The organism is Streptomyces sp. UG1 (genome assembly GCF_049974585.1).
In the GTDB taxonomy this organism is placed as follows: domain Bacteria; phylum Actinomycetota; class Actinomycetes; order Streptomycetales; family Streptomycetaceae; genus Streptomyces.
The window spans coordinates 1-55,451 of record NZ_JBNGGG010000028.1; the positions used below are offsets into that span (position 1 = coordinate 1).

Genomic DNA, 55,451 nt, shown 5'->3' on the forward strand with positions numbered 1-55,451 from the left:
GGAGCGGTTGCGGTAGGGCGTCTGGTGGTCTGGGGTTCGCGTTGATGCCTGCGGCGCCTGTGCGGGGTGTGTGGGGGGGCGCGTAGCGCCTGCGGGTGCGTTGTGGGTCGGGGACGTGGCGGGGGGTGTCCGTCCTCGGACCGGCGGTTGGGGTTGGGCAGGGCGCTGAGCGTTTCTTGACGCCGGCCACTGCGGGCGGACACCCCCCGCCACGTCCCCTTCCCGCCGTACGCGACTGCGGGTGCGTGGGGGGTGCGCCGAAGTCCCTGGGCGAGGCGGGGACTTCGCTATGCCAGGTGGCGCTCCACCGTTTCCACCTTGGTCGTGAGGGCGCCCGTCACTCCGGGGCGGATGTCGGCCTTCAGTACGAGCGACACGCGCGAGGCCCGCTCCTCCACGGCGGACACGGCGCGCTTGACCACGTCCATGACCTCGTCCCAGTCGCCCTCGATGGACGTGAACATCGCGTCGGTGCGGTTGGGCAGGCCCGATTCCCGGACCACGCGGACGGCGTCGGCGACGTACTCCCCCACGTCCTCGCCGACGCCGAGCGGGGTCACGGAGAATGCGACGATCATGCGTTGACGATTCCTTCCTTGCGGGCGCGGGAGGCGATCACCGCGTCCTCGGCCTCGCGCTTGAGCTTGCGCTCGGCGAAGAAGCCGCCGGTCGGCAGGACGGAGAGGAGGAAGTAGAGGGCGGCGGTCTTCAGGGGCCACTTGGTGCGGTTCCAGGCGTCCGCCCAGAAGATCACGTAGAGGATGAAGAGGACGCCGTGGATCATGCCCATCACGGGCACCGCGTTGAAGTCCGTTGTGCGCTTCAGCACCGAGCAGACGAGCAGGAGGAGGAACGACACTGCTTCGGGGGCCGAGACGAGACGGAGGCGGCGGAGGGCGGTGGCGGTCTTGATGTCCACGGGTCACCTTCGGTGGGGTTCGGGGGCGGCGGATCGGCTTGTGAACGTGAGCACAAGGGCTCGGCCATTGTGGCAAACCCCGGCCGGTGGGCGGGGCCCGGGGGTCGGTGTCGTACGTCCCTGAGGGTCCCGTCAGGGGTGAAGTCCGCCTTTGGGATCTGTTGGCGGCGGGCGGGGGCGGTTACCTTCGCTCCGTGGCGATGTTCCGACTTCAGGGCAGCAAGGTGCTCGCCGTCGACATGACCGGGGACGCCGTGAAGGCGAAGAACGGCTCGATGGTCGCGTACGACGGGCAGATGGCCTTCAAGAAGATGAGCGGTGGCGGTGAGGGGATCCGGGGCATGGTGACCCGGCGGCTCACCGGTGAGCAGATGACGGTGATGGAGGTGAAGGGGCACGGGACGTGCTGGTTCGCGGACCGGGCCTCCGAGATCAACCTGGTGAGCCTTCAGGGCGACAAGCTGTACGTCGAGTCGAGCAACCTGCTCGCGACCGACGCGGGGCTGCGCACCGGCACCACGTTCACGGGCATGCGCGGCGCCTCGCAGGGCAACGGGCTGTTCACGACCACCGTCGAGGGGCACGGGCAGGCGGCGATCATGTCCGATGGGCCTGCGGTGGTGTTGCGGGTCAGTGCGCAGTATCCGTTGACCGTCGATCCGGGCGCGTACGTGGCTCATCAGGGGAATCTGCGGCAGTCCTTTCAGTCCGGTGTGACCTTTCGCACGCTCATGGGCGAGGGCGGTGGTGAGGCCTTCCAGATCCGCTTCGAGGGGGACGGGCTGGTGTACGTACAGCCGAGCGAGCGGAACACGATCGCGGGGGAGGTGTGACATGGGCTTCCGTGAGATCAACTCGAAGATGATCGAGGCGACGGTCACGCCCGGGCAGCGGCTGTTCAGCCAGCGGGGTGCGATGCTCGCCTACAAGGGCGAGGTGTCCTTCACGCCCAACATGCAAGGTGGTCAGGGCGGGGTCATGTCGATGATCGGGCGCCGGGTCGCCAACGAGGACACTCCGCTGATGAGCGTCGAGGGCAACGGCACGGTGCTGTTCGGGCACGGGGGCCATCACGTCCAGGTGATCAACCTTTCCGGCGACACCCTGTGCGTGGAGGCGGACCGGCTTCTCGCCTTCGAGGGCACCCTCCAGCAGGGCACGATGTTCCTCGGCTCGCAGGGCGGCGTCATGGGCATGGTCCGGGGGCAGATCAGCGGGCAAGGGTTGTTCACCACGACTCTCAAGGGGCATGGGGCTGTGGCTGTCATGGCGCACGGTGGTGTTTTTGAGGTTCCGATCACTCCGCAGCGGCCCGTGCACGTCGACCCGCAGGCCTACGTCGCCCATCACGGCGACGTGCGCAACAAGCTGTCCACCGCGCTGGGCTGGCGCGACATGGTGGGCCGCGGCTCCGGCGAGGCCTTCCAGCTCGAGCTCAGCGGCAACGGTGCGGTGTTCGTCCAGGCGTCGGAGGAGAAGCTGTGAGCCACTACCCGGGCGGGGGCCCGAGCGCGTACGACCCCATGACGCTGCCCTCCGACGACAACGTCAACGACTACACCTTCTGCGTGGAGCTCAAGGGGAGCCAGTGGTTCCTGCAGAAGGGGAAGATGATCGCCTACTACGGGCAGATGGAGTTCAACGGTGTCGGGCACGGGCGGCTCGACCGGCTTGTCCGTACGTCCTTTCATTCGCCACTGCATGCGAGCGACTGGGTGGTGGCGGCCGGCTCGGGGAAGATGCTCCTCGCTGACCGGGCCTTCGACGTGAACTCGTATGACCTCGAGGACGGCAATCTGACCATTCGCTCGGGCAACCTGCTTGCTTTTCAGCCAAGTCTTGCGCTCAAGCAATCGATCGTGCCGGGTTTTCTGACGCTGATCGGAACCGGAAAGTTCGTGGCCGCATCTAACGGACCAGTGGTGTTCATGGAACCCCCGATCCGGGTGGACCCGCAGGCCCTCGTCGGCTGGGCCGACTGCCCGTCGCCGTGCCACCACTACGACCATGGCTACATGACCGGCGTAATGGGCGGTCTACGTGCACTGACAGGCCTCGGCGGGGCCTCCGGGGAGGAGCATCAGTTCGAGTTCGTCGGCACCGGCACCGTGCTGCTGCAGTCGACCGAGACCCTCATGGCCGAGCAGGCCACGGGGGCGGTTCCGCCGGACGCCGGAGTACCCGGTTCGGGTGGCGCCCACACAGGCCCTTCACAAATGGCTGGGTCACCGCGCCTTCCCGGACAGCTCGGAGACCTCCAGCGTCGCTTCGGGCTGTGAGCGGTAGTCTGCGGAGTGTGACATCGAACGCGTGAGCACACAGGGTTCACACGGACGAGTCATAGAAAACCCTCACTAGTTCGCCTTTCAACTTCTTAGGTAGACTTCATTCATGGAGACCGAGACGGCCACCCGCTGGCTGACCGATGCGGAGCAGTGCGCCTGGCGCACCCACCTGGAGGTCAACAGGCTGTTGAGCTACCAGCTCGAAAAAGACCTTCAGCCGTTCGGCCTGACAATGAACGACTACGAGATCCTGGTGAACCTCTCCGAGTCGGAGGACTTCCGGATGCGGATGAGCGACCTCGCCTCCGCCACCCTCCAGTCCAAGAGCCGGCTCTCCCACCAGATCACCCGGATGGAGAACGCGAACCTGGTCCGGCGTGAGAACTGCGAATCCGACCGTCGCGGGCTGTACGCGGTCCTCACCGATCACGGCATGGAGACGATGCGGAAGGTCGCGCCGCACCATGTGGCGTCCGTGCGCCGGCACTTCATCGACCTGCTGTCCCCCGACTCCCTGACCGAGCTCGACAAGGCCCTGAAGCCCATCGCGGAGCACCTGCGCGGGCATCGGGGACGCCCATAACGACGGATCCGGCGGCTACCCGGCCCGCGGCAGGCGGAGCTCGAACAGGGCTCCGCCGGTCGGCGCCCGGCCCACGGTGAGCGTGCCACCGTGCCGTACGGCGACGTCGCGGGCGATGGCCAGGCCCAGACCGGCACCGCCGTCGTCGCGGCTGCGGGCCTCGTCCAGCCGTACGAACCGCTCGAAGATCCGCTCCCGATCGGCCTCGGCCACACCGTCCCCGTCGTCGGCGACCGCCGCCACGGCCCACTCCCCTTCGCCACGGACGCTCACGGTGACCGCCGTGCGGGCATGCCGCTCGGCGTTGTCCAGCAGGTTGGTGAGCACCCGCCCCACCTGCCCCCGCGACCCGGCCACCGGCACGGCGTCCGCCGCCACCGTCACCCCGGCCCGCCCCTCGGCCTGCTCCCGGGCCAGCGCGCCGAGGTCGAACCGGGCCTCACCGGGCCGCTCCCCCGCGTCCAGGCGGGCGAGCAGCAGCAGGTCGGCCGCGAGGCCCTGGAGCCGTACGGTGTCCTCCACCGCGCCGTCCAGGTCCAGCAACTCGGGGTGCGCGGCGCCCACTTCGAGCTGGGTGCGCAAGGAGGCGATCGGGCTGCGCAGCTCGTGCGAGGCGTCGGCGACGAAGCGGCGCTGGCGCTCCACCGAGGTCTCCAGGGCGGCCAGCGTCTCGTTGGTGGTCAGGGCGAGGCGGGCGACCTCGTCATGGGTGTCCGGTACCGGTACGCGGCGTGCCAGGTCCTCGGACGCGGTGATCGCGGCCATCTCGCCGCGGATGCCCTCGACCGGGCGCAGGGCGCGCCGGGTGACCAGCCAGGTGGTGCCCGCGACGACGCCGAGCAGCAGCGGGAAGCCGATCAGCATGACGGTGAGCGCGGTCCTGACGGCGCTCTGCTCGGCGGAGAGCTGCGCGCCCGCGTACACCGTGAGCCGGCCCCTGCCGTCGACCTCGACGTGGACGGCGGCGAAGCGGTAGTCGTCGCTCTCGCCGTCGAGCGTCGCCGTGCCGTTGGTGAAGGTGGTGTGCTCGCTGATCTCGCCCGGTTCGAGGGCTTCGGGGGAGGAGTCGTCGTCATCCGCGTCGTCGTCGGAGTCCTCCCCGCTGCGGGCCCCACCGGGTGACGTCCCGGGCTGCGGCCGTACCGCGTCGGTGCCGGTGCCGCTGATCCGCTCCAGGTCCTCACTGGCCGCGAGCAGGTTCTTGTTCTCGTCGACGACCTGGACCGGCTCGTCGTCGTCCACCGACAGCCGGTCCCGCGGCCTCGTGAGCGCGATCTCCGAGGCGACGGCCCGCGCGGTGCGTTCCGCCTCGGTACCGGCCTGCCCGATCAGGTTGGACCGCAGCGACAGCAGGACGGCGGCCCCGGCCGCGACCAGCGCCACGGCGACGACGAGAGTGGCGCCGAGCGTGGCCCTCGACCGGACCGAGCCGAAGAGCCTTCTCATTGCTCCTTCTCCAGCCGGTAACCGGCCCCGCGCACCGTCCGGATCAGCCCGGCGCGCAGCTTGCGCCGCAGGGTGCTGATGTACACCTCGACGATGTTGGGATCGCCCTCGTACGCGAAGTCCCAGACGTGCTCCAGGATCTGGGACTTGGACACCACCTCGCCGGCCCGCAGCACGAGCTGCTCCAGGACCGCGAACTCCTTTGCGGTGAGGGTGACTTCGGCGTCGCCGAGGAAGACCCTGCGGGCGGCGGTGTCGACCTTGAGGTCGCCGTGGACGTGCACGGGCGAGGACCCGGCGCCCTGGCCGCCGCGCCGCAGCAGCGCCTTGACGCGGGCGACGAGGACGACGTACGAGAACGGCTTGGTGAGGTAGTCGTCGGCGCCGGTGTCCAGCCCCTCGGCCTCGTCGTACTCGCCGTCCTTGGCGGTGAGAATCAGGATCGGCACCTCGTGACCGGCGGCGCGCAGGGCGGCGCAGACGCGGTAGCCGTTCATGCCGGGCAGCATGATGTCGAGGATCACGAGGTCGTACGTCCCCTCCGAGGCCCGGTACAGCCCTTCCCGGCCGTCGTGGACGACGTCCACGGCGTACCCCTCGGCCGTCAGCCCCTTGGCGAGCGACAGGGCCAGCCGCTTCTCGTCCTCCACGATCAAGATTCGAAAGGGGCGGCGCGAAGCGCCTCGAGTAGGGCGGTGGTGGGAGACGGGCGGGCGCATGCGTAAAGGTTCGCAAAGCGAAGCTGAAGATCTCTTCAGGGTCCTTCAGGTTCCTCTCAGCGTCGGTTCGGCAGATTGATTCACGTCGAAACGACAGCGACTCGGGAGGAACCGGAATGAAGCGCAACATCGTCATCGCCACCGTCGCCGCAGCGGCCCTGATCGGGGGCGGCACCGTCGCGGCCTACGCGTCCGGCGACGACGACGGCGCGGCCACACAGCGGCAGTCGAGCGTACGGGTCGCCGACGACCGGGACGACGACACCGTCGAGGTCCGCGACGAGGCCACCGCCGCCAAGGTCACCGACGCCGACGCCATCGCCGCCGCACTGAAGCACACGCCGGGCACGGCCGTCTCCGCCGACCTGGACGACGACGGCGCGGACGTCTGGGAGGTGAGCGTCGTCATGGGCGACGGCTCCGACCACGACGTCAGGGTCTCCGCGACGACCGGCAAGATCCTCGGCGCCCAGCGCGACGACGATGACGACAACGACGGCCGTGAGGACCTGGCCGCGCTGAAGGGCGCGAGCGTCGATGCCCGCGAGGCCGCCGAGGCTGTGGCGGGCAAGGGCACCGTCACCGAGGTCGACCTCGACGACGACGGCCCCGGGGCCTGGAGCGTGGAGACCACCAAGGGCGAGTGGCAGGTCGACCTCAGGACGGGCAAGGTCACCCAGGACCACGACGACCGCGACGGCGACGACGACTGACGTCGGGCCGTCATACAAGGGGTACGGGGCGCCCCGTACCCCTCTCACGTCCCGCCCCCCGCGCCACGGCCACCGCCGTCAGCAGCATCACCGCGCCGGTCACCGCGAAGCACATCCCCCACCGACAGCCCCCCGACCAGCACGCCGGCGAGCGCGGCACCGGCCGTACTCCCGGCGTTGACGGCCGTATTGACCCAGGCGCCGGCGCGGACCCGGGCCTCGGGCGCGGCGGTCTCGTCGGCGATGAGATACGCGGTGGTGATCAACGGGGAGACGAAGACACCGGCCACCGCGACCGCCGCGGCGAGGGTCCCCAGCCCCTGGGCCAGTCCGGCACCGCACAGCGCCAGCCCCAGTCCGGCCGCCTGCACGGACAGCCGGAGCCCGGCGGAGGCGCTCCAGTCGACGGCCCCGTTGAGGAGTCCGCCGACGGCGCTCCCGGCGGACAGGGCGGCGAGCACCCAGGCCGCGCCGGCACCACCGTGGCCACGGGTCTCGGCGAAGGCGACCACCAGCAGATCGGCCACGCCCAGTGCGAGCCCGACCCCCGCGGCCGCGATCACCGGCCGGCCGAGCCCGCGCAGTACCCGCCGCCCGGCCGTACGCCGCTTCGGCTCGCTCCCGCCGGCCGGCACCGCACGCACCACGGGCGACGACACGAACCCGGCCGTCCCCACCACCATCAGCCCGGCCCCGACGAGCACCCCGACCGCCGGCGGAGCGAACCCGACGAGCACGCCCACCAGCAGCGGCCCGGAGACGAAGAGCAGTTCCTCCGCGACGGCGTCGAGGCTGAACGCCCGCTGCACCAGCGCCCGGTCGGGGGCCAGCCGCCCCCACACGGCCCGCATGGTCGGCCCGAGCGGCGGGGTTCCGGCACCGGCGACGGCGGCCACGGCGCCGAGGACGAACGGCGAGGCGGCACCCGGCCGCCAGACGAGCACCGCCAGCAGCCCCAGCAGCGAGGTGTACGCCGCGACCATCGGCACGAGCGCCCGGCGCGGCCCGTACCGGTCGATCAGGGCCGCCCGCGCGGGCGACAGGAAGACACTGGCACCGGAGAACAGCGCCATGACGACACCGGCCACGGCGTACGACCCGGAGGTCCGGGTCACGGCGAGCATCACGGACAGCGGGGCGACGCCGTACGAGAGCCTGCCGAGGAGGGCGGCGGCTGGGGCGTGTGTCGGATGTCCCGTCGTCCGCGCGAAGCGCGGGCGCAGCGGCGTCCGGTGCGTGCGATCGGCGTGCGGGGGCCTGGGTCATGTGGCGGAGCCACCTGTCCCAGGCCCCCGTGCGGCGAGCGTGCGTGCCGGACGCCGGGGCGCAGACGGGACATCCGGCACACGCCCCAAGTGCGGCGGGCGTGGGGGATGCGGAGGACGGCGGCATACGAAGGCCGCGCCACTGATGTGGAAGACACGGGAGTTCCTCGACTCGAGGCGGAAAAGGGGACGCCTTGTCGCCGCGCCGGTCACTGCCGAGGGGGCGTGGACCGTGCGCGGGCGGGGCGTGCCCTATGCCAGGAGGAGGTACATGTGGATCAACTTAACAGCGGGCGGGGGGGAGTTGACCAGGCGGTTGTGCTCAGGTCCGGGTGAGCCCGGCCACCAGCTCGTCCGCCGCCCGGTAGGGGTCCAGTTCCCCGGCGACGATCTTCTCCGCCAGCGCGCCGAGGCGGCGGTCGCCGTGCAGGTCGGCGATGCGTTCGCGCAGGGCGGTGACGGCGATGGTCTCCACCTCGCGGGCGGCGCGGGCCCGGCGGCGTTCGGCCAGGACGCCCCGCTCCTCCATCCAGGCCCGGTGCTTCTCCAGGGCCTCGACGACCTCGTCGACGCCCTCGGCGCGGGCGGCGACCGTCTTGACGATCGGGGGGCGCCAGTCGCCGGGGCCGCGGGACTCGCCGAGGCCGAGCATGTGGTTGAGTTCGCGGGCGGTGGCGTCGGCGCCGTCGCGGTCGGCCTTGTTGACGACGTACACGTCGCCGATCTCCAGGATGCCCGCCTTCGCTGCCTGGATGCCGTCGCCCATGCCGGGAGCCAGGAGGACGACGGAGGTGTCGGCCTGCGACGCGATCTCGACCTCCGACTGGCCGACGCCCACCGTCTCGACCAGGATCACGTCGCAGCCCGCCGCGTCCAGGACGCGGATCGCCTGCGGGGCGGCCCAGGCGAGGCCGCCCAGGTGGCCCCGGGTCGCCATCGAGCGGATGTAGACGCCGGGGTCGGAGGCGTGGTCGGACATCCTGACCCGGTCGCCGAGCAGGGCGCCGCCCGAGAACGGCGAGGACGGGTCGACGGCCAGGACGCCGACCCGCTTGCCCTGCTTGCGGTACGCGGTGACCAGGGCGGAGGTGGACGTCGACTTGCCGACGCCCGGGGAGCCGGTCAGGCCCACGACATAGGCGTTGCCCGTGAGCGGGGCCAGCGTCGCCATGACCTCCCGCAGTTGCGGGGACGCCCCCTCCACCAGGGAGATCAGCCGGGCCACCGCCCTCGGCCTGCCCTCCCTGGCCTGGGCCACCAGCGTGGAGACGTCCTGCATCACAGCTCCGTTCCTCACATCACGTACAGCACGTACAGACGGTTCAGGCCTTGGGTACCCGCACGATCAGTGCGTCACCCTGACCGCCGCCGCCGCACAGCGCGGCCGCGCCGACGCCGCCGCCGCGCCGCTTCAGCTCCAGGGCGAGGTGCAGCACGAGCCGCGCGCCCGACATACCGATCGGGTGACCCAGGGCGATGGCTCCGCCGTTGACGTTCACCCTTTCCGGGGACACTCCGAGGTCCTTCATTGACTGCACCGCCACCGCGGCGAAGGCCTCGTTGATCTCGATCAGGTCGAGGTCGGAGACCTCCAGGCCCTCCTTCTTCAGGGCGTGCAGGATGGCGTTGGAGGGCTGGGACTGCAGGCTGTTGTCCGGGCCCGCCACATTGCCGTGCGCACCGATCTCGGCGATCCAGTCCAGGCCCAGCTCCTGCGCCTTTGCCTTGCTCATGACGACGACCGCGGCGGCGCCGTCGGAGATCTGGGACGAAGAGCCCGCCGTGATGGTGCCCTCCTTCGCGAACGCCGGGCGCAGCTTGCCCAGCGACTCGGCCGTCGTCTCGGCGCGGATGCCCTCGTCCTTGCTGAAGACGACCGGCTCGCCCTTGCGCTGCGGGATCTCGACCGGGGTGATCTCGGCCTCGAAGATGCCGTTCTTCTGCGCGGCGGCGGCGCGCTGGTGGGACTGGGCGGCGATCTCGTCCTGCTCGGGGCGCCGGATGCCCAGGCGCATGTTGTGCTTCTCGGTGGACTCGCCCATGGCGATGTTCTCGAAGGCGTCGGTCAGACCGTCGTGCGCCATCGCGTCGAGCATCTGCACCGCGCCGTACTTGAAGCCCTCGCGGGACTTCGGCAGCAGGTGCGGGGCGTTGGTCATGGACTCCTGGCCGCCCGCGACGATCACGTCGAACTCGCCGGCGCGGATGAGCTGGTCCGCGAGCGCGATGGCGTCGAGGCCGGAGAGGCACACCTTGTTGACGGTGAGCGCCGGCACGTTCATCGGGATGCCGGCCTTGACCGCGGCCTGGCGCGCCGGGATCTGCCCCGCCCCGGCCTGGAGCACCTGGCCCATGATCACGTACTGCACCTGGTCGCCACCGATCCCCGCACGGTCGAGGGCGGCCTTGATCGCGAAGCCGCCGAGGTCGGCTCCGGAGAAGGACTTCAGCGAGCCGAGCAGCCGCCCCATCGGGGTGCGGGCACCCGCGACGATCACGGATGTCGTGCCGTTTGACGAAGACATGAGGTGCGATCCCCTTCCAGCTTGGACAGCCGAGGAGTGAACGAGGGTTTACTTCGAATGTACTGAGTGGCACTCCGTGCCGTCACCGGGCCGTCGGTGTGATCGCGCGCACGTTGCGTAACCATCCCGCGAGCGCTCCACTGAATCCATGCTGACGCGAATCGACCACATCGGGATCGCCTGTTTCGACCTCGACAAGACCGTCGAGTTCTACCGGGCCACCTACGGCTTCGAGGTGTTCCACTCGGAGGTCAACGAGGAGCAGGGCGTCCGCGAGGCCATGCTCAAGATCAACGAAACCTCCGACGGCGGCGCCTCTTACCTGCAGCTTCTCGAGCCGACGCGGCCGGACTCGACCGTCGCCAAGTGGCTCGACAAGAACGGCGAGGGTGTCCACCACATCGCCTTCGGCACGGCGGACGTCGACCAGGACGCCGCCGACATCAAGGACAAGGGCGTACGCGTTCTGTACGAAGAGCCCCGGCGCGGCTCCATGGGGTCACGAATCACCTTCCTGCACCCGAAGGACTGCCATGGCGTACTGACAGAACTGGTCACTTCGGCGCCTGTTGAGTCACCTGAGCACTGACCCTCGTACATATGGGCCGGTAGGGTTGGGGGCGGTCGCTCCCTGAACCGGGGTGGCCCGGTCCCGCCTTTTGCGGAGGGACCGTTCCGGGGTCCGGGTTTCGGGGGGCGAGCGTCGGGGCAGCAGCCCAGGCTCTGCCGTTGATCTGACACCATTCCCCGGGGGCCCCGTTCGGCGGACGGACGGAGCCCGTTTGGCCAGACTTGCGACCAGGGGACGGATGGGACCGCGCAGTGCGGGGCTACGAACGCCAGGAGCGAGAGCCGGCGGCTGACGTCGACCACCTCTCTCGGTTCGAGGCCGAGATGGATCGGCTGAAGACCGAGCGGGAGAAGGCGATCCAGCACGCCGAGGACCTCGGCTACCAGGTCGAGGTGCTGCGCGCCAAGCTGCACGAGGCGCGGCGGACCATCATGTCCCGGCCCGCCTTCGACGGCGGCGACATCGGCTATCAGGCCGAGCAGTTGCTGCGCAACGCCCAGGTCCAGGCCGATCAGCTGCGCCAGGAGGCCGAGCGCGAGCTCAGCCAGGCCCGCGCGCAGACCCAGCGCATCCTCCAGGAGCACGCCGAGCAGGCCGCCCGGCTGCAGGCCGAGCTGCACCAGGAGGCGGTGACCCGCCGCCAGCAGCTCGACCAGGAGCTGGCCGAGCGCCGCCAGACCGTCGAGTCGCACGTCAACGAGAACGTGGCGTGGGCGGAGCAGCTTCGCGCCCGCACCGAACAGCAGGCCCGCCGTCTCCTCGACGAGTCCCGCGCCGAGGCCGACCAGGCCATGGCGGCCGCGCGCGCCGAGGCCGAGCGGCTCACCGGCGAGGCCGGCCAGCGCCTGACGAACGCGGCCGAGGAGGCGCGCGCCGAGGCCGAGCAGATCCTGCGCCGGGCCCGCACCGACGCCGAGCGGCTGCTGAACGCCGCCTCCACCCAGGCCCAGGAGGCCACCGACCACGCCGAGCAGCTGCGCAGCTCCACCGCGACCGAGTCGGACGCCGCCCGCCGGCAGGCCACCGAGCTCAGCCGGGCCGCCGAGCAGCGCATGGCCGAGGCCGAGGAGGCGCTGCGCAAGGCGCAGTCCGAGGCCGAGAAGCTGGTCGCCGAGGCCAAGGCGGCCGCCGAGAAGGCGCTCTCCGGTGCCGAGTCGGCCAACGAGCAGCGCATGCGTACGGCCAAGGAGCAGGTCGCCCGGCTGGTCAGCGAGGCCACCAAGGAGGCCGAGGCCACCAAGGCGGACGCCGAGCAGGTCGTCGCCGACGCGCGCGCCGAGGCCGAGAAGATCGTCGCCGAGGCCTCCGAGAAGGCCCGTACGATCACCGCCGAGGAGAGCGCGACCCAGCTCTCGAAGGCGGCCAAGACCGCCGAGGACGTCCTCAACAAGGCGCAGGAGGACGCCCGCAGGACCACCAAGGCCGCGGCCGAGGAGGCCGAGCGGGTCCGCAAGGAGGCCGAGGCCGAGGCGGACCGGCTGCGCTCCGAGGCCAACGACATCGCCGAGCAGCTCAAGGGCGCGGCGAAGGACGACACCAAGGAGTACCGCGCCAAGACGGTCGAGCTGCAGGAGGAGGCCCGCCGGCTGCGCGGCGAGGCCGAGCAACTGCGCTCCGAGGCGGTCGCCGAGGGCGAGAAGATCCGCGCGGAGGCCCGCAAGGAGGCCGTCCAGCAGATCGAAGAGGCGGCCAAGACCGCCGAGGAACTGCTCTCCAAGGCCAAGCAGGACGCGGACGAGCTGCGCCAGAAGGCCACGACGGACAGCGAGAAGGTCCGCACCGAGGCCATCGAGCGGGCGACCACGCTGCGCCGGCAGGCCGAGGAGACCCTCCAGCGCACCCGCCAGGAGGCCGAGCGGCACCGCGACGAGGTCGTCGAGCAGGCCGAGGGCATCAAGGCCGACGCCGAGCGGGCCGCCGCCGAACTGCGCGAGGAGACCGAGCAGGCCGTTCAGGCCCGCCGCACCGAGGCCGCCGAGGAGCTGACGCGCCTTCACACCGAGGCCGAGCAGCGGCTCGCGGCGGCCGAGGAGGCGCTCACCGACGCCCGCGAGGAGGCCGCCCGCATCCGGCGCGAGGCCGCCGAGGAGGCCGAGCGGCTGCGCACCGAGGCCGCCGAGCGGATCCGCACGCTCCAGCAGCAGGCCGAGGAGGAGGCCGACCGGCTGCGCACCGAGGCCGCGTCGGACGCGTCCGCGTCCCGGGCCGAGGGCGAGGCCATCGCCGTACGCCTGCGGTCGGAGGCCGCGTCCGAGGCCGAGCGGCTGAAGTCGGAGGCGCAGGACACCGCCGACCGGGTGCGTGCCGAGGCGCAGGCCGCCGCCGAGCGGCTCGCCACCGAGGCGTCCGAGACGCTGTCGGCCGCCCAGGAGGAGGCCGCCAGGCGCCGCCGGGAGGCCGACGAACTCCTCGGTTCCGCCCGCCAGGAGGCCGACCAGGAGCGCGAGCGGGCCCGTGAGCAGAGCGAGGAGCTGCTGGCCGTGGCCCGGGGCCGCGTCGAGGAGGCGCAGGCCGAGGCGGTGCGGCTGGTCGAGGAGGCCGACCGGCGCGCCACCGAGATGGTGTCGGCGGCCGAGCAGCACGCGCAGCAGGTGCGGGACTCGGTGTCGGGGCTGCACGAGCAGGCCCAGGAGGAGATCGCCGGGCTGCGCAGCGCCGCCGAGCACGCGGCGGACCGTACCCGCCGGGAGGCCGAGGAGGAGTCGGACCGGGTCCGCGCCGACGCCTACGCCGAGCGGGAGCGGGCCGGCGAGGACGCCGGCCGGGTCCGGCGCGAGGCGAACGAGGAGTCCGCGGCCGCCAAGTCCCTCGCCGAGCGCACCGTCGGGGAGGCCATCGCGGAGGCCGAGCGGCTTCGGTCGGAGGCCGCCGAGCACGCCCAGCGGATCCGCACCGAGGCGTCGGACAAGATCGCCGAGGCCGACCAGGCCGCCTCCCGCACCCGTGCGGACGCCCGCGAGGACGCCAACCGGATCCGCTCGGACGCGGCGACGCAGGCCGACACCCTCATCACCGAGGCGCGTTCGGAGGCGGAGCGGCTCCAGTCGGAGACGATCACGGAGGCCGACCGGGTGCGGGCCGAGGCGCTGGCCAAGGCCGAGAAGCTGGTCGGGGACGCCACGTCGGAGGCGGAGCGGCTGCGCGCCGAGGCCGCGGAGACGGTCGGCGCCGCGCAGCAGCACGCCGAGCGGATCCGCAGCGAGTCCGAGCAGCTCAAGGCCGACGCCGAAGCGACGGCCGAGCGGCTGGTCGGCTCCGCGCGCGAGGAGGCCGAGCGCACCCTGGACGAGGCCCGCAAGGACGCCAGCAAGCGGCGCCAGGACGTGGCCGAGCAGGTCGACAAGCTCATCACCGAGACCACGGCCGAGGCGGACAAGCTGCTCACCGAGGCGCAGGCGCAGGCGCACAAGACGACCGCGGACGCCGAGGGGCAGGCCGACACCATGGTGGGCGCCGCCCGCAAGGAGGCCGACCGGCTGGTCTCCGAGGCGACGGTCGAGGGCAACTCCATGGTGGAGAAGGCCCGCACGGACGCGGACGAGCTGCTCGTCGGCGCCCGCCGGGACGCCACCGCCATCAGGGAGCGCGCGGAGGAGCTGCGCGACCGCATCACGGGCGAGATCGAGGCGCTGCACGAGCGGGCCCGCCGCGAGGCCTCCGAGACGATGAAGTCGACCGGCGACCGCTGCGACGCCCTCATCAAGGCCTCGGAGGAGCAGCTCGCCAAGGCGCAGGCGAAGGCCAAGGAGATCGTCTCGGAGGCCAACTCCGAGGCCGGCAAGGTGCGCATCGCCGCCGTCAAGAAGGCCGAGGGGCTGCTGAAGGAGGCCGAGCAGAAGCGGTCCGCGCTGATCAAGGAGGCCGAGGAGCTCAAGGCCGAGGCGGTCCGCGAGGCCAAGCGCACGGTCGAGGAGGGCAAGCGCGAGCTGGAGGTCCTGGTGCGGCGGCGCGAGGACATCAACGCCGAGATCTCGCGGGTCCAGGACGTCCTGGAGGCCCTGGAGTCCTTCGAGGCGCCGTCGGCCGGCAAGGACGGTGGGGTCAAGGCGGGTGCGACAGTCGGAGCACCACGATCGGGTGGCAAGTCGTCAGACGGCTAGCGGAGGCACCGGTTTCCGGTGTCTCCTGGGGCCTTTGACCAAGTTTTTGGCAAGCCGTCCCACGGTTAGCCACTCAAAAGGGGTCTCATTCTCCAGATCAAACACGTATCCGCTCGATGACACACCGCTTCGGCCCCTAGGATTCCCCTTATCACCTCACCGGTCTCATTCGACAGGAACCCCATGAGCGACACTTCCCCCTACGGCTTCGAGCTTGTGCGGCGTGGGTACGACCGCGCGCAGGTGGACGAACGCATCTCGAAGCTCGTCTCCGACCGCGACAGCGCTCTCGCCCGTATCACCGCTCTGGAAAAGCGCATCGAGGAGCTCCACCTCGAGACGCAGAACGCCCAGGCAGCCGTCACCGACGCAGAGCCGTCGTACGCGGGTCTCGGCGCGCGCGTCGAGAAGATCCTCCGCCTCGCCGAGGAAGAGGCGAAGGATCTGCGCGAGGAGGCGCGCCGCGCCGCAGAGCAGCACCGCGAGCTCGCCGAGTCGGCGGCCCAGCAGGTCCGCAACGACGCAGAATCGTTCGCTGCGGAGCGCAAGTCCAAGGCGGAGGACGAGGGCGTCCGGATCGTCGAGAAGGCCAAGAGCGACGCCTCCGCACTGCGCGCCGAGGCGCAGAAGGACGCGCAGTCCAAGCGGGAGGAGGCGGACGCCCTCTTCGAGGAGACCCGCGCCAAGGCCGCGCAGGCCGCCGCCGACTTCGAGACGAACCTCGCCAAGCGCCGCGAGCAGTCCGAGCGCGACCTGGCGTCGCGTCAGGCCAAGGCCGAGAAGCGGCTCGCCGAGATCGAGCACCGCGCCGAGCAGCTTCGCCTGGAGGCCGAGAAGCTGCGCACCGACGCCGAGCGCCGCGCCCGCCAGACGGTGGAGACCGCGCAGCGCCAGGCCGAGGACATCGTGGCCGACGCCAACGCCAAGGCCGACCGCATCCGTTCGGAATCCGAGCGCGAGCTCGCGGCCCTCACCAACCGCCGCGACAGCATCAACGCTCAGCTGACGAACGTCCGCGAGATGCTGGCGACCCTCACCGGTGCCGCGGTCGCCGCGACCGGCGCGCCCGCCGCCGAGGACGAGCCGATCTCCCGTGGGGTGCCCGCCCAGCAGACCCGGTAACAATCCGGCGCACATCTGCTGAATTTCGCAAAGCCCTCTGCCACTGGGGTGGCAGAGGGCTTTGTCCCGTTTTAGCGTGGGCGGCATGATCGAGCTCGAGGGGCTGACGAAGCGGTACGGCGAGAAAGTGGCGGTCAACAACCTCACATTCAGCGTGAGACCGGGCATCGTCACGGGCTTCCTCGGCCCCAACGGTGCGGGCAAGTCGACCACGATGCGGATGGTCCTGGGCCTGGACCGGCCCACGGCCGGCGACGTCCGTATCGACGGCAAGCACTACGACCAGCTCAAGGATCCGCTGACGTACATCGGCGCCCTGCTGGAGGCCAAGGCCTGGCACGGCGGGCGCAGCGCCCGCAACCATCTGCTGTGCCTCGCGCAGAGCAACGGCATCCCGAGCAGCCGGGTGCGCGAGGTGCTGGACACGGTCGGGCTCACGGCGGTCGCGAGGAAGAAGACCAAGGGCTTCTCGATGGGTATGGGCCAGCGGCTCGGCATCGCCGCCGCGCTGCTCGGCGATCCGCGGATCCTGATGTTCGACGAGCCGGTCAACGGCCTCGACCCCGAGGGCATCCACTGGATCCGGAACCTGATGAAATCGCTGGCCGCGCAGGGCCGGACCGTGTTCGTCTCGTCCCACCTGATGAGCGAGATGGCGCTGACCGCCGACCACCTCGTCGTCATCGGCCAGGGGCGGCTGCTCGCCGACACCTCCATGCCCGACTTCATCGCCCGCAACTCTCGGGCCTACGTCCGCATCCGCACCCCCCAGCGCGAGCGGCTGCTCGATGTGCTGCACCAGGGCGGGATCACCGCCGTACAGGCCGGCAACGGCACGCTGGAGGTGGACGGCGGCAAGTCCGAGCAGATCGGGGAGCTGGCGGCGCGCCACCAGATCGTGCTGCACGAGCTGAGCCCGCAACAGGCCTCCCTGGAGGAGGCGTTCATGCAGTTGACCGCGGAGTCGGTGGAGTACCACGCGCACGCCGACGCGGCGCAGCCACCGCCACAGCCGCCGCAACAGCAGCGGCAGTGGGGCGCGGACTGGAGGAGGAGCTGAGCATGGTGATCACCCAGGTCATCCGCTCCGAGTGGACCAAGATCCGGTCCGTGGCGTCGACCGTGTGGACGCTGTCGCTGGCCGTGGTGGTCACCATCGCCCTCGGCATCCTGATCTCGGCCCTGTCGAAGAACGAGTTCGACAACATGAGCCGGCGCGACCAGCTCTCCTTCGACCCGACCTTCATCAGCTTCGCCGGGATGAGCCTCGGTCAGCTCGCGATGATCGTGTTCGGGGTGCTCGTGGTGTCGAACGAGTACAGCACCGGCATGATCCGCAGCTCGCTGGCCGCCGTGCCGCAGCGCGGCACCTTCCTGTTCAGCAAGATCGCGGTGGCGACCGGCCTCGCCCTGGTCGTCGGCCTGGCCACCAGCTTCGTGACGTTCTTCCTGGGGCAGGCGATGCTGGGCGAGCACAGGGCGCAGATCGGCGACCCGGGTGTGCTGCGCGCGGTGATCGGCGGCGGGCTCTACATGACCCTCATCGCGATGTTCTCGATGGGCGTCGCCGCGATGCTGCGCTCACCGATGCTGTCGCTGGGCATCCTGATGCCGTTCTTCTTCCTGGTCTCCAACATCCTCGGCAATGTCTCGGCCACCGAGAAGATCGGCCGGTATCTGCCCGACCAGGCCGGCAACAAGATCATGCAGGTGGTCACCCCGATCGACGACGACGTGCCGTACGGCCCCTGGGGCGGCCTGGGCATCATGGTGCTGTGGGTGATCGCGGCACTCGCGGGCGGCTACGCCACGCTCAAGAAACGGGACGCCTAGCGTGGGGCCCGAGACAGGTTCGTTCGCACGCCAGTTTTTACCCGCCCTTGAGTGGAACCGTCAGCGCCCCGATATCCTCCTAACCCTTACGGGGGCGTGTGCCCCGCTGTCCTGATCCTTTCGATGGGTGCGGAGCATGATCGAAGCAGTCGGCCTGACCAAGCGCTACGGCGACAAGACCGCTGTGTACAACCTGTCCTTCCAGGTGCGGCCCGGTTCCGTCACCGGCTTTCTGGGCCCGAACGGCTCCGGCAAGTCGACGACGATGCGGATGATCCTCGGCCTGGACAACCCGACCGCAGGTCATGTCACCATCGGCGGCTATCCGTACCGCAGGCTGCCCAACGCCCCGCGTCAGGTCGGCGCGCTGCTGGACGCCAAGGCGGTGCACGGCGGCCGGGCCGCGCGCAACCACCTGCTGAGCCTGGCCCAGCTCTCGGGCATCCCGGTCCGGCGGGTGGACGAGGTGCTGGGCGTGGTCGGCCTCCAGGACGTGGCCGGGCGGCGCTCCAAGGGCTTCTCGCTCGGCATGGGCCAGCGGCTCGGCATCGCCGCCGCGCTGCTCGGCGACCCGCAGGTGCTGCTGTTCGACGAGCCGGTCAACGGCCTCGACCCCGAGGGCATCCTCTGGGTGCGCAACCTGATGAAGTCGCTCGCGGCGGAGGGCCGCACCGTCTTCGTCTCCTCGCACCTGATGAGCGAGATGGCGCTGACCGCCGACCACCTGATCGTCATCGGGCGCGGCCAGTTGCTGGCCGACATGAGCGTGCAGGACTTCATCGCGGCGAACTCCGCCGGCTTCGCCCGGGTGCGTACGCCCGACACCGAGCCGCAGTTGCGCGAGAAGCTGTCCGCCGCGCTCGCCGAGGCGGGCGGGCATGTGCTGCCCGAGCAGGACGGCGCGCTCCGGGTGACTGGACTGCCGCTCCCGCGCATCAGCGACATCGCGCACGACACCGACGTACGGCTGTGGGAGCTGTCGCCGCACCAGGCCTCGCTGGAGGAGGCGTACATGCGGATGACGCAGGGCGCGGTCGACTACCGCTCGACCATCGACCAGAAGGAAGGGCTCCAGCAGCCGCTGCCGCCCGGCGCGCAGCCGCCGATGCCGGTACCGGGCCAGGGCCAGCCGGGCTGGTACGCCCCGCCGCCGCCCCAGCAGGGCGGGCAGCCGTTCGCCGGGCCGCAGGGCCGGCCCGGGCCGTACGGCGCCCCCGGGGCGCCCGGCGCCGACACACCCAACCCGTACGCCCAGCCCGCCCCGCAGGCCCCGGGCCAGGCTCCGGCACAGCCCGCACCGCCGGCCCCGCCGAGCCCCATCCAGCAGCCCCCCGCCGCGCAGCAGGCCCCGCAAGGCCCCGCCCAGCCGCCGGCAGCCCCGTCCGCCCCGGCCGCCTCCTCCGCCCCGACCGAGTCCAAGGACGCCCGATGAGCACGCCGCAGCCCCCGATGCCGCAGACCGCCGCACCGAACTGGCAGGCGGCACCCGGCCCGTCGCAGCCCACCTACAGTTCGCCGATCCCCGTGGTGCGCACGCACCTCGGGCACGCGCTCGCCTCGGAGTGGACCAAGATCCGGTCGGTGCGCTCCACGATGTGGACGCTGGGCGTGTTCGTACTGCTCGTCGTCGGCATCGGACTGGCGGCCGCCGCGCTGGTCGCCGCCAACTCGGCGGAGGGCAGCCTCGCCGGCGAGAACCCGCTGTCCTTCGGCTTCTTCGGGCTGCTGCTCGGCAGCATCTGCATCATCACGCTCGGCGTGCTGACCACGGCCTCGGAGTACGGCACCGGCATGATCCGCACCACGATGACCGCGTGCCCGACCCGCGGGCGGGTGCTGGCGGCCAAGGCGATCGTGTTCTTCGTGGTCGCGTTCGCGGTGACGCTGGCGTCGGCCGTGCTGGTCGCCCTCGCGGACGTGGCGATGCTGGAGGGCGCCCGGGAGCCGTCCGGTCAGGAGTGGCTGAAGGGCACCCTCGGCATCTCGCTCTTCATCGCGCTGCTCGGCCTGCTCTCGCTCGTCGTCGGCTCGATCATCCGGCACTCGGCGGGCGCGATCACCATCATGATCGGCGTGGTGCTGGCCCCGCTGGTCATCGCGATGTTCATGTTCTCGGAGTCGCTCCAGGACCTTCAGCAGGCCCTGATCGAGTACTCCATCCCGAACCAGTTCAGCGTCTTCTACACCCAGTCCCTCACCGAGTCCGGCCCGAGCGGCTGGGACCCCCTGTGGATCATGCTGGGCGTGACGGCCGCCGCGTTCGCGGGCGCCTACGCACTGCTGGAGAAGCGGGACGTGTAAGACGCATCCGGAGTTCAGAACTTGGGCGCGTTACGGGACCGCTGCACCCGCGTGGTGCGGCGGTCCTTCGCGTTCCAGCACGCCTTGTGCCAGTGGCGGCGGTCGTCGACGCCCGCGTGGTCCGGCCAGGCGACGACGTGCGGGACGCCGTCCGGGATCATCTGGTCGCAGCCCGGGCAGCGGTACGCCTTGCCCTGGGCGCTGGCGCCCGCCACATGCCGCACGTTCCAGTCCTCGCCCCGCCAGCTCTCCGTGGACTGCCAGCCGCCGTAGCGGCCGGGACGGTCGCCCTCGGCACCGCGCCCGGACGAGGCAGCGCCTTTGGGGCCGTTGAATCGGTTGCGACGCGGGGACACGGAACACCTCACGGGGCTATACAGGATGCACGGGTCATGTCCAGCCTACGCGGCACGGACAGGGGTAGCCGTACGGCACCAACCCCCACAAGTCCCCCACCATGGTCATCGATTCTGCAGACAATCCGCAAATCTCTCCGCCAGGCCGTGTCTTCGGCACGTGTCAGACGGTTATGCCCGGTGGGGGAGCTCCGCGTCGGAGCCAAGGAAGCAGGAAAAAGCAATGCGCGTAGGAAGTTTCGTGTTGGCGGCCCGGTTCCCGGGGCAGGGCGACGGGGAGGCGCTGCACCGCGCGGTCCGCTCCGCCGAGGTCGCCGAGGAAGCGGGGCTCGACTCGGTCTGGCTGGCCGAGCACCACTTCGTGCCGTACGGCACCTGTCCGTCCGCGATCACCCTGGCCGCCTTACTGCTCGGCCGCACCAGCAGACTGCGGGTCGGCACGGCGGTCACCGTGCTGCCCACCGCCCACCCGGTGGCCGTCGGCGAACAGGCAGCGATGCTGCACATCGCCTCCGGCGGGCGGTTCTCGCTGGGCGTGGGGCGCGGCGGGCCCTGGGTCGACCTGGAGGTGTTCGGCTCCGGTCTCGAGGCGTACGAGGAGGGGTTCCCGGAATCACTCGATCTGCTGCTGCGCTGGCTGCGCGAGCCCTCGGTCGCGGCCCGCGGCGGGCGGTTCGACTTCCGCGAAGTCCCCGTCGTCCCCAGGCCGTCGGAGTGCCTGACGGACGTCGAGGGGCCCGAGGTCGTCGTCGCCTGTACGTCGCCGCAGAGCGTGCGCCTCGCCGCCGAGCGCGGGGTGCCGATGCTGCTCGGGATGCATGTGGGCGACGAGGAGAAGGCCGAGATGGTCGCCCTGTGGCGGCAGCACGCGCGCGCGGCCGGGCGCCCGGCCGACGAGATCCGCGGCGCGGGCCATGTGTCGGCCGGCGTCTGCCAGATCGCGGACCGGCGCACGGACGCGGTGGAGGCGCTGACGAAGGCGATGCCGGGCTGGCTCAGGCAAGGCCTGGAGGCCCATGTGACGGTGGACGGCCGGCATCGCGCGATGCGCGACCCGCTGGCGTACACCGAACTGCTCTGCGGGCTGCACCCGGTGGGTACCCCGCGCCTCGCCGCCGACCGTCTGGCGGCGACCAGCGAGCGGACCGGCATCTCCCGCTTCGCACTGCTCGTGGAGGGCTCGGGCGACCTGGCGGCGACCGAGGAGAACGTACGGCGGCTGGGCGCCGAAGTGCTGCCGCACCTCGGCTGAGTCGCCCTGGGGCCGGCCGAACGGCCCGGTCCGCCAGAGGGCTTGCCGCCCCGGTACTGATTGCACCTCCCGCGTACGGAGCGGCAAGCAAGCGGTCACCGCGTCAGCAGTCCCTGAGTTCCGGGGACTGGTTCAGCAGTTGACTGCGGACCGAGGTGAAGCGAGCCAGCGTCTCGTCGACCGAGGAGTCAAGCGGGAACACCGCCACCCGGTGGCAGTTCTGGAAGGCCAGTCGCACCCCGAAGTGCCGCTGCAGCGCGCCGCGTATCGCGTCACTCGCAAGCGCACGCAGCAACTGGCCACGTGCCTGCTCGTCCGGCGGGGGCGTCAGGTTGTCGGCGAACGCGCCGCCGTCGACCTTCAGCTGGGCCACCAGGGAGCTGATCATCTCCCATGCGTAGGGCAGGGAGGTCCGGACGCAGTCGACGAAGGCGGCTTCGTCGACCTCGCCTCGCTCGGCCTGTTCGAGTAGGGCCGGTGAGACGTCGAGCGACATGGGTTCTCCTCTCGCACCCCCACCGCGGCGGGGGTTGCCGGACAGATAAGGGAGTTCGCGATACCGGACACGCTGTGTACACGCCTCGCGACCTCCCGTTTAATACGGTAGGCAACAGACGGTGACGGCACCACGAGATTGCGTACATCGGCGGTCCTCATTGGGCACATGGGCACACAATCGGCCAGAAATGAACAGGGGCAGTCCGGTGTCTTACGGACTCCCACGGGGCGAATCGCGTCGACACCGGCCCGTCGAGTAGCGTTGCCGACCATGCGTCTCGTCATTGCCCGATGCTCCGTCGACTACGCGGGCCGGCTCACCGCCCACCTGCCCTCGGCGCCCCGTCTGATCCTGGTCAAGGCGGACGGCAGCGTCTCGATCCACGCGGACGACCGGGCCTACAAGCCCCTGAACTGGATGTCGCCGCCCTGCACTCTGAAGGAGGGGGACGGCGAGCAGCAGGACGTCTGGACCGTCATCAACAAAGCGGGCGAGAAGCTGATCATCACGATGGAGGAGATCCTCCACGACTCCTCGCACGAACTGGGCGTGGACCCCGGTCTGATCAAGGACGGCGTGGAAGCGCACCTCCAGGAACTCCTCGCGGACCGCATCGAAACGCTCGGCGAGGGCTACACGCTCATCCGCCGCGAGTACCCGACGGCCATCGGCCCGGTCGACATCCTGTGCCGGGACGCGGACGGCGCGACGGTCGCGGTCGAGATCAAGCGGCGCGGCGAGATCGACGGTGTGGAACAGCTCACGCGCTACCTGGAGTTGCTCAACCGCGACCCCCATCTCGCCCCGGTGCGCGGCATCTTCGCGGCCCAGGAGATCAAGCCCCAGGCCCGTGTCCTCGCGACGGACCGCGGCATCGGCTGCCAGGTGCTGGACTACGACGCGCTGCGCGGGATCGAGGACGACAAGCTGCGGCTGTTCTGACCGGGGGCGTCCGCGGTCGTACGACGGTGAGGGCCGGGTCCGTTGGACGGACCCGGCCCTCTTGTCCTGTTCGGCGCGTCAGATCACCGGTTCCGAGCCGGTGCTCGGTGTGCCCTCGTCCGTGGACGTGGGCGCGCTCGCGGAGGTGGTGGTCTCCGTCGGGCTGGAGGAGGCGGAGTCGCTGGCCGAGTTCGAGGAGGTCGGATCGTCCGTCGGATCCCCGGTCGGGTCCTCGGTCGGGGTGGTCGGATCCTCCGTCGGGGTCGGATCGCCCGTCGGGGTCGGGTCGTCCGTGGGCGTCGGCGGCCTGGTCGGGGAAGGCGGCCTCGTCGGCGACGAAGACGGCTTCTTCGTCGGCGAGGGCGAGGAACCGCCGCCCGGACTCTGCGTGCCGCTCGGGTCGTCCGACGGGTCCGTCGGCTCGTCCGTCGGGGCCGGGTCGTCCGCCGTGCCGTACGAGCCGTCGGGCCCCGGATCCGTCGGCCGACTCGTCGCCTTGCCCGTGTCGCCGGAACCCTCCCCGTCGTCGCCCTCCACCTTCTCCGCCCCCAGGCTGTCGTCGCCGGGGCCCTGGCTGGCGGACGGGTTGACGCCGACCTGGTTGGACGGCGCGTTGGGGTCGTTGTCGGACGTGGCGCCCAGCGTCACCACCGTGCCGAGCACCGCCACGAGGAGCGCGCCCGCGCCGGCCGCGACGAGGTTGCGCCGCGCGAAGCTGCGGACACCGCCGCGGCCCTTGTGCGAGGCCGACGGCGACGGCGAGGACGCCTGGTGCGTGACGAGGGTCGTGGTGTCCCCAGCGGGCGGGAACGCGGCCGGCACACCGCCCGGCGGCGACTGCGACTCCTCGTAGCGGGCGTCCGGCACCTCCTCCCCCGCCGTCGCGGCGAAGGCGGCCACCCCCGGCGTGGTCCCGGAGCGGTCCGAGACCAGCGCGAGGGCGCGGCGGCCCGCGACGGTGCCGCGCTTGTCGGCGAGGGCGCCGCGCAGCCCGATGGAGGTCTCCAGCTCGGCACGGGCCCGGTCGAGGCGGCCGCCGCAGAGCGCGAGGATGCCCAGCTCGTGGTGGAAGTAGGCCTGTTCGGAGACGTCGCCGACGAGGCGGGCGGCCTCGGCGCCGGCCCGCAGCACCCGCTCCCAGGCGCTCCAGTGCAACCCGGCCGCGAACGCGGGCGCCGCCGTGCGGGCGAGCCGTACGGTCGGGCTCTCCTCGCCCTCGGCGGGCGGTGTCGTACTCGGCACCAGCAGGCCCAGCGCGGCGAGCACGGCGTCGGCCTCGGCGCAGACGCGCTCCGGTGTGACCGAGGGGTGCCCGGCCCACCAGGCGTAGTGCCGGGCGGCGGTGAGGGCGTTGTCCCGGGCCTCGTCGGCGTATCCGGCGGACTCCAGCTGGGCCAGGACGCCGGCGGCGAGCCGGTAGCGGGAGCCGACCGGCGAGACCAGCCCGCAGTCGGCCAGCTCGCCGAGTGCGGCGTCGGCGTGGGTGTCGCCGACCAGCGCGGGCAGATGCGCCTGGTGCGGCACCTCGCCGCCGAGCGCGACGGCGAACCTCAGGGTGGTGCGGGCGGAGGCGCTGAGCCGCGAGGCGAGCAGCGGCGCCGGTCCGGCGGCCTCGCCGAGCGAGGGCAGGGGCGGCTGCGCGCCGCCGTCCTCGGGGTCGACCGGAGCGTCGGCCGGTGGCGGGGCGTCCTCGAAGACGCCGTACTCGTCGACGGCGTCCGCTTCGGCCCGCAGTTGGTCCCGCTGCCGCAGCAGCGCCCCGGCCTGGACGAACCGCAGCGGCAGGCCCTCCGACTCGAACCACAGGTCGCCGGCCCAGTTCAGCTCGTCCTCGGTGAGGACCCGGCCGACCGCGCGCTCCAGCAGGTCCATGCTCGCGGTGCGGTCGAGCCCGTCGAGCGTGACGTCCTCGATGCCGGACTCGGCGGACGGCGCGGGCACATCGGGCGTGGCGCCGATCAGGAAGGCGCACTCGGGGGTCGCGTCGAGCAGCTCGTCGAGCGCGGCGCCGCCGAACTCGATGTCGTCCAGGACGACGACCGCGCCGATCTCACGCACGCAGGAGAGCAGTTCGTCCTGATCGGGGCGGTGAAGGGGCGCGCTGTAGACGGAGTACAGCAGGTCGTACAGCAGGTCGGCCGGGTCGCGGTGGAAGCCGCTCAGGCGCACGACGCCGTCGGGGGCGAGGTCCGCGCAGTCCTCGGCGACGAGGTCGAGGAGGCTGGTGCGGCCGGCGCCCCGGGGGCCGACCAGACGTACGGAGCGGCCGCGGGCGAGCAGCCGTACGAGCTGTTCGCGCTCGTCCTGGCGGGCCAGGAGCGGCTGTGCGGGACGGGTCGGCCCGGGCGGGACGGGCGGCTTGGCGGCGCGCTCGGCCTCGGCGCGTTCGGCCGGGGCCAGCTTGGCGGGCCGCTCGGGCCGCTCCGCGGGCGGGCAGACCTCGATCTCGCTGCCGTCGACGGGGTTGACGGTGAGCAGGAAGTCGCCCGAGACCAGTTGCACCGTGCGGGCGAGTGCGGGCGTGTGCTGTCCGAAGTCGGGTGTCAGGGGATCCCTGGGCGGGCGCGGGCGCGACGACTGACCGCCGGCCTCATGGCCGTACTCCTCGGGTCCCCGGTTGTTCGGGTCCATAGGTTCAAGCCCCCCAAAAGCGTCGTGTGCCCAAGCCAAGCCCCTCCCGGCCTTGCTGCACACCGCGCTGTCGCTTCTGGTCCGGGCCCGCTCGAAGGGGTTTGTCCATGCAGCGGGCAGCCGAACCCTAAACCTTTGCACAGTATCTACGACAGGTCGGGGTACCGCGCCGCCCGAGACATCACAGTCTCGTGAGAATTGTGCGTGACATGCGCTTCGCAGCCGGAACGCCCGACTGCCCCGCCCCACCCGTGCCGGGCGTCACACCCGGGGCAGTGACTCCACCCCGATGCCGCCTTCGATCGCCAGGATCCGGTGCAGCCGGGTGGCCACCAGCAGGCGTTGCATCTGCGGCGGCACACCGCGCAGCACCAGGCGCCGGCCGCAGCGGCCGGCCCGCCGATGGGCCCCCATGATCACCCCGAGTCCGGTGGCGTCCCAGAACTCCAGCTCGGACAGGTCCAGCACCAGATCGCCGACTCCGTCGTCGACGGCCGAGTGCAGGACCGTACGGGCGTCCGCCGCGCTGCGGACGTCGAGGCGGCCCCCGACGACCAGCTCGGCGTGGTCGCCCCTGATGTACATATGCGCTCCCCAAGCGTGCGTACGTGCGTGCTCCGCGATGCGTTGTCTTTGCTGTGGCCGGTGATGCAACCTCTGACTGCGTTGAGCAGCCAGAGGTTTCCGTCTGTAAGCGAACCGATACCGAATTCACCCCATCGCGTGATACGCGTGGGGGCTGTGCGGTGGTCTACGAAACCTCAGTAGCTGTAAAAGCCTTGCCCGCTCTTGCGTCCGATGTCACCCGCGTCCACCATCCGGCGCATCAGCTCCGGCGGGGCGAACTTCTCGTCCTGGGACTCGGTGTAGATGTTGCCGGTGGCGTGCAGCAGGATGTCGACGCCGGTGAGGTCCGCCGTGGCGAGCGGGCCCATGGCATGGCCGAAGCCCAGCTTGCAGGCGAGGTCGATGTCCTCGGCGGTGGCGACACCCGACTCGTAGAGCTTGGTGGCCTCGACGACGAGCGCCGAGATCAGCCGGGTGGTGACGAAGCCGGCGACGTCCCGGTTGACGACGATGCAGGTCTTGCCGACGGACTCGGCGAACTCGCGCGCCGTGGCGAGGGTTTCGTCGCTCGTCTTGTAGCCGCGGACCAGCTCGACGAGCTGCATCATCGGCACCGGCGAGAAGAAGTGCACACCGACGACCCGCTCGGGGCGCTCGGTGGCTGCCGCGATCTTGGTGATCGGGATGGCGGAGGTGTTGGAGGCGAGCACGGTGTCCTCGCGGACGATCTTGTCGAGCGTGCGGAAGATCTCGTGCTTGACCTCGAGCTTCTCGAAGACGGCCTCTACCACTACGTCCGCGTCGGCGGCGGCGTCCAGGTCGGTGGTCGCGGTGATACGGGCGAGGGCGGCGTCGGCGTCGTGCGCCTCCAGCTTGCCCTTGCCGACGAACTTGTCGTACGACGCCTTGATGCCGTCGGTGCCACGCCTGAGCGCCTCGTCGGTGACATCCCGCAGGACGACGTCCCAGCCCGCCTGAGCGGAGACCTGGGCGATCCCGGAACCCATCAAGCCGGCGCCGATGACGGCAAGCTTCCGTGCCACTGTTGCGACTCCCCTTTGAAACGCCTTACACCCTGTTTACGTTGCCTCTTCGGCGGACCTTAGCGGTCGTGAGGGACTGTGTGACCGGTTAGTAACGCGAGTCACGTCTCATCTGACGGACATCACACCGGCGGCGGCACGCGGGACCCAATTGCACGTTTCTCACCGTTGGTTCGCGGAGGCCGGCAGGCCCAGTGCGGTGCGGATCTGTACGACGTGCTCCGTCCCGCTGTGCCGCTCCACGGAGCGCAGCGACTCCAGGAAGGCGTCCGCGTCGGACGCGTCGGCAACCTTCCGCCACAGCGGCAGTCCCGTCTTCAGCTCGGCCACGAGCCGCTCGGTGGGGCGCTCGGCGCCGGCCAACTCGGTGTCCTCGAGCCGCTGGATGGTCTCGGCCTGTGCCTCGGCCATCCGCTCGGCCCAGGCCTTGGCGCCGGCGAGGTCCTGTTCGGGGCTCTTCGCCGGGCGCAGCGCCGTCGCCACGTACAACGGCTTCGCGGCGGACAGGAAGGCCAGTTGGTCGGTGTCGAAATCGGACTCGCGGCGACGGACCGAGCCGTCGAGTTCGGCGTCGCCCGGCCGCACCACCCAGCACTGCACGGTGCGGCGCCCGGCGTTCCAGCCCACCTCGTCGGGATGGAAGTAGGCGGTCCGCAGCCGCCCGGAGCCCTCCGGGTCCACGGCGTAGTCGATGAAGAGCTCGGCGCAGCGCTCCCACGCGACCTCGGCGATCGCCTCCCGGCCCGGGAACTGCTCCTGCTCGGCGAGCCGGAACGTGGCGTACGCCTCCGCGCGGTGCGCCTCGTCGCACGGGATCACCTGCACGCCGCCCTTGCCGAGCGGCGGCGTGTCCTTCTCCCGCATCCAGGCGCCGGGGTTGAAGCAGTCGCCGACGTCGAGCGACTGGACCGTGGTCCACCCCGGCTCCGTCACCGCACCGCTGTCGTCCCGGGCGGGGCCGGAGAACGTCCAGACCCTGAAGTCGCCCACCGTGGCGAGGCCGGCGGCCAGCACCAGAACCGCGCCGGAGACGGAGACCCCGGCAATGGCGAGGCCTTTGCCCCGCTGGCCCTTTCTGGGTATCTGCCACAGCGCGACCAGACCGAAGACCAGCCCCAGGGGCGCGAGGCACACCAGCAGCGCGGTCACCAGGGAGGTGACCGCGAAGGCGTTCAGGGCCGGCGGCACCGGCGGCGGCATCGGACTCCACTGCGGTCCGGGCCCGTGCGGGTACTGGGGGTACTGGGGGTACTGGGGGTACTGCGGCGGAGGAACCGACATGCGATCACGAATATCAGGCCATGACCGAAAACGAACGTGCCCGAGATCACAAAGGACCGGGATCGTTATCCATCAGCCGCCCGGGACCGGGCCCACGCGCGTGTTCCGAACGGCCGGGGCGTAACTACGCTGGTCGCATGGTCAATCTGACGCGCATCTACACCAGGACCGGCGACCAGGGCACCACCGCCCTCGGCGACATGAGCCGGGTCGCCAAGACCGACCTGCGGATCTCGGCGTACGCCGACGCCAACGAGGCCAACGCGGTGCTCGGCACGGCGATCGCGCTGGGCGGGCTCGGCGAGGAGGTCGTCAAGGTCCTCACCCGGGTGCAGAACGACCTGTTCGACGTGGGCGCGGACCTGTCGACGCCGGTCGTGGAGAAGCCGGAATTTCCGCCGCTGCGGGTCGAGCAGTTCTACATCGACAGGCTGGAGGCGGACTGCGACCGCTTCAACGAGCGGCTGGAGAAGCTGCGCTCCTTCATCCTGCCCGGCGGCACACCGGGCGCGGCCCTCCTGCACCAGGCCTGCACCGTCGTACGACGGGCCGAGCGCTCCACGTGGGCGGCCCTGGAGGTCCACGGCGAGACCATGAACCCGCTGACCGCGACGTACCTGAACCGCCTGTCCGACCTCCTGTTCATCCTCGCCAGGACGGCGAACAAGGAGGTCGGGGACGTGCTGTGGGTGCCGGGCGGGGAACGCTAGCGGCTCGACGCCCGGCTCATGAGCGGGCGCGCTCCTTGTCGGTGGTGAGCCGGGGCGGGTCCTCGGCGTCGGCGGGGGCCTTCTTCGGCCAGATCCAGTAGCCGAGGGCGATCAGCCCGTAGATGCCGACCGTGCGGATCGCCACCCACTGGAAGGCGCGCAGGGAGCTGATGTCGCCGGAATCGCCGACGTACCAGACCGCGAGCTGGAGCAGGCCCAGGGCCACCGCCGCCCCGTACACCGCCCGCAGCCACAGCCTGGCCTCGTGCCGGGCGCGGGCGCGGCCGTAGCGCGGGGGCTTGCGCGGCGGCGGGGCGCCGCCCAGGCGATGGGCCGCGTGGCCGTCGAGCCAGCGGATCGTGTAGTGGCCGAAGGCCACGGTGTAGCCGATGTACAGCGCCGCCACCCCGTGCTCCCAGCCCGGCTCCGCACCGTTCTTCAGGTCGATCGCCGTGGCGATGAACAGCACCAGCTCCAGCACCGGCTCGCACAGCAGCAGCACCACGCTCGTACGGCGCCACTTCAGCAGGTAGCGGGCGGCGAGGCCCAGCGCCAGCAGCACCCAGAAGCCGACCTCGCAGGCGATGATGAGGGCGACGATCACGACTTGCTCCCTTCGGTCACCGTTCCAGGCTCCCGTCGGGCGCGGCCCCTTTCGTCGTCGGCGGTGACGAAACCGCGGTACATCGAAGGATGCAGTCCAGGACCGTTCCCGGGCATCAGGCGGACCTGGCGCGTGGTTGGTTGGATGGAGGGCATGGCCGTACGACTGTCCCCACCGCACCCGCACGACGTGCGCATCGCGGTGGGCGGACTGCTCGGCGGGCTCCTGCTGTGGGGGCTCGGGCTCAGTCCGCGCCCTTCCGGGTCCAGCCTCGTCCTGTGGTCGCCGTACTGGGCGGTGCTGGTGCCGCTCGTCGTGACGGCCGCCTGCGAGTTGCTGCGCCGCACCCGGCCCCGGCTGGGCCTGGTGATCGGCACGGCCGCGCTGGTCGCCGACACCATCACGATGGGCAACGTGGTCACCATCGTGCTGTTCACCGACCTGATGTACGCGGCCGTCCTGTACGGCACGCCCGCCGCCGCCCGCCGTCTGCCCTGGGTCACCGGCCTGCTGACGGTGATCGGCGGTGTGGTGCCCGCCGCGCTCTGGCGGGACCCGGAGGGCCTGCTGATCGGCGTGGGCGTCGGCGTGGTCGCACTCGCGCCCGCGTCCACGGGCTGGGTCGTCCGCAACCACCGTGACGCCGCCGAGGCCGCCCGGCTGCGCGCCGAGCAGACCGCGCTGCTCGCCGAGGTGGACCGCTCCCAGGCCGTCACGGCCGAACGGGCCCGGATGGCACGCGAGTTGCACGACATGGTGGCCAACCACCTCTCCGCGATCGCCATCCACTCCACGGCCGCGCTCTCCATCGACGATCCGTCGACCTCCCGCGAGGCCCTCTCCGTCATCCGGGAGAACAGCGTCGAAGGACTCGCCGAGATGCGCCGGCTGATCGGCATCCTGCGCGACGGCGGCGACGACCACGAACCCTCCGCCGTCCCCACCCTCGACGGCCTCGCCGCCCTGGTCGAGGGCGCCCGCGCCAACGGCCTCGACGTCCACCTCGACACCGACCACGGCACCGTCCCGGCCCCCGTCGAACTCGCCGCCTACCGCATCGTCCAGGAGTCCTTGACCAACGCCCTCAAGCACGCCTCGCCCGGCAGGGTCACGGTCGCTCTGGCCCAGCGGGACGGTTCTCTCGCCGTCGCCGTGACCAGCCCGTTCGGCGACCGCGACGGGCCGCGCGCGCCCGGCTCCGGCGCCGGTCTGGTCGGGATGCGGGAGCGGGTCGCGCTGCTGAGCGGGACGTTTGAAGCGGGCCCCGCCGACGACCCGGTCGCCCCGGACGGCAAGATCTGGGTCGTACGCGCCACGCTTCCGCTGACCGGAGGAGACCCCGCATGATCCGTGTGCTCGTCGCCGAGGACCAGTCCGCCGTCCGCGCCGGGCTCGTCCTCATCCTGCGCAGCGCCCCGGACATCGAGGTGGTCGGCGAGGCCGCGGACGGCGAGCAGGCGGTGGAGCTGGCCCGGGAGCTGCGGCCGGACCTGGTCCTGATGGACGTTCAGATGCCGCGCCTGGACGGGGTGTCGGCCACCCGGCGGGTCGTCGGGGAACGGCTCGCGGACGTGCTCGTGCTCACCACCTTCGACCTCGACGAGTACGTGTTCGGGGCGCTGCGGGCGGGTGCCTCGGGGTTCCTGCTGAAGAACACCGACGCAAAGGACCTGCTGGCGGCGGTCCGTACGGTGGCGCGCGGCGAGGGCCTCATCGCCCCGGCCGTCACCCGGCGCCTGATCGCCGAGTTCGCCGCGAAGCCGGTCCGTGAGCCGACCGCCGACCCCGCCGTCCTCGACAGCCTCACCCGCCGGGAGCGCGAGGTGCTGTCCTGCCTCGGCGAGGGCCTGTCCAACGCGGACATCGCGGCCCGGCTCGACATGGCGGAGGCGACGGTGAAGACCCACGTCAGCCGTCTGCTCGGCAAGCTGGAGCTGCGCAGCCGGGTGCAAGCGGCCGTACTGGCACAGGAATTGGGCGTCTGAACGGACCGTACCGACCGTACACAGAGTGGTCCAGACCTATTGACCCGTGGTCCAGACCTTTCTATTCTCGCGGCACCGTGGGCGTGAAGGCTCAGTCGCGCCCCCAAGACCCCCAAGGAGGCGCGAGATGCGCTTCAGACACAGAGCCGCGGCGGGGCTGGCGACCCTGCTGCTCCCGCTGGCCGGTCTGGTCGGGCTCGCAAGCCCCGCCGAGGCCGTCGGCTCCGCGACCGCAACCTACACCAAGACCCAGGACTGGGGCTCCGGCTTCGAGGGCAAGTGGACGGTGAAGAACACCGGCACCACCGCCCTGACCTCCTGGACCGTCGAGTGGGACTTCCCCTCCGGCACCTCCGTCACCTCCGCCTGGGACGCCGACGTCACCTCCTCCGGCACCCACTGGACCGCGAAGAACAAGTCCTGGAACGGCACCCTCGCCCCCGGCGCCTCCGTCTCCTTCGGCTTCAACGGCACCGGCTCCGGCTCCCCCGCCAACTGCAAGCTGAACGGCGGCAGTTGCGACGGCGGCAGCGTCCCCGGCGACAATCCGCCGTCCGCGCCCGGCACCCCGACCGCCTCCGACATCACCAACACCTCGGTGAAGCTGTCCTGGAGCGCCGCCACCGACGACAAGGGCGTCAAGAACTACGACGTGCTGCGCGACGGCGCCAAGGTCGCGACGGTGACCACCACGTCGTACACGGACACCGGCCTGACCGCCGGCACCGACTACTCCTACACCGTCCGGGCCCGCGACACCGCCGACCAGACCGGCCCGGTCAGCGGCGCCCGCGCGGTGCGCACCACCGGCGGCACGACCGAGCCGCCCACGGGTGACAAGGTCAAGCTCGGCTACTTCACCGAGTGGGGCGTCTACGGCCGCAACTACCACGTCAAGAACCTGGTGACCTCCGGCTCCGCCTCGAAGATCACCCACATCAACTATGCCTTCGGCAACGTCAAGAACGGCCAGTGCACCGTCGACGACACCTACGCCGCCTACGACAAGGCCTACACCGCCGACCAGTCCGTCAGCGGCACCGCCGACACCTGGGACCAGCCGCTGCGCGGCAACTTCAACCAGCTCCGCCAGCTCAAGGCGAAGTACCCGCACATCAAGGTGCTGTACTCCTTCGGCGGCTGGACCTACTCCGGCGGCTTCGGCCAGGCCGCGCAGAACGCCGCCGCGTTCGCCAAGTCCTGCAAGGCCGTCGTCGAGGACCCGCGCTGGGCGGACGTCTTCGACGGCATCGACATCGACTGGGAGTACCCGAACGCCTGCGGTCTGACCTGCGACACCTCGGGACCGGCGGCCTTCCGCACCCTCTCCAAGGCACTGCGTGCCGAGTTCGGCTCGAACTACCTGGTCACCGCCGCCATCACCGCCGACGCCTCCTCCGGCGGCAAGATCGACGCGGCCGACTACGGCGGCGCGGCGCAGTACCTCGACTGGTACAACGTGATGACCTACGACTACTTCGGCGCCTGGGACAGGACCGGCCCGACCGCCCCGCACTCGCCGCTCACGTCGTACTCCGGCATCCCGAAGGAGGGCTTCAACTCCGCCGCCGCCATAGCCAAGCTCAAGGCCAAGGGCGTCCCGGCGAGCAAGCTGCTGCTCGGCATCGGCTTCTACGGCCGCGGCTGGACCGGTGTCACCCAGTCCGCCCCCGGCGGCACGGCCACCGGCCCGGCGAGCGGCACCTACGAGGCGGGCATCGAGGACTACAAGGTCCTCAAGGCGTCCTGCCCGGCCACCGGCACGGTCGGCGGCACCGCGTACGCGCACTGCGGCAGCAACTGGTGGTCGTACGACACCCCGTCGACGATCGCCGGGAAGATGACCTGGGCCAAGAACCAGGGCCTCGGCGGCGCGTTCTTCTGGGAGTTCAGCGGCGACACCGGCAACGGAGAGCTGGTGAGCGCCATCAACAGCGGGCTGTCGTAAAGATTTTCGCTAGGCGACATTGACGCTCCCCCAGACTTCGTCCGGGGGGACCCCCACCCAGCGAGTGAATGTGACTACGCCACATTCACTCGCTGTCCGGGCGGGGCTGCCTCCAGCCACGCGAGGAAACCGGTCAGCGCGTCTTCGCTCATGGCGAGTTCGAGGCGGGTGCCCCGGTGCAGACAGGTGAGGATCACCGCGTCGGAGAGCAGCGCCAGCTCCTCCTCGCCGTCGGGCACCCGGCGGCCGGCCACCTCGATGGCGGAGCGCTCCAGGATGCGGCGCGGGCGGTAGGCGTAGGAGAAGACGCGGTACCACTCGACGCGGTCGCCGTTGTAGCGGGCGACGCCGTAGCTCCAGCCCTTGCCGCTGGTGTCGGTCTTCTCCGGCACGTCCCAGCGCAGGGAACAGTCGAAGGTGCCGCCGGAGCGCTGGATGAGTCTGCGGCGCAGACCGAAGACGAACAGCCCCAGCACCACCAGGGCGACGACGATTCCGCACACAGTCAGAGCGAGGACCATCGACACCGACCTCCTCGTCTCCTAGGTAACGGAACGGAAAAAACTTCCATATCTGCCTCAGCCGCGACCGGCACCGGATCGCTCCGGTCCCAGCCGCGGCTGAGTGACGTCATCGCGTGCGCTCCCCCAGAGCCTAGACGGCCCGGAAGGTGACCCTGTGGGTCAGCGCGCCGTCGCCGCCCGCAGACGGACCTCCGCGCGGCGCTCGGCGTGCGCGTCGTCGTCCGACTTCGCGCGCTCCAGTGCCCGCTCCGCACGCTGGACATCGATCTCGTCCGACAGCTCGGCGATCTCGGCCAGCAGCGACAGCTTGTTGTCCGCGAACGAGATGAAACCGCCGTGCACCGCGGCGACGACGGTCGCACCGTCACTCGTACGGATGGTCACCGGGCCCGACTCCAGCACACCGAGCAGCGGCTGGTGACCGGGCATGACGCCGATGTCGCCGGACGTGGTGCGCGCGACGACCAGGGTGGCCTGGCCCGACCAGACCTCACGGTCGGCGGCGACCAGCGCGACGTGCAGCTCAGCAGCCAAGGTGGCTCCTCGGGTCACCACCCGGCGGTTCTGCCGGGTGTTGGTTACAAGTCTAGTAGGCGTGAGTGAGGGGGCGGGACGAACCCCCGCCCCCTCATCAAGAGCTCAGTGGCTCACGAACCGGTGCGTCAGGAGACGCCCAGCTCCTTCGCGTTCTTCTTGAGGTCCTCGAGACCACCGCACATGAAGAACGCCTGCTCCGGGAAGTGGTCGAACTCACCGTCGCAGATCGCGTTGAACGCGGCGATCGACTCGTCCAGCGGCACGTCGGAGCCGTCCACACCGGTGAACTGCTTGGCGACATGGGTGTTCTGGGACAGGAAGCGCTCCACGCGGCGGGCACGCTGGACGACCAGCTTGTCCTCCTCGCTGAGCTCGTCGATACCGAGGATCGCGATGATGTCCTGGAGGTCCTTGTACTTCTGCAGGATCCCCTTGACGCGCATGGCGGTGTTGTAGTGGTCCTGCGCGATGTAGCGCGGGTCCAGGATGCGGGACGTGGAGTCCAGCGGGTCGATCGCCGGGTAGATGCCCTTCTCGGAGATCGGACGGGACAGCACCGTCGTCGCGTCGAGGTGGGCGAACGTGGTCGCCGGGGCCGGGTCGGTCAGGTCGTCCGCGGGGACGTAGATCGCCTGCATCGAGGTGATCGAGTGACCACGGGTCGAGGTGATGCGCTCCTGGAGGATGCCCATCTCGTCGGCCAGGTTCGGCTGGTAGCCCACCGCGGAGGGCATACGGCCGAGCAGGGTCGACACCTCGGAACCGGCCTGGGTGAAGCGGAAGATGTTGTCGATGAAGAACAGCACGTCCTGCTTCTGCACATCGCGGAAGTACTCCGCCATGGTCAGACCGGCGAGGGCCACGCGCAGACGGGTGCCCGGGGGCTCGTCCATCTGACCGAAGACCAGCGCGGTCTTGTCGATGACGCCCGACTCGCTCATCTCGTCGATGAGGTCGTTGCCCTCACGGGTGCGCTCGCCGACACCGGCGAACACCGACACACCCTCGTGGTTGTTGGCGACGCGGTAGATCATCTCCTGGATGAGCACCGTCTTGCCGACGCCGGCGCCGCCGAACAGACCGATCTTGCCGCCCTTGACGTACGGGGTCAGCAGGTCGATGCACTTGACGCCGGTCTCGAACATCTCGGTCTTCGACTCGAGCTCGTCGAAGTTCGGGGCCTTGCGGTGGATGGACCAGCGCTCGCCGTCGTAGGTCTCGTCGACGTTCAGCACGTCACCGAGGGTGTTGAACACCTTGCCCTTGGTGAAGTCGCCGACCGGGACGGTGATGCCCGTGCCGGTGTCGGTGACCGGGGCCTGGCGGACCAGACCGTCGGTGGGCTGCATGGAGATGGTGCGGACCAGGCCGTCACCCAGGTGCTGGGCGACCTCCAGGGTCAGCGTCTTCTTCTCGCCCGCGTTCGCCGGGTCGGCGACCTCGACGTGGAGGGCGTTGTAGATGTCCGGCATCGCGTCGACGGGGAACTCCACGTCGACGACCGGGCCGATGACCCGGGCGACGCGGCCCGTGGCCGTCGCGGTCTCAACAGTGGTGGTCATTATCGGTCACTCCCCGCGGTCGCGTCGGCCAGGGCTGCGGAGCCACCGACGATCTCGCTGATTTCCTGGGTGATTTCGGCCTGGCGGGCCGCGTTGGCAAGTCGGGAGAGCGTCTCGATGAGCTCTCCGGCGTTGTCGGTGGCCGACTTCATCGCGCGCCGCGTGGCGGCGTGCTTGGAGGCGGCCGACTGAAGCAGCGCGTTGTAGATCCGGCTCTCGACGTACCGCGGCAGCAGGGCGTCGAGGACGTCCTCCGCCGAGGGCTCGAAGTCGTACAGCGGGAGGATCTCGCCCTTGGTGTGCGACTCCTCCGCGACCTCTTCGAGGCTGAGCGGCAGGAGCTGGGCGTCCAGCGCCTGCTGCGTCATCATCGAGACGAACTCGGTGTAGACGATGTGGAGCTCGTCCACGCCGCCCTCGGCCGTCTCCTTCTCGATGGCCTCGATCAGCGGGGCCGCGACCTTCTTGGCGTCCGCGTACGACGGCTCGTCGGTGAAGCCGCTCCACGACTCCGCGATCTTGCGCTCACGGAAGTTGTAGTGCGCCACACCGCGGCGGCCGACGATGTAGACGTCGACCTCCTTGCCCTCGCGCTCCAGCCGCTCGGTCAGCTGCTCCGCCGCCTTGATGGCGTTGGAATTGAAGGCGCCGGCGAGGCCGCGGTCGCTGGTCAGGAGCAGCACCGCGGACCGCGTGACCGTCTCGGCCTGCGTGGTCAGCGGGTGCTTGGTGTTCGAGCCGGTGCCGACCGCCGTGACCGCGCGGGTGAGCTCGGTCGCGTACGGCGTGGAGGCCGCCACCTTGCGCTGCGCCTTGACGACGCGCGAGGCGGCGATCATCTCCATCGCCTTCGTGATCTTCTTGGTCGCGGTGACGGATCGGATGCGACGCTTGTAGACCCGGAGCTGGGCTCCCATGAGTCAGGTCCCTTCCTTACGTCACTTGGAGGCGCTGGTCGCCTTCGGGGCGGCCGGAGCCTCTTCGCCGAGGAGCTTGCCGTCCGCGGTCTCGAACTGCTTCTTGAACTCCGCGATGGCGTCGGCGACGGCGGTGAGGGTGTCGTCCGACATCTTGCCGCCCTCCTTGATGGAGGTCATCAGGCCCTGCTCCTTGCGGTGCAGGTACTCCAGGAGCTCCTTCTCGAAGCGGCGGATGTCGCCGACCGGCACGTCGTCCATCTTGCCGGTGGTGCCGGCCCACACGGAGACGACCTGGTCCTCGGTGGCCATCGGCTCGTACTGGGCCTGCTTCAGCAGCTCGACCATGCGCTGACCGCGCTCCAGCTGCGCCTTCGACGCGGCGTCCAGGTCGGAACCGAAGGCGGCGAACGCCTCCAGCTCACGGAACTGGGCGAGGTCGACGCGCAGTCGGCCGGAGACCTGCTTCATCGCCTTGTGCTGCGCGGAACCACCGACTCGGGAGACGGAGATACCGACGTTCAGCGCGGGGCGCTGACCGGCGTTGAACAGGTCCGACTCCAGGAAGCACTGGCCGTCGGTGATGGAGATGACGTTGGTCGGGATGAACGCCGAGACGTCGTTGGCCTTGGTCTCGACGATCGGCAGACCGGTCATCGAGCCGGCACCCATGTCGTCGGAGAGCTTGGCGCAGCGCTCGAGGAGACGGGAGTGCAGGTAGAAGACGTCACCCGGGTAGGCCTCACGGCCCGGCGGGCGGCGCAGCAGCAGGGACACGGCGCGGTAGGCGTCGGCCTGCTTCGAGAGGTCGTCGAAGATGATGAGGACGTGCTTGCCGTCGTACATCCACTGCTGGCCGATGGCCGAACCGGTGTACGGCGCCAGGTACTTGAAGCCGGCCGGGTCGGACGCCGGGGCGGCCACGATGGTCGTGTACTCCAGCGCGCCGTTCTCCTCCAGCGCGCGGCGGACCGACGCGATGGTCGAGCCCTTCTGGCCGATGGCGACGTAGATGCAGCGGACCTGCTTGTTCGGGTCGCCGGTGCGCCAGTTGTCGCGCTGGTTGATGATCGTGTCGACGGCCAGCGCGGTCTTGCCGGTCTGGCGGTCACCAATGATGAGCTGACGCTGGCCACGGCCGATCGGGGTCATCGCGTCGACGGCCTTGTAGCCGGTCTCCATCGGCTCGTGCACCGACTTGCGCTGCATGACCGTGGGGGCCTGCAGCTCGAGGGCGCGGCGACCGGTGGTCTCGATCTCGCCGAGGCCGTCGATCGGGTTGCCGAGCGGGTCGACGACGCGGCCGAGGTAGCCCTCGCCGACGGCCACGGAGAGCACCTCACCGGTGCGCTGCACCGGCTGACCCTCCTCGATGCCGCTGAACTCACCGAGGACGATGGCACCGATCTCGCGCTCCTCGAGGTTGAGGGCGAGGCCGAGGGTGCCGTCCTCGAACTTCAGCAGTTCGTTGGCCATGGCCGAGGGCAGGCCCTCGACCTTCGCGATGCCGTCGCCGGCAAGGGTGACCGTACCGACCTCCTCGCGCGAGGCCGCGTCCGGCTTGTACGACTGGACAAAGTTCTCCAGCGCGTCCCGGATCTCCTCCGGCCGGATCGTGAGCTCCGCCATCTGGGTTCCCTGCTCTCCTTGTTGGGCCCGAAGTTTCACTTTGGGGGGATGGGGACTCCCCCCTGAACGAGGTGAATCCTCTGCACGGCCCAACATGGGCCGTCGTAAGTACGTACTGCTATGAAGTTGCTGCTAGCTCGCCATGCGGCGGCCGGCGTCCTCGATGCGGTCCGCGAGGGAGCCGTTGATGACCTCGTCACCGACCTGCACCCGGATACCGCCGACGACCTCGGGGTCCACGTCCAGGTTGAGGTGCATCTTGCGGCCGTAGAGCTTGGCGAGGGCCGCGCCCAGGCGCTGCCTCTGCCCGTCGCTCAGCGGCACCGCGGAGGTGACCACGGCCACCATGCGGTCCCGGCGCTCGGCGGCGAGCTTGGACAGGGACTCCAGTCCCGACTCCAGGCTACGTCCACGCGGCGCGGTCACAAGACGCGTCACCAGACGCTCGGTGGTCGCCTTGGCCCGGCCGCCCAGCAGGCTGCGCAGCAGCTCGCCCTTGGCCGAGGTGGTGGCGGCGCGGTCGGTGAGCGCGGCGCGCAGCTCGGTGCTGGAAGAGACGATCCGGCCGAACCGGAACAGCTCGTCCTCGACGTCGTCGAGCGTTCCGTCCTTCTGCGCGGCGGTGAGGTCGGCGGTGTCCGCCAGCTCCTCCAGCGCGTCCACCAGGTCGCGGGACTGCGACCAGCGGGAGCGCACCATGCCGGCCAGCAGGTCAGCGGCCTCGCCGCCGACCTGGCCGCCGAGCAGGCGCTGGGCCAGCTCGGCCTTGGCCTCACCGGCCTGCGCCGGGTCGGTCAGGACCCGACGCAGCGACACCTCGCGGTCGAGCAGCGCGGTGACGGCGGCCAGCTCGTCGGCGAGCCGTCCGGCGTCCACGGACGTGTTGTCCGTCAGCGCGTCGAGTCGCTCGCGTGCGGCTGCCAGGGCCTCGCGGCTCGCTCCGTTCATCGTCCGGCCTCGGCCTTCTCCTCGAGCTCGTCGAGGAAGCGGTCGATGACGCGGCTCTGCCGGGCGTGGTCCTCGAGGGACTCGCCGACCAGCTTGCCGGCCAGTTCGGTGGCGAGCTGACCGACGTCCTGGCGCAGCGCGGACGCGGCGGCCTTGCGGTCGGCCTCGATCTGGGCGTGACCGGCGGCGACGATCTCCTCACGCTGCCGCTGGCCTTCCGCGCGCATCTCGGCGATGAGCGCGGCACCCTGCTCCTGCGCCTCCTGACGCAGACGCGCGGCCTCGTGCCGGGCCTCTTGGAGCTGGGCCTTGTACTGCTCCAGAACGCTCTGGGCCTCGGTCTGGGCGGCCTCGGCCTTCTCGATACCGCCCTCGATGGCCTCGCGGCGCTCTTCCAGAACCTTGTTGATGTTCGGGAGGAGCTTCTTGGCGAGGAAGCCGAAGACGATGGCGAAGGCGATCAGGCCGATGACGAGCTCGGGGATCGGCGGGACGAGAGGGTTCTCCCCCTCGCTCGCCGCGATGAGCAGGTTGCTCATGTGAGTGCCTTTCGTCTAGTCGGCTGGTCCGGCGGCGGTTTAGTTGTAGCCGTAGACGAACGGCATAACCAGACCGATCAGGGCGAGCGCCTCACAGAAGGCGAAGCCGAGGATCTGGTTGGCACGGATCAGGCCGGCGGCCTCAGGCTGACGGGCAAGAGCCTGGGTACCGTTACCGAAGATGATGCCGACGCCGACGCCCGGGCCGATCGCGGCGAGGCCGTAACCGATGGAGCCGAGCGAGCCGGTAACTGCGGCAAGAGTCTGGGACATGCCAGTTCTTCCTTTTCTTTACGGACCGGTGGGGGTTGGCCACCGGACGATCTGTGGAGGTGGGAGGGCGGTGGCTCAGTGGTGCTCGGCGAGCGCGCCCTGGATGTAGGTGCACGTCAGCAGGACGAAGACGTACGCCTGCAGGGCCTGGATGAACAGCTCGAAGGCGGTCATCACGATGACCATCACGAACGAGACGCCCGCGTAGGCGATACCGATGCCGTTCAGCATGTACCAGCTGGCGATCGTGAAAAGCACCAGCAGGGTGTGGCCGGCGAACATGTTCGCGAAGAGTCGCACGGCGTGGGTGAACGGCCGGATCAGCAGGTTCGAGAAGAGCTCGATCAGCATGGCCAGCGGGAGCACGGCGCCGAGCGACTTGTCGTAGCCGGTGACGTTCTTCCAGAAGCCGACGAAGCCCTGCCGCTTGAAGGTCAGCGACACCCACGTGATGTAGACGATCAGCGCCAGGACCAGCGGGTACGAGATGATCGAGGTAACCGGGAACTGGGCGACCGGGATGATCGACCAGAGGTTCATCATCCAGACGAAGAAGAACAGCGAGACGACGAGCGGGACGTACTTCTCGCCTTCCTTCTTGCCGATGGTCTCGTAGACGACACCGCGGCGGATGAAGTCGTAGCCGGCTTCGGCGACCATCTGGAGCTTGCCGGGCACGACCTGCGGCCGGCGGAAGGCGGCCCAGAAGAAGCCGACGATGATGATCGAGCCGAGCAGCGCCAGCAGCATCGTCTTGTTGAAGTACAGGTTGCTGTCACCGTCACCCCACAGGGGCTGGAACAGGAACGAGTGCAGGCCCGGAGAAACCTCGGCGAAGCCACACCCGTCGAAAAGGTGGCAGTCGGTCTCGAAGGCGAGCACCTGCGTCGGGTCAGCACTCACCGCGGGCTCCTTCAGCGTGGCGCATGGATACGGCAACCTCGTTGTGTCGGCGCGGCGAGCAGCCGCGGTTCGGCACGGGACTGGTGTTACGGATATGGGGGCGGCTGTGGGGCATCTCGCCTCGCGATTGAGCAGGCGTCAGCTCGGATGCCCGCGCCCGCGATGCCGCAGTTGGCACCGGACGATAGCAGGATCTCTCGAGCGCCTTTATCCCGCCCCTACCTCTCACGACGAGTGCCCCGTCTTTTCGGACCTGCCGCCCTTCGAGGAGGCGTCCGAATCGGGTTCCACGTAGAGGATCTTGGCCTTCATGTGGGCGCGCGTCTGCATGGCGATCCACACAAGCGTGGCCGCGAGCAGCGTGAATGCGAAGGCCCGCGGGTGGAACAGCGTCGTGTTCTTGAACGCGGCCATGAAGATGAACAGCAGCAGGATCTGCGCCGCGTACAGCATCAGGCCCATGGCCTGGAACAGATGCGGAAGCGATTTGGCAGTGCGCTGAAGGATATAGAGACCGAGTCCCATGAACAGGATCACGACCGCCGTCGCGACGACCGCCCCGACCGCCCCCTTGCCGCCGGCGACCACACCACTGACGACGGCGGCAACAGCGCCGGCGGCGGCTGTGGGCACAGCGGCCTGGAGCAGGGTGCGGGCGTCATTGGACGGCATGGCGGCAACTCCGCTTTCACGGTGGGGGCAGGGTGTCGTCATGGACGAGCGTAGTCCCGGGCTGAGAGAGAACCTCACGCCGGTGGACCGTCGCACTTCGGTCCTTCGGCTCCGTCCCGGGTTCTCGTGAACCGTATCACAAACTATTTGATGAGGTCTTTACCTGGGACGTGTGCTCACTGTCACACATGAGAGTGATGATGCGCGTCTGTGCGGAATCACGGTCGCCTTGTCTGGTATTGGGACGCTTCGTTCCCCCATGACTTGGCAATGCTCTAGTCAGATTCTTACCTTGGGCGTGCTCTTACCTTGACGGGCACCGATCGCGGTCGCTCCGTTGACGCGCGAGGCGCCGGCGCCGACCGGGGTGCGCGGCTCGTCCTCCGCCTCGGCGGATTCCTCGGCGCACCCGGTCTGCGGGGTGGCGGCCGCCGGCTCGGCGACGGCCCCGGGCCGCCGGTAGCGCGGCGGCACGAAGTGCTCGGCCCAGCGCGGGGCGCGCGGGGTGAAGCGGGGCAGGAGCAGCAGGACCAGGCCGATGGCGCTGAGGAACACCACGCCGAGCACGATCCACATGGACGCCGAGTTCACCGAGTAGGCGAGGGCGCCGAAGGCGATCAGCGCCGACCAGAAGTACATGATGAGCACCGCGCGGCTGTGCGAGTGGCCGATCTCCAGAAGGCGGTGGTGCAGGTGACCGCGGTCGGCGGCGAACGGTGACTGGCCGCGCCAGGTGCGGCGGACGATCGCCAGAATCAGGTCGGCGGCCGGGATCGCGATGATCGTCAGCGGCAGCAGCAGCGGGATGTAGACGGGCACCGTCTGGTGCACGGCCGCCTGCTCGGAGCCGGTCCACAGCTTCAGCGCGTCCGGGTCGACCTGTCCGGTGATGGAGATCGCGCCCGCGGCGAGGACCAGGCCGATCAGCATCGAGCCGGAGTCGCCCATGAAGATCCGCGCCGGGTGCATGTTGTGCGGCAGGAAACCCAGGCACATGCCCATCAGGATCGCCGCGAACAGGGTGGCCGGGGCGGCGGCCTCGATGCCGTACGAGACCCAGACGCGGTAGGCGTAGAGGAAGAACGCCGCCGAGGCGATGCACACCATGCCGGCCGCGAGGCCGTCCAGGCCGTCGACGAAGTTCACCGCGTTGATGGTGATGACGACCAGCGCGACCGTCAGCAGGGTGCCCTGCCACTGGGTCAGCGCGACGTTGCCGACACCGGGGATGGGCAGCCACAGGATCGTCAGGCCCTGCATGACCATGACGCCGGCGGCGATCATCTGGCCGCCCAGCTTGATCAGGGCGTCGATCTCGAACTTGTCGTCCAGGACGCCGATGAGCCAGATCAGCGCCGCTCCGGAGAGCAGCGCCCGCGGTTCGTTGGACTTCTCGAAGACGGCACTGAGGATGGTGAGGTGGTCGGCGACCAGCAGGCCCGCGCACAGGCCGAAGAACATCGCGATCCCGCCGAGCCGCGGAGTGGGTTCCCGGTGCACGTCACGTGCCCGGATCTCCGGCATCGCTCCGGCCACGATCGCGAACTTGCGCACCGGCCCTGTCAGCAGATACGTCACCGCGGCCGTGATGCAGAGCGTCAGCAGGTATTCACGCACAGGCTTCCCCACAAGTCTCGCCGGCCATCTCAGCCCCACACCCTAGCGATGGACGCATACGCGACGCATATGTGTGGGGACTTCCGGGTAGCGACGATGGTTGCATGCGTGGCTGTGTGTTCCGGGGCGTGTACCCCGCCTCAGCCGGGATACGGCGGAAATCTACCGGTGAGCTCCCGCACTTCTTCACGGACCTTCTGGCTTTCGGTCTCACCTCTGAGCACCCGCGCCAGCGTCGCGGCGAGCCACGCCATCTCCTCCTCCCCCATGCCCTGGGTGGTCACGGCCGCCGTACCGAGGCGCAGGCCGCGGGCGTCGCCGTGCGGCAGCGCGCAGCAGTCCAGCACGATCCCGGCCGCCGCGAGCCGCCCGCGCGCCTCGCGGCCGTCGACGCCGAGGGGCGCCGGGTCGGCGGTGATCAGGTGGGTGTCGGTGCCGCCGGTGGTGACGACGAGGCCCGCCGCGGCCAGGTGGGCCGCGAGCGTCCTGGCGTTGGCGACCACCTGGTGGGCGTACACGGCGAACGCCGGAGTCGACGCCTCGCCGAAGGCGACGGCCTTGGCGGCGATGGTGTGCATCTGGGCGCCGCCCTGGGTGAAGGGGAAGACGGCGCGGTCGACGCGCTCGGCGAGATCGGAACCGCACAGCAGCATCCCGCCGCGCGGGCCGCGCAGCACCTTGTGAGTGGTGGCGCACACGACATCGGCGTACGGCACCGGACTGGGCGCCGCTCCCCCGGCGACGAGCCCCATGGGGTGGGCGGCGTCGGCGATGAGATAGGCGCCCACCTCGTCGGCGATCTCGCGGAAGAGGGCGTAGTCGATGTGCCGCGGATAGGCGATGGACCCGCACACGAGGGCCTTGGGCCGGTGGTTGCGGGCGAGCGTGCGCACCTGGTCGTAGTCGATGAGCCCGGTCTCCGCGTCCACGCCGTAGCCGACGAAGTCGAACCAGCGGCCCGAGAAGTTGGCGGGCGAGCCGTGCGTGAGGTGTCCGCCGTACGGCAGTCCGAGGGCGAGGACGGTGTCGCCGGGGCGCAGCAGGGCGGCGTAGGCGGCGAGGACGGCCGAAGACCCCGAGTGCGACTGGACGTTGGCGTGCTCGGCGCCGAACAGCGCCTTGGCCCGCTCCACGGCGAGCCGTTCGGCGACGTCGACCATCTCGCAGCCGCCGTGGTACCGGGCGCCCGGATACCCTTCCGCGTACTTGTTGGCCAGCGACGACCCGAGCGCCGCCAGCACCGCCGGCGAGGTGAAGTTCTCCGCGGCGACGAGCTGAAGCGTCGTCGACTGCCGGTCGAGCTCCCCGAGCAGGATGTCGGCGAGCTGGGGGTCCTGCCGCCGCAGGACATCGGCCTCGAGGGTATGGGTGACCGACATGGTGCGCTCCGGGCGTGCGTCGACGGTGACGTACGTCCAATGTAGGCCCGGGACGTCAGGGACGCCCGGCGTTGTCACGTCCTCGCGGGAACGCCCGTGAGCGCCGTGACGACCGGATCGAGCGCCTCGTGTATCTCGTCCCCCACCGACCGGAAGAACGTCAGCGGCGCCCCGTACGGGTCGTACACCTCGTCCGCCTCCGCCGTGGGCGCCAGGAGCCACCCGCGTAGAGCCGCCGCCGCGCGGACCAGGGCGCGTGCGCGGTGGACCACGCCGTCCTCCAGGGGAGGGAGGGTCGTGGGGTCTATGGCGCGGACCAGGCGGGTGAACTCCTTCAGGGTGAAGGTGCGCAGGCCCGCCGAATGGCCCATCGAGATGACCTGGGCGCGATGGTCGCGGGTGGCCGTGAGGACCAGGTCCGCCATGATGACGTGCTCGTCGAGGAGCTCGCGCCCGACGAAGTCGGAGGCGTCCGCGCCGAAGTCGGCGAGGACCGTCTCCGCGTTGGATTCCATGGGCGCGCCCTCGTGGCCCCAGGTGCCCGCGCTCTCCACGATCAGCGAGCCGCCGAGCACCCCGAGCCGCTGCGTCACGAAATGACGGGTCAGCCGCTCGGTGATCGGCGAGCGGCACACATTGCCGGTGCTGACGTGGAGGATGCGGAAGCTGTCGCGCGGGAGTCCCACGAAGGTCGTCGTGATCTCTGCCGCGCTTTCCCCGTTGCCTATGCCACGCCCCGCGTCAGGGGCTGTCAATTGGCCACCTCGAGGTCGGGTACGACCTTGCGCAGCTCGTCCGCCGAGATGGCACCGGCGCGCAGCAGCACCGGCACCTCGCGGGTGACGTCGACGATCGAGGACGGGACGTTGCCGGGGGTGGGGCCGCCGTCCAGGTAGACCGAGACCGAGTCGCCGAGCATCTCCTGCGCGGCGTCGCAGTCCTCCGGCGCCGGGTGTCCGGTGAGGTTGGCCGAGGACACGCCCATCGGGCCGACCTCCGTCAGCAGCTCGATCGCCACCGGGTGCAGTGGCATGCGCACGGCAACCGTGCCCCGGGTGTCGCCCAGGTCCCACTGCAGCGACGGCTGGTGCTTGGCGACCAGCGTCAGCGCGCCCGGCCAGAAGGCGTCCACCAGTTCCCAGGCCAGCTCGGAGAAGTCGGTGACGAGACCGTGGAGCGTGTTCGGGGAGCCGATCAGGACGGGGGTGGGCATGTTGCGGCCGCGTCCCTTGGCCTCCAGCAGGTCGCCGATGGCCTCCTTGGAGAACGCGTCGGCGCCGACGCCGTACACCGTGTCGGTCGGAAGGACCACGAGCTCGCCACGGCGGACGGCGGACGCGGCCTCACGCAGACCGGTCGTGCGGTCGGTCGCGTCGTTGGTGTCGTATCGCCGTGCCATATCTAGCGGGCCTCCTCGTACACGTACATCTGAAAGGGCTTGGGGGTGCTCACGGCAGTGCCTTGCGGGCCGTGGCGAACCTCGGGCGGTTGTTGAGGTCGGGGTGGTCGGCCGCGTCGGCCCAGCCCCGCTCCTCGGTGAAGATCCACGGCACCTGGCCGCCCTGGGTGTCGGCGTGCTCGATGACGACGACACCGCCCGGGCGCAGCAGCCGGTGTGCGGTCCGTTCCAGACCGCGGATGAGGTCGAGGCCGTCCTCGCCGGAGAACAGGGCGAGTTCGGGATCGTAGTCCCGCGCCTCGGGAGCGACGTACTCCCATTCGGTGAGCGGGATGTAGGGCGGGTTGGAGATGACCAGGTCGACCTGGCCGTCGAGGTCGCGGAAGGCGTCCAGCGCGTTGCCCTGCCGCAGGTCGACACGGGAGCCCGCCACGTTCTTGCGGGTCCAGTGCAGCGCGTCCTCGGACAGCTCGACGGCGTGCACGCGCGAGCGCGGGACCTCCTGGGCGAGGGCGAGCGCGATGGCGCCGGAGCCGGTGCACAGGTCGACGATGCAGGGCTCGACGACATCCATCGCGCGCACCGCGTCTATGGCCCAGCCGACCACCGACTCGGTCTCGGGGCGGGGCACGAACACCCCCGGCCCGACTTGGAGTTCGAGATAGCGGAAGTACGCCCGCCCGGTGATGTGCTGCAGCGGCTCGCGCTGCTCACGCCGGGCGATGACCTCCCAGTACCGGGCGTCGAAGTCCGCGTCCTTCACGGAGTGCAGCTCGCCCCGCTTCACACCGTGCACGAACGCGGCGAGTTCCTCCGCGTCGTTGCGCGGCGAGGGCACGCCGGCGTCGGCCAGCCGCTGGGTGGCCTGTGCCACCTCCGCGAGCAGCACGCTGCGAGGGCTCGGGGTTCGCCCCCCAATGTATTGCTGCACGCAAGTCCTCCGTGTCGTACTCGTACGTGCGTACGTCCCTTACCGCTGCGCCCTTACGCGGCCGCCAGCTTCGCCGCCGAGTCCGCGTCCACGCAGGCCTGGATCACCGCGTCGAGGTCGCCGTCCAGGACCTGGTCCAGGTTGTAGGCCTTGAAGCCGACGCGGTGGTCCGAGATGCGATTCTCCGGGAAGTTGTAGGTGCGGATCTTCTCGGAGCGGTCGACGGTGCGGACCTGGCTGCGGCGGGCGTCGGCGGCCTCCCGCTCGGCCTCCTCCTGCGCCGCGGCGAGCAGCCTGGAGCGCAGGATACGCAAGGCCTGCTCCTTGTTCTGCAACTGGCTCTTCTCGTTCTGGCAGGAGGCGACGACTCCGGTCGGGATGTGCGTGATGCGCACGGCGGAGTCGGTGGTGTTCACGGACTGGCCGCCCGGTCCGGACGACCGGTACACGTCGATCCGCAGGTCGTTCGGGTTGATCTCGACGTCGACCTCCTCGGCCTCCGGCGTGACCAGCACACCGGCCGCGGAGGTGTGGATACGGCCCTGGGACTCGGTCGCGGGCACCCGCTGCACACGGTGCACACCGCCCTCGTACTTCAGCCGCGCCCAGACACCCTGCCCGGGTTCCGGCGTCCGCCCGCCCTTGGTCTTCACCGCGACCTGGACGTCCTTGTAGCCGCCCAGCTCGGACTCGGTGGAGTCGATGATCTCGGTCTTCCAGCCGACGCGCTCGGCGTAGCGCAGATACATCCGCAGCAGGTCACCGGCGAAGAGCGCGGACTCGTCGCCGCCGGCGCCCGCCTTGATCTCCAGAATGACGTCCTTGTCGTCACTCGGGTCGCGCGGGACGAGCAGCAGGCGCAGCTTCTCCGTCAGCTCCTCGCGCGTCTTCTCCAGCTCCTTGACCTCGGCCGCGAACTCGGGGTCGTCGGCGGCCAGTTCACGGGCCGTCTCGATGTCGTCGCCGCCCTGCCTCCAGGAGCGGTACGTGGCGACGATCGGGGTGAGCTCGGCGTAGCGCTTGTTGAGCTTGCGCGCGTTGGCCTGGTCGGCGAAGACCGACGGGTCGGCGAGCTTCTTCTCCAGGTCGGTGTGCTCAGCGACCAGTTCCTCGACGGCCTCGAACATCTTGGGCTCCTGAACTGCGTTTGTAAGGGGGGAAGGCGGGCGACCAAAAACGCCGGTCCCGGCGCGCCTGAGTCGGGCGCGGCCGTGGACCGGCGGATTGGAGCTCGCTACTTCTTGGAGCCAGCGGCAGCAGCCTTGCCGAAGCGGGCCTCGAAGCGGGCCACACGGCCACCGGTGTCGAGGATCTTCTGCTTGCCCGTGTAGAACGGGTGGCACTCGGAGCAGACCTCGGCACGGATGGTGCCGCCGGTGATCGTGCTACGGGTGGTGAACGAGGCGCCACAGGTGCAGCTGACCTGCGTCTCGACGTACTCGGGGTGGATGTCGCGCTTCAAGGTGTCTCCTAGTTTCGGGAGGGCGCCGGGTCGCCGCCGCGGGATGCGGGGGCGTGAACCGGGGCCGACGTACCAGTCTGCCAGGACTGGGGCCATCCCCCAAAACCGGGGGCTCGCCTTGTGTATTCCCTGCGGGCCGGTGGGGGTTGATCGCGCCCACGCGGCGGAGCCGCACATCGATACAGCCCCGCGCCCCTTACGGGGCGCTCACCACGCCCTTGGCATCGCCGGTTGCCGTTCCCTTCGTGGCCGACTTCGGGATCGGCTTGTCGTTCTTCAGGGCCGTCCACACCTGCTGGGCCTTCTTCTCGGCCACGATCACCCGGTTCGGGTCCGCCGGGTCGTACTGGACCGGCATGGTGACCATGGACATGTTCTTGGAGCTGATGCCCTTGAGGCCGTCGGCGAAGGACATGAGCCGGTTGACCGAGCCCAGGTCGGAGTCCGTGGTCACCGTCTTGGTGGCGGTGTTGGCGAGGTCGTAGAGCCGCTTGGGGTTGCCGAACAGGTCGATGGTCTTGACCTGCTCGATCAGCGCCTTGACGAAGGCCTGCTGGAGCTGGATGCGGCCGAGGTCGGAGCCGTCGCCGACGCCGTGGCGGGTGCGGACCAGGCCGAGGGCCTGCTTGCCGGTGAGCTGGTGGGTGCCGGCCTTCAGCTCGAGGTGGCTCTCGCGGTCGTCGATGTCCTTGGTGGTGGTGACCTCGACGCCGCCGAGCTCGTCGATGAGCTTCCGGAAGCCGGAGAAGTCGACCTCCAGGTAGTGGTCCATGCGGATGCCGGTGAGGGACTCGACCGTCTTCACGGTGCAGGCGGCGCCGCCCGTGGAGTACGCCTCGTTGAACATCACGCCGGACGCGGCCTCATGGGTGTCGCCCTTGGTGTCGGTGCACTCGGGGCGGTCGATGAGGGTGTCGCGCGGGATGGAGACCACGCTGGCCTTCTGGTGGCCCTCGTAGATGTGCAGGATCATCGCCGTGTCCGAGCGGGCGCTGCCGTCGTCGGTGCCGCCGCCGAGGTCCTTGTTGCTGCCGGAGCGGGTGTCCGAGCCGAGGACGAGGATGTTCTCCGAGCCGTTGTCGACCTTCTTCGGCCGGTCGGTGCCAAGGGCCTGGTCGATGTCGACGCTCTTGAGGTTGCCGTTGAGCTTGAAGTACAGATACCCGGCGCCGGTGCCGCCCAGGACCACGATCCCGGCGGCCGTCCAGGCCATGATCTGCAGCCCCTTGCGCTTCTCGCGGGGCTTGCGGCGGCGGCCCTTGGCGCGGTGACGCGGGCCGTTGGTGCCGGACCCACCCGGTATGCCGGGCTCCGGCGTGCTCTCGGCGGACACTGTGCTCCTCGGTTCTCGTCCGGTCGGTTACCCCCTGCTGTCACGGTCAGGCCTGGTCGATTTCGACCCGTACCGCACCATGGTCACCCCGTCCGGTCAGACGGGGAAACTCGGGAAAAGGTTGCACAACGGACTGTGCCCACCGCCTTGGGGGCGGTGGGCACAGTCCGTATTCGGGTGCGATCGGCCTAGTCGCCGTTGGGCATCGGCGTCGTCTTCTGGATCTGAAGCAGGAACTCGGCGTTCGACTTGGTCTGCTTCATCTTGTCGAGCAGCAGCTCGATCGCCTGCTGCTGGTCGAGCGCGTGCAGCACCCGGCGCAGCTTCCAGACGATCGCCAGCTCCTCGTTGCCCAGCAGGATCTCTTCCTTGCGGGTACCGGACGCGTCGACGTCCACCGCGGGGAAGATCCGCTTGTCCGCGAGCTTCCGGTCGAGCTTGAGCTCGGCGTTACCCGTGCCCTTGAACTCCTCGAAGATCACCTCGTCCATGCGGGACCCGGTGTCGACGAGAGCCGTCGCCAGGATGGTGAGCGAGCCGCCGTCCTCGATGTTGCGCGCGGCACCGAAGAAGCGCTTCGGCGGGTACAGCGCGGTCGAGTCGACACCACCGGACAGGATGCGGCCGGAGGCGGGCGCGGCCAGGTTGTAGGCGCGGCCCAGACGCGTGATGGAGTCAAGAAGCACCACCACGTCATGCCCGAGCTCCACCAGCCGCTTGGCCCGCTCGATGGCCAGCTCGGCGACCGTGGTGTGGTCCTCGGCCGGGCGGTCGAAGGTCGAGGAGATGACCTCGCCCTTGACCGACCGCTGCATGTCGGTGACCTCTTCCGGACGCTCGTCGACCAGGACGACCATCAGGTGGCACTCGGGGTTGTTGTGCGTGATCGCGTTGGCGATCGCCTGCATGATCATGGTCTTGCCGGTCTTCGGCGGGGCCACGATCAGACCGCGCTGGCCCTTACCGATCGGCGACACGAGGTCGATGATGCGGGTGGTCAGCACGCCCGGGTCGGTCTCCAGGCGCAGCCGGTCCTGCGGGTACAGCGGGGTCAGCTTGTTGAACTCCGGGCGGCCACGGCCGTGTTCGGGCGCCATGCCGTTGACGGAGTCCAGCCGCACCAGCGCGTTGAACTTCTCGCGCCGCTCGCCTTCCTTGGGCTGACGGACCGCGCCGGTGATGTGGTCGCCCTTGCGCAGGCCGTTCTTGCGGACCTGGGCGAGGGAGACGTACACGTCGTTCGGACCGGGCAGGTAGCCCGACGTACGGATGAAGGCGTAGTTGTCGAGGATGTCCAGGATGCCCGCGACGGGGATCAGGACGTCGTCCTCGGCGATCTGCGGCTCGGACACGTCGTCGCGGCCACGACGGCCCCGGCGGTCGCGGTAGCGCCCGCGACGGCCACGGCGGCCGCCCTCGAAGTCGTCCTCGTCCTGCTGGCCGCGGTCCTGACGGCCGCCGCCCTGCTGGCCCTGCTGCTGACCGCGCTGGCCGCCCTGCTGGTCGTCGCCCTTGCGGCGGTCGCGGTCCCGGCCGCGCTCACGGCGGTCGCGACGGCGGCCCTCGCCGCCGTCACCGGCGTCGCCCTTGCCCTCGCTCCTGCCTTCGCCCTTGGCCTCGCCCTGCTGGGCCTGCGGCTGGGCGGGCGTCTCCGCCTTCGGCTCGCTCTTGGCCTCGGCGGCGACCGTCTCGGGCGCGGCCGCAGGGGCGCCCGCGTCGGCGGTGGCGCGGCGACGGCGGCGCTCGGCCGGCGCGTCGTCGCTCGCCGGCTGCTGGCCGGGGATCTCGATCTGCTGCTGGGCCACGGCCTTCTCGGCGGGAGCCTCAGCGGCCTTCGCCGCCTTCTTCTCGGCGGCGGCCTCGTCGCCCGTACGGGCGCGGGAGGTGGTACGGCGCTTCGGCTTGGTCTCGGTGGGGGTCTCGGCCTTCGCCGGGGCCGTGCCACCGCCCGCCTGCGCCTCCTTGATGACCTCGATCAGTTGGCTCTTGCGCATGCGCGCGGTGCCCCTGATGCCGAGGCCGGATGCGACCTGCTGCAGCTCGGCCAGCACCATGCCCTCGAGGCCGGTACCGCGGCGCCGCCGGGAGCCGGCACCGCTGGCAGGCGCGGAGGCGTCCGTGGCGGGCGCGGCAGCGGTCTCCTCGACACGTGCGCCCATCAGATCGGTGGTGTCGCTCACGAAGGGTCCTTCCCTGGAGCGGACGTCGGCCTGTCTGGCTCGGCGACCGGTTGTGCTTCTCCGGCTTCGGTCCCTGGTGTGTGGACCGCGCCGGGGCGGTGGTCCGCCAAAGCGGCGGAGGAAATATCTGGTGATGACGCTTCCCAGAACCGTGGCACTGAGTGTCTGTGTCACTCGGCTCGGTCGCGCCGGTTCCGGAGCGTGTCCGGCAAGTCGCTCAGTGCTCGTGTACGAGGTACTGCCCGCGTACGTCGTACGGAACACAGTGCGGCTTGGGAGGCTCCCGGAAGGATGTCTGTCCCGGACGGGGACACGAAGCACCTCGCCATGGTGGGGTCGGGTGCAGACTTGAGGTTAACACTACCGGATCCAACAAACATTCCCCCTCTCGAAATCCGGCAACCGTGTGTCAGGTCGCAAGCGGCAGCACGCTCGCTCCCTGGGCGTCGAGGTCGAGCCGGTTGGCGGCCCACCCTTCGCCTGCCAGATGGGCGACCTTGTCGGCGCTGTCCTCGTCGGCCAGCGCCAGCACAGTGGGTCCCGCGCCCGAGATGACCGCCGGGACCGAGTCGGCCCGCAGCCGCTCCACCAGCGCCGCGCTCTCGGGCATGGCGGGCGCGCGGTACTCCTGGTGGAGACGGTCCTCGGTGGCGGGCAGCAGCAGCTCGGGGCGCCTGGTCAGGGCCTCGACGAGCAGCGCGGCACGGCCCGCGTTGGCGGCGGCGTCGACATGCGGGACGGTGCGCGGGAGCAGACCGCGCGCGGTCTGCGTCAGAACCGGCTTACCGGGCACGAAAACCACCGGAACGATGGAATCGGCGGGCTCCATCCTGATGGCCCGCGCTGCGCCGGCCTCCATCCAGGACAGGGTGAAACCGCCCAGCAGACAGGCCGCGACATTGTCGGGGTGGCCCTCGATCTCGGTGGCCAGCTCCAGCAGGGCGGTGTCGTCGAGCCGGGCCTCGCCGCCTATGGTCACGGCGCGCGCGGCGACGATGCCGGCGCAGATGGCGGCCGAGGAGGAGCCGAGGCCCCGGCCGTGCGGGATGCGGTTGGCGCAGACGATCTCCAGGCCGCGCGGCTGGCCGCCCAGCAGATCGAAGGCGGTGCGCAGGGAGCGTACGAGAAGGTGGTTTTCGTCACGTGGGAGCGTCTCGCTCCCCTCCCCGGCGATGTCGATGTGCAGCCCGGAGTCGGCCACCCGGACGACGACGTCGTCGTAGAGCCCCAGCGACAGGCCGAGGGCGTCGAAGCCCGGGCCGAGGTTGGCGCTGGTGGCGGGGACGCGCACCCTCACGGCGGCGGCGCGGAACGCTGGACCGGCCATCGCTCGATGACTCTCCTTGAGCTGCGTGATTGTCGAAGACATTCGATGACGTACGAGAACCCCTGGGGTCGCAACCCCTGGGACCGCTTCCGGGCCGCGGAGACGGCGCGGCACCGCACCCCATGCGGAGGCATATGCGGCGGGCGGGTTCAGTACAGCCTATCGAAGGTAGGTTCTGTGGCGACATAGGGCGCACAGGAGGCGCACGATGCGTGTCGTATGCCCCCTGTGCACCCCCTGTGGAGAACTTTCCCAGGTGAGCGCCCTCTTAGTCGTGAGCGCGAGCCCCGTACGACGGGGCGTGGCGCCCGGGCGCCAGGGGTGCGCGCCTACGCCAGTCCGAGCCGCTCGGCCGCCGTCGCCGCGTCGACCGGGACGGTGACCGGCTGCGGGGCACCGGCGACGGCCCAGTCGGGGTCCTTGAGGCCGTTGCCGGTGACGGTGCACACGATGCGCCGGCCCGGGTCGACCTTGCCCTGCTCGGCGGCCTTCAGCAGACCGGCGACGGACGCGGCGGAGGCGGGCTCCACGAAGACGCCCTCCTGCGCGGCCAACAGCCGGTAGGCGCGCAGGATCTCACGGTCCGTCACCTCGTCGATGAACCCGCCGGACTCGTCGCGCGCGGCGAGCGCGTACTGCCAGGAGGCCGGGTTGCCGATGCGGATGGCGGTGGCGATGGTCGACGGGTCCTTGACGACCTCGCCGCGCACGATGGGCGCGGAACCGGAGGCCTGGAAGCCCCACATGCGGGGGGTCCTGGTGGCGACCCCGTCGGCGGCGTACTCCTTGTACCCCTTCCAGTACGCGGTGATGTTGCCCGCGTTGCCCACCGGCAGGACGTGGATGTCGGGGGCGTCGCCCAGCATGTCCACGATCTCGAAGGCGGCCGTCTTCTGCCCCTCGATTCGCACCGGATTGACCGAATTGACCAGAGCCACGGGGTAGTTGTCGCTCAGATCGCGGGCGAGCGTGAGGCAGTCGTCGAAGTTGCCGTCGACCTGGAGGATCTTCGCGCCGTGCACGAGCGCCTGGCCCATCTTGCCGAGCGCGATCTTGCCCTGCGGCACGAGAACGGCCGAAACCATACCCGCGCGCACGGCGTAAGCGGCGGCCGAGGCG

General features: G+C 70.4%; 53 protein-coding genes (1 of these 53 running past the window's edge). 18 read left to right on the forward strand and 35 right to left on the reverse strand.

The window, feature by feature from the left end:
• Window positions 1–287: 287 nt before the first annotated feature.
• Both ACP4J3_RS28815 and ACP4J3_RS28820 read right to left on the reverse strand, forming a co-directional pair.
• Entirely contained in the window at window positions 288–578 is a 291-nt protein-coding gene (locus tag ACP4J3_RS28815; protein WP_426538976.1) for an MTH1187 family thiamine-binding protein, read from the reverse strand.
• Window positions 575–919, reverse strand: a complete 345-nt coding sequence (locus ACP4J3_RS28820) for a DUF3817 domain-containing protein (RefSeq protein ID WP_426538977.1) — start codon at window positions 917–919, stop codon at window positions 575–577. Before ACP4J3_RS28820 ends, ACP4J3_RS28815 begins: the two co-directional genes overlap by 4 nt.
• A 200-nt stretch (window positions 920–1,119) precedes the next feature.
• Here ACP4J3_RS28820 and ACP4J3_RS28825 point away from each other — a divergent pair, with 200 nt between their 5' ends.
• From ACP4J3_RS28825 to ACP4J3_RS28840, 4 genes are all read left to right on the forward strand, one after another.
• Window positions 1,120–1,752, forward strand: coding sequence for an AIM24 family protein (locus ACP4J3_RS28825; protein WP_426539094.1), 633 nt, complete (start codon window positions 1,120–1,122; stop codon window positions 1,750–1,752).
• Window position 1,753: 1 nt separating this feature from the next.
• Window positions 1,754–2,404: an AIM24 family protein gene (locus ACP4J3_RS28830; protein ID WP_426538978.1), complete on the forward strand. Its 651-nt coding sequence runs from the start codon at window positions 1,754–1,756 to the stop codon at window positions 2,402–2,404.
• Window positions 2,401–3,198, forward strand: a complete 798-nt coding sequence (locus tag ACP4J3_RS28835) for an AIM24 family protein (RefSeq protein WP_426538979.1) — start codon at window positions 2,401–2,403, stop codon at window positions 3,196–3,198. The genes ACP4J3_RS28830 and ACP4J3_RS28835 overlap by 4 nt, the downstream gene beginning before the upstream one ends.
• Before the next feature lie 112 nt (window positions 3,199–3,310).
• Window positions 3,311–3,787 carry a MarR family winged helix-turn-helix transcriptional regulator gene (locus tag ACP4J3_RS28840; RefSeq protein WP_426538980.1) on the forward strand — a complete coding sequence of 159 codons (477 nt, stop codon included), beginning with the start codon at window positions 3,311–3,313 and terminating at the stop codon, window positions 3,785–3,787.
• 15 nt (window positions 3,788–3,802) lie between these two features.
• Here the strand turns inward: ACP4J3_RS28840 and ACP4J3_RS28845 are convergent, their stop codons facing one another.
• The gene (locus tag ACP4J3_RS28845) at window positions 3,803–5,233 is read right to left on the reverse strand and encodes a sensor histidine kinase (RefSeq protein ID WP_426538981.1); all 1,431 of its coding nucleotides are present in this window, start codon (window positions 5,231–5,233) and stop codon (window positions 3,803–3,805) included.
• On the reverse strand, window positions 5,230–5,952 hold the full coding sequence (locus ACP4J3_RS28850) for a response regulator transcription factor (RefSeq protein ID WP_426538982.1): 723 nt from the start codon (window positions 5,950–5,952) through the stop codon (window positions 5,230–5,232). Before ACP4J3_RS28850 ends, ACP4J3_RS28845 begins: the two co-directional genes overlap by 4 nt.
• A 116-nt stretch (window positions 5,953–6,068) precedes the next feature.
• Here ACP4J3_RS28850 and ACP4J3_RS28855 point away from each other — a divergent pair, with 116 nt between their 5' ends.
• Window positions 6,069–6,665, forward strand: a complete 597-nt coding sequence (locus ACP4J3_RS28855) for a PepSY domain-containing protein (RefSeq protein WP_426538983.1) — start codon at window positions 6,069–6,071, stop codon at window positions 6,663–6,665.
• A 44-nt stretch (window positions 6,666–6,709) separates the two neighbouring features.
• On the opposite strand, the gene ACP4J3_RS28860 is transcribed toward ACP4J3_RS28855, so the two are convergent.
• From ACP4J3_RS28860 to ACP4J3_RS28870, 3 genes are all read right to left on the reverse strand, one after another.
• Complete coding sequence (locus ACP4J3_RS28860; RefSeq protein ID WP_426538984.1) at window positions 6,710–7,789, reverse strand: MFS transporter; 1,080 nt, start codon at window positions 7,787–7,789, stop codon at window positions 6,710–6,712.
• Window positions 7,790–8,252: 463 nt separating this feature from the next.
• A complete protein-coding gene (meaB, locus tag ACP4J3_RS28865) occupies window positions 8,253–9,209 on the reverse strand; it encodes a methylmalonyl Co-A mutase-associated GTPase MeaB (RefSeq protein WP_426538985.1) in 957 nt (318 codons plus the stop codon).
• Window positions 9,210–9,252: 43 nt separating this feature from the next.
• Window positions 9,253–10,455 (reverse strand): acetyl-CoA C-acetyltransferase, encoded by a 1,203-nt coding sequence (locus ACP4J3_RS28870; protein ID WP_426538986.1) that lies wholly within the window; start codon window positions 10,453–10,455, stop codon window positions 9,253–9,255.
• 148 nt (window positions 10,456–10,603) lie between these two features.
• Between ACP4J3_RS28870 and mce the strand changes: the two genes are divergently transcribed.
• The 7 genes from mce to ACP4J3_RS28905 all read left to right on the forward strand — a co-directional run bounded on the left by mce (window position 10,604) and on the right by ACP4J3_RS28905 (window position 20,382).
• Window positions 10,604–11,044, forward strand: coding sequence for a methylmalonyl-CoA epimerase (gene mce / locus ACP4J3_RS28875; RefSeq protein WP_007384751.1), 441 nt, complete (start codon window positions 10,604–10,606; stop codon window positions 11,042–11,044).
• Window positions 11,045–11,277: 233 nt separating this feature from the next.
• Entirely contained in the window at window positions 11,278–15,126 is a 3,849-nt protein-coding gene (scy, locus tag ACP4J3_RS28880) for a polarized growth protein Scy (protein WP_426538987.1), read from the forward strand.
• A 183-nt stretch (window positions 15,127–15,309) separates the two neighbouring features.
• Entirely contained in the window at window positions 15,310–16,248 is a 939-nt protein-coding gene (locus tag ACP4J3_RS28885) for a cellulose-binding protein (RefSeq protein ID WP_426538988.1), read from the forward strand.
• A gap of 85 nt (window positions 16,249–16,333) precedes the next feature.
• A complete protein-coding gene (locus ACP4J3_RS28890; RefSeq protein WP_426538989.1) occupies window positions 16,334–17,308 on the forward strand; it encodes an ABC transporter ATP-binding protein in 975 nt (324 codons plus the stop codon).
• Between the two features lie 2 nt (window positions 17,309–17,310).
• On the forward strand, window positions 17,311–18,081 hold the full coding sequence (locus ACP4J3_RS28895; RefSeq protein WP_426538990.1) for an ABC transporter permease: 771 nt from the start codon (window positions 17,311–17,313) through the stop codon (window positions 18,079–18,081).
• 136 nt (window positions 18,082–18,217) lie between these two features.
• Window positions 18,218–19,513, forward strand: coding sequence for an ABC transporter ATP-binding protein (locus tag ACP4J3_RS28900; protein ID WP_426538991.1), 1,296 nt, complete (start codon window positions 18,218–18,220; stop codon window positions 19,511–19,513).
• Entirely contained in the window at window positions 19,510–20,382 is an 873-nt protein-coding gene (locus ACP4J3_RS28905) for an ABC transporter permease subunit (protein WP_426538992.1), read from the forward strand. The genes ACP4J3_RS28900 and ACP4J3_RS28905 overlap by 4 nt, the downstream gene beginning before the upstream one ends.
• Before the next feature lie 14 nt (window positions 20,383–20,396).
• Here ACP4J3_RS28905 and ACP4J3_RS28910 read toward each other — a convergent pair whose 3' ends face one another.
• Window positions 20,397–20,738 carry an ATP/GTP-binding protein gene (locus ACP4J3_RS28910; protein ID WP_426538993.1) on the reverse strand — a complete coding sequence of 114 codons (342 nt, stop codon included), beginning with the start codon at window positions 20,736–20,738 and terminating at the stop codon, window positions 20,397–20,399.
• A 223-nt stretch (window positions 20,739–20,961) separates the two neighbouring features.
• Here ACP4J3_RS28910 and ACP4J3_RS28915 point away from each other — a divergent pair, with 223 nt between their 5' ends.
• Window positions 20,962–21,990 (forward strand): LLM class flavin-dependent oxidoreductase, encoded by a 1,029-nt coding sequence (locus tag ACP4J3_RS28915; RefSeq protein WP_426538994.1) that lies wholly within the window; start codon window positions 20,962–20,964, stop codon window positions 21,988–21,990.
• Window positions 21,991–22,093: 103 nt separating this feature from the next.
• Here the strand turns inward: ACP4J3_RS28915 and ACP4J3_RS28920 are convergent, their stop codons facing one another.
• On the reverse strand, window positions 22,094–22,486 hold the full coding sequence (locus tag ACP4J3_RS28920) for an SCO5389 family protein (RefSeq protein ID WP_426538995.1): 393 nt from the start codon (window positions 22,484–22,486) through the stop codon (window positions 22,094–22,096).
• A gap of 273 nt (window positions 22,487–22,759) precedes the next feature.
• On the opposite strand from ACP4J3_RS28920, the gene nucS reads away from it, so the two are divergent.
• Window positions 22,760–23,431 (forward strand): endonuclease NucS, encoded by a 672-nt coding sequence (nucS, locus tag ACP4J3_RS28925; protein WP_194040528.1) that lies wholly within the window; start codon window positions 22,760–22,762, stop codon window positions 23,429–23,431.
• A 78-nt stretch (window positions 23,432–23,509) separates the two neighbouring features.
• On the opposite strand, the gene ACP4J3_RS28930 is transcribed toward nucS, so the two are convergent.
• From ACP4J3_RS28930 to ACP4J3_RS28945, 4 genes are all read right to left on the reverse strand, one after another.
• A complete protein-coding gene (locus ACP4J3_RS28930) occupies window positions 23,510–26,062 on the reverse strand; it encodes an ATP-binding protein (RefSeq protein WP_426538996.1) in 2,553 nt (850 codons plus the stop codon).
• 261 nt (window positions 26,063–26,323) lie between these two features.
• Window positions 26,324–26,647 carry an STAS domain-containing protein gene (locus ACP4J3_RS28935; RefSeq protein ID WP_093906575.1) on the reverse strand — a complete coding sequence of 108 codons (324 nt, stop codon included), beginning with the start codon at window positions 26,645–26,647 and terminating at the stop codon, window positions 26,324–26,326.
• Window positions 26,648–26,823: 176 nt separating this feature from the next.
• Window positions 26,824–27,672 carry a 3-hydroxyacyl-CoA dehydrogenase family protein gene (locus tag ACP4J3_RS28940; protein ID WP_426538997.1) on the reverse strand — a complete coding sequence of 283 codons (849 nt, stop codon included), beginning with the start codon at window positions 27,670–27,672 and terminating at the stop codon, window positions 26,824–26,826.
• Between the two features lie 162 nt (window positions 27,673–27,834).
• Complete coding sequence (locus tag ACP4J3_RS28945) at window positions 27,835–28,953, reverse strand: DUF4190 domain-containing protein (RefSeq protein WP_426538998.1); 1,119 nt, start codon at window positions 28,951–28,953, stop codon at window positions 27,835–27,837.
• Between the two features lie 137 nt (window positions 28,954–29,090).
• Between ACP4J3_RS28945 and ACP4J3_RS28950 the strand changes: the two genes are divergently transcribed.
• A complete protein-coding gene (locus tag ACP4J3_RS28950) occupies window positions 29,091–29,663 on the forward strand; it encodes a cob(I)yrinic acid a,c-diamide adenosyltransferase (protein WP_426538999.1) in 573 nt (190 codons plus the stop codon).
• A 16-nt stretch (window positions 29,664–29,679) separates the two neighbouring features.
• On the opposite strand, the gene ACP4J3_RS28955 is transcribed toward ACP4J3_RS28950, so the two are convergent.
• Window positions 29,680–30,267 (reverse strand): hypothetical protein, encoded by a 588-nt coding sequence (locus ACP4J3_RS28955; RefSeq protein WP_426539000.1) that lies wholly within the window; start codon window positions 30,265–30,267, stop codon window positions 29,680–29,682.
• Window positions 30,268–30,420: 153 nt separating this feature from the next.
• Between ACP4J3_RS28955 and ACP4J3_RS28960 the strand changes: the two genes are divergently transcribed.
• The 3 genes from ACP4J3_RS28960 (at window position 30,421) to ACP4J3_RS28970 (ending at window position 34,200) form a co-directional block, all read left to right on the forward strand.
• Window positions 30,421–31,614, forward strand: a complete 1,194-nt coding sequence (locus ACP4J3_RS28960; protein WP_426539001.1) for a sensor histidine kinase — start codon at window positions 30,421–30,423, stop codon at window positions 31,612–31,614.
• A complete protein-coding gene (locus tag ACP4J3_RS28965; protein WP_426539002.1) occupies window positions 31,611–32,252 on the forward strand; it encodes a response regulator in 642 nt (213 codons plus the stop codon). The genes ACP4J3_RS28960 and ACP4J3_RS28965 overlap by 4 nt, the downstream gene beginning before the upstream one ends.
• Window positions 32,253–32,379: 127 nt before the next feature.
• Complete coding sequence (locus tag ACP4J3_RS28970; RefSeq protein WP_426539003.1) at window positions 32,380–34,200, forward strand: glycosyl hydrolase family 18 protein; 1,821 nt, start codon at window positions 32,380–32,382, stop codon at window positions 34,198–34,200.
• Between the two features lie 74 nt (window positions 34,201–34,274).
• Here the strand turns inward: ACP4J3_RS28970 and ACP4J3_RS28975 are convergent, their stop codons facing one another.
• The 21 genes from ACP4J3_RS28975 to thrC all read right to left on the reverse strand — a co-directional run.
• Complete coding sequence (locus tag ACP4J3_RS28975) at window positions 34,275–34,721, reverse strand: DUF2550 domain-containing protein (RefSeq protein ID WP_194040549.1); 447 nt, start codon at window positions 34,719–34,721, stop codon at window positions 34,275–34,277.
• Window positions 34,722–34,883: 162 nt separating this feature from the next.
• Window positions 34,884–35,258: a F0F1 ATP synthase subunit epsilon gene (locus ACP4J3_RS28980; RefSeq protein ID WP_426539004.1), complete on the reverse strand. Its 375-nt coding sequence runs from the start codon at window positions 35,256–35,258 to the stop codon at window positions 34,884–34,886.
• A 128-nt stretch (window positions 35,259–35,386) separates the two neighbouring features.
• The gene (gene atpD, locus ACP4J3_RS28985) at window positions 35,387–36,823 is read right to left on the reverse strand and encodes a F0F1 ATP synthase subunit beta (RefSeq protein WP_426539005.1); all 1,437 of its coding nucleotides are present in this window, start codon (window positions 36,821–36,823) and stop codon (window positions 35,387–35,389) included.
• On the reverse strand, window positions 36,823–37,740 hold the full coding sequence (locus tag ACP4J3_RS28990; protein ID WP_426539006.1) for a F0F1 ATP synthase subunit gamma: 918 nt from the start codon (window positions 37,738–37,740) through the stop codon (window positions 36,823–36,825). Before ACP4J3_RS28990 ends, atpD begins: the two co-directional genes overlap by 1 nt.
• Window positions 37,741–37,761: 21 nt before the next feature.
• A complete protein-coding gene (gene atpA / locus ACP4J3_RS28995; RefSeq protein ID WP_426539007.1) occupies window positions 37,762–39,369 on the reverse strand; it encodes a F0F1 ATP synthase subunit alpha in 1,608 nt (535 codons plus the stop codon).
• Between the two features lie 132 nt (window positions 39,370–39,501).
• Window positions 39,502–40,317 carry a F0F1 ATP synthase subunit delta gene (locus ACP4J3_RS29000; RefSeq protein ID WP_426539008.1) on the reverse strand — a complete coding sequence of 272 codons (816 nt, stop codon included), beginning with the start codon at window positions 40,315–40,317 and terminating at the stop codon, window positions 39,502–39,504.
• Entirely contained in the window at window positions 40,314–40,856 is a 543-nt protein-coding gene (locus ACP4J3_RS29005; protein ID WP_426539009.1) for a F0F1 ATP synthase subunit B, read from the reverse strand. Before ACP4J3_RS29005 ends, ACP4J3_RS29000 begins: the two co-directional genes overlap by 4 nt.
• Window positions 40,857–40,895: 39 nt before the next feature.
• Window positions 40,896–41,129 (reverse strand): ATP synthase F0 subunit C, encoded by a 234-nt coding sequence (gene atpE / locus ACP4J3_RS29010; RefSeq protein ID WP_033275524.1) that lies wholly within the window; start codon window positions 41,127–41,129, stop codon window positions 40,896–40,898.
• Between the two features lie 75 nt (window positions 41,130–41,204).
• Window positions 41,205–42,032 carry a F0F1 ATP synthase subunit A gene (gene atpB / locus ACP4J3_RS29015; RefSeq protein ID WP_426539010.1) on the reverse strand — a complete coding sequence of 276 codons (828 nt, stop codon included), beginning with the start codon at window positions 42,030–42,032 and terminating at the stop codon, window positions 41,205–41,207.
• A gap of 225 nt (window positions 42,033–42,257) precedes the next feature.
• Window positions 42,258–42,704: a hypothetical protein gene (locus ACP4J3_RS29020; protein WP_426539011.1), complete on the reverse strand. Its 447-nt coding sequence runs from the start codon at window positions 42,702–42,704 to the stop codon at window positions 42,258–42,260.
• 279 nt (window positions 42,705–42,983) lie between these two features.
• Window positions 42,984–44,321 carry an MraY family glycosyltransferase gene (locus ACP4J3_RS29025; protein ID WP_426539012.1) on the reverse strand — a complete coding sequence of 446 codons (1,338 nt, stop codon included), beginning with the start codon at window positions 44,319–44,321 and terminating at the stop codon, window positions 42,984–42,986.
• A gap of 140 nt (window positions 44,322–44,461) precedes the next feature.
• Window positions 44,462–45,700: a serine hydroxymethyltransferase gene (gene glyA, locus ACP4J3_RS29030; RefSeq protein ID WP_426539013.1), complete on the reverse strand. Its 1,239-nt coding sequence runs from the start codon at window positions 45,698–45,700 to the stop codon at window positions 44,462–44,464.
• Window positions 45,701–45,774: 74 nt separating this feature from the next.
• Complete coding sequence (locus tag ACP4J3_RS29035; RefSeq protein ID WP_426539014.1) at window positions 45,775–46,455, reverse strand: protein-tyrosine-phosphatase; 681 nt, start codon at window positions 46,453–46,455, stop codon at window positions 45,775–45,777.
• Window positions 46,452–47,099: an L-threonylcarbamoyladenylate synthase gene (locus ACP4J3_RS29040; RefSeq protein WP_426539015.1), complete on the reverse strand. Its 648-nt coding sequence runs from the start codon at window positions 47,097–47,099 to the stop codon at window positions 46,452–46,454. The genes ACP4J3_RS29035 and ACP4J3_RS29040 overlap by 4 nt, the downstream gene beginning before the upstream one ends.
• A gap of 49 nt (window positions 47,100–47,148) precedes the next feature.
• The gene (gene prmC / locus ACP4J3_RS29045) at window positions 47,149–47,988 is read right to left on the reverse strand and encodes a peptide chain release factor N(5)-glutamine methyltransferase (protein ID WP_194040578.1); all 840 of its coding nucleotides are present in this window, start codon (window positions 47,986–47,988) and stop codon (window positions 47,149–47,151) included.
• Between the two features lie 95 nt (window positions 47,989–48,083).
• Window positions 48,084–49,157 (reverse strand): peptide chain release factor 1, encoded by a 1,074-nt coding sequence (gene prfA / locus ACP4J3_RS29050; RefSeq protein ID WP_426539016.1) that lies wholly within the window; start codon window positions 49,155–49,157, stop codon window positions 48,084–48,086.
• Window positions 49,158–49,264: 107 nt separating this feature from the next.
• Window positions 49,265–49,492, reverse strand: a complete 228-nt coding sequence (gene rpmE / locus ACP4J3_RS29055; protein WP_426539017.1) for a 50S ribosomal protein L31 — start codon at window positions 49,490–49,492, stop codon at window positions 49,265–49,267.
• A 196-nt stretch (window positions 49,493–49,688) separates the two neighbouring features.
• Complete coding sequence (locus ACP4J3_RS29060; RefSeq protein WP_426539018.1) at window positions 49,689–50,825, reverse strand: LCP family protein; 1,137 nt, start codon at window positions 50,823–50,825, stop codon at window positions 49,689–49,691.
• A 188-nt stretch (window positions 50,826–51,013) separates the two neighbouring features.
• On the reverse strand, window positions 51,014–53,005 hold the full coding sequence (rho, locus tag ACP4J3_RS29065; RefSeq protein ID WP_426539019.1) for a transcription termination factor Rho: 1,992 nt from the start codon (window positions 53,003–53,005) through the stop codon (window positions 51,014–51,016).
• Between the two features lie 409 nt (window positions 53,006–53,414).
• Entirely contained in the window at window positions 53,415–54,332 is a 918-nt protein-coding gene (thrB, locus tag ACP4J3_RS29070) for a homoserine kinase (protein WP_426539020.1), read from the reverse strand.
• 329 nt (window positions 54,333–54,661) lie between these two features.
• A protein-coding gene (gene thrC / locus ACP4J3_RS29075) for a threonine synthase (RefSeq protein ID WP_426539021.1) crosses the window boundary here: on the reverse strand, window positions 54,662–55,451 show its 3' portion. The gene runs 269 nt beyond the window's last position; 790 of the gene's 1,059 nt are visible here — the last part of the coding sequence; its start codon lies off the right edge, out of view; the stop codon is at window positions 54,662–54,664.

What these genes read in the sequence shown, in the direction of transcription:
- ACP4J3_RS28815 (WP_426538976.1), bottom strand. Translation starts at nt 578, where the DNA reads ATGATCGTCGCATTCTCCGTGACCCCGCTCGGCGTCGGCGAGGACGTG.
- ACP4J3_RS28825 (WP_426539094.1), top strand. Translation starts at nt 1,120, where the DNA reads ATGTTCCGACTTCAGGGCAGCAAGGTGCTCGCCGTCGACATGACCGGG.
- ACP4J3_RS28830 (WP_426538978.1), top strand. Translation starts at nt 1,754, where the DNA reads ATGGGCTTCCGTGAGATCAACTCGAAGATGATCGAGGCGACGGTCACG.
- ACP4J3_RS28840 (WP_426538980.1), top strand. Translation starts at nt 3,311, where the DNA reads ATGGAGACCGAGACGGCCACCCGCTGGCTGACCGATGCGGAGCAGTGC.
- ACP4J3_RS28845 (WP_426538981.1), bottom strand. Translation starts at nt 5,233, where the DNA reads ATGAGAAGGCTCTTCGGCTCGGTCCGGTCGAGGGCCACGCTCGGCGCC.
- ACP4J3_RS28850 (WP_426538982.1), bottom strand. Translation starts at nt 5,952, where the DNA reads ATGCGCCCGCCCGTCTCCCACCACCGCCCTACTCGAGGCGCTTCGCGC.
- ACP4J3_RS28855 (WP_426538983.1), top strand. Translation starts at nt 6,069, where the DNA reads ATGAAGCGCAACATCGTCATCGCCACCGTCGCCGCAGCGGCCCTGATC.
- ACP4J3_RS28860 (WP_426538984.1), bottom strand. Translation starts at nt 7,789, where the DNA reads ATGCTCGCCGTGACCCGGACCTCCGGGTCGTACGCCGTGGCCGGTGTC.
- meaB (WP_426538985.1), bottom strand. Translation starts at nt 9,209, where the DNA reads ATGCAGGACGTCTCCACGCTGGTGGCCCAGGCCAGGGAGGGCAGGCCG.
- ACP4J3_RS28870 (WP_426538986.1), bottom strand. Translation starts at nt 10,455, where the DNA reads ATGTCTTCGTCAAACGGCACGACATCCGTGATCGTCGCGGGTGCCCGC.
- mce (WP_007384751.1), top strand. Translation starts at nt 10,604, where the DNA reads ATGCTGACGCGAATCGACCACATCGGGATCGCCTGTTTCGACCTCGAC.
- ACP4J3_RS28885 (WP_426538988.1), top strand. Translation starts at nt 15,310, where the DNA reads ATGAGCGACACTTCCCCCTACGGCTTCGAGCTTGTGCGGCGTGGGTAC.
- ACP4J3_RS28890 (WP_426538989.1), top strand. Translation starts at nt 16,334, where the DNA reads ATGATCGAGCTCGAGGGGCTGACGAAGCGGTACGGCGAGAAAGTGGCG.
- ACP4J3_RS28895 (WP_426538990.1), top strand. Translation starts at nt 17,311, where the DNA reads ATGGTGATCACCCAGGTCATCCGCTCCGAGTGGACCAAGATCCGGTCC.
- ACP4J3_RS28900 (WP_426538991.1), top strand. Translation starts at nt 18,218, where the DNA reads ATGATCGAAGCAGTCGGCCTGACCAAGCGCTACGGCGACAAGACCGCT.
- ACP4J3_RS28905 (WP_426538992.1), top strand. Translation starts at nt 19,510, where the DNA reads ATGAGCACGCCGCAGCCCCCGATGCCGCAGACCGCCGCACCGAACTGG.
- ACP4J3_RS28915 (WP_426538994.1), top strand. Translation starts at nt 20,962, where the DNA reads ATGCGCGTAGGAAGTTTCGTGTTGGCGGCCCGGTTCCCGGGGCAGGGC.
- ACP4J3_RS28920 (WP_426538995.1), bottom strand. Translation starts at nt 22,486, where the DNA reads ATGTCGCTCGACGTCTCACCGGCCCTACTCGAACAGGCCGAGCGAGGC.
- nucS (WP_194040528.1), top strand. Translation starts at nt 22,760, where the DNA reads ATGCGTCTCGTCATTGCCCGATGCTCCGTCGACTACGCGGGCCGGCTC.
- ACP4J3_RS28930 (WP_426538996.1), bottom strand. Translation starts at nt 26,062, where the DNA reads ATGGACCCGAACAACCGGGGACCCGAGGAGTACGGCCATGAGGCCGGC.
- ACP4J3_RS28935 (WP_093906575.1), bottom strand. Translation starts at nt 26,647, where the DNA reads ATGTACATCAGGGGCGACCACGCCGAGCTGGTCGTCGGGGGCCGCCTC.
- ACP4J3_RS28945 (WP_426538998.1), bottom strand. Translation starts at nt 28,953, where the DNA reads ATGTCGGTTCCTCCGCCGCAGTACCCCCAGTACCCCCAGTACCCCCAG.
- ACP4J3_RS28950 (WP_426538999.1), top strand. Translation starts at nt 29,091, where the DNA reads ATGGTCAATCTGACGCGCATCTACACCAGGACCGGCGACCAGGGCACC.
- ACP4J3_RS28960 (WP_426539001.1), top strand. Translation starts at nt 30,421, where the DNA reads ATGGCCGTACGACTGTCCCCACCGCACCCGCACGACGTGCGCATCGCG.
- ACP4J3_RS28965 (WP_426539002.1), top strand. Translation starts at nt 31,611, where the DNA reads ATGATCCGTGTGCTCGTCGCCGAGGACCAGTCCGCCGTCCGCGCCGGG.
- ACP4J3_RS28970 (WP_426539003.1), top strand. Translation starts at nt 32,380, where the DNA reads ATGCGCTTCAGACACAGAGCCGCGGCGGGGCTGGCGACCCTGCTGCTC.
- ACP4J3_RS28975 (WP_194040549.1), bottom strand. Translation starts at nt 34,721, where the DNA reads ATGGTCCTCGCTCTGACTGTGTGCGGAATCGTCGTCGCCCTGGTGGTG.
- atpD (WP_426539005.1), bottom strand. Translation starts at nt 36,823, where the DNA reads ATGACCACCACTGTTGAGACCGCGACGGCCACGGGCCGCGTCGCCCGG.
- ACP4J3_RS28990 (WP_426539006.1), bottom strand. Translation starts at nt 37,740, where the DNA reads ATGGGAGCCCAGCTCCGGGTCTACAAGCGTCGCATCCGATCCGTCACC.
- atpA (WP_426539007.1), bottom strand. Translation starts at nt 39,369, where the DNA reads ATGGCGGAGCTCACGATCCGGCCGGAGGAGATCCGGGACGCGCTGGAG.
- ACP4J3_RS29000 (WP_426539008.1), bottom strand. Translation starts at nt 40,317, where the DNA reads ATGAACGGAGCGAGCCGCGAGGCCCTGGCAGCCGCACGCGAGCGACTC.
- ACP4J3_RS29005 (WP_426539009.1), bottom strand. Translation starts at nt 40,856, where the DNA reads ATGAGCAACCTGCTCATCGCGGCGAGCGAGGGGGAGAACCCTCTCGTC.
- atpE (WP_033275524.1), bottom strand. Translation starts at nt 41,129, where the DNA reads ATGTCCCAGACTCTTGCCGCAGTTACCGGCTCGCTCGGCTCCATCGGT.
- ACP4J3_RS29020 (WP_426539011.1), bottom strand. Translation starts at nt 42,704, where the DNA reads ATGCCGTCCAATGACGCCCGCACCCTGCTCCAGGCCGCTGTGCCCACA.
- glyA (WP_426539013.1), bottom strand. Translation starts at nt 45,700, where the DNA reads ATGTCGGTCACCCATACCCTCGAGGCCGATGTCCTGCGGCGGCAGGAC.
- ACP4J3_RS29040 (WP_426539015.1), bottom strand. Translation starts at nt 47,099, where the DNA reads ATGGCACGGCGATACGACACCAACGACGCGACCGACCGCACGACCGGT.
- prfA (WP_426539016.1), bottom strand. Translation starts at nt 49,157, where the DNA reads ATGTTCGAGGCCGTCGAGGAACTGGTCGCTGAGCACACCGACCTGGAG.
- thrB (WP_426539020.1), bottom strand. Translation starts at nt 54,332, where the DNA reads ATGGCCGGTCCAGCGTTCCGCGCCGCCGCCGTGAGGGTGCGCGTCCCC.